The sequence below is a fragment of the Streptomyces sp. SID13726 genome (genome assembly GCF_010548375.1).
GTDB lineage: Bacteria > Actinomycetota > Actinomycetes > Streptomycetales > Streptomycetaceae > Streptomyces.
The window spans coordinates 563,812-616,979 of record NZ_JAAGLY010000005.1; the positions used below are offsets into that span (position 1 = coordinate 563,812).

Sequence of the window (53,168 nt, forward strand, 5' to 3'; positions counted from 1 at the left end):
TCGCGGAGGCGGGGGACGGCGTGGAGGCCCTCCAGGTGCTGCGCGCGACAGAGGTCGACGTGGTGCTGATGGACGTCCGCATGCCCAAGCTCGACGGCGTGGAGACCACCCGGCGGATCTGCGCCGACCCGAACCCGCCGAAGGTGCTGATCCTGACCACCTTCGACCTCGACGAGTACGCCTTCTCCGGGCTGAAGGCGGGCGCCTCCGGCTTCATGCTCAAGGACGTGCCGCCCGGCGAGCTGCTCGCCGCGATCCGCTCCGTGCACAGCGGTGACGCCGTCGTCGCCCCCTCCACGACCCGTCGGCTGCTCGACCGGTTCGCGCCGATGCTGCCCAGCACCGGCAAGGAGCCCCAGCACAAGGAGCTGGAGCGGCTCACCGACCGTGAGCGCGAGGTCATGGTGCTGGTCGCCCAGGGGCTGTCCAACGGAGAGATCGCGGCCCGGCTCGTGCTGTCCGAGGCGACCGTGAAGACCCATGTGGGCCGCATCCTGACCAAGCTGGGCCTCAGGGACCGGGTGCAGGTGGTGGTCCTCGCCTACGAGACCGGGCTGGTGCGCGCGGGAGGCGGGCAGGGCTGAGCCCGGGCACGGGCCGTGTGACGTGCGCGTAACCCCTTCCCACTAGGGTCTGCGCATGCTCCTGTGGATCAACGGCCCTTTCGGGGGCGGCAAGACACAGACCGCCTACGAACTCGGGCGCCGCCTGCCCGGCAGCGTGGTCTGCGACCCCGAGCACGCCGGATTCGGGCTGCGCCGCATGATGCCGCCCGCGCTGCGCGGGAACTTCCAGGACCTGACGGCCTGGCGGCAGGGTGTCGTCGAGGTCCTGGACCTCGCCCTCACCCGGCAGGACGGTGTGGTGATCGTGCCCATGACGGTCACGGACTCCGGCTACTTCGCGGAGACCGTGGGCCGGCTTCGGGAACTCGGCCATGACGTACGGCACTTCACCCTCCTCGCCGAGCGCGAGACCGTGCTGCGGCGGCTTCGGGAGCGCGGCTTCGGGCACCTCCTCCAGTACGTGACCGGGAAGAACTCCGGCCTGGGCAGGGAGACCTGGGCGGTGGCGCAGCTCGACCACTGCCTGGAGCGGCTGCGCGAGGACGAGTTCGCCGAGCATCTGTGGACCGACCACTCCACCGTGCCGAAGACCGCCGACCGGATCGCCGTCCTGGCCGGACTGACGCTCAGGCCGAACGACGAGGGCGCGATGCGGACCCGGCTGCGGCAGATACGGATCGGGGTGCGGCACATTCGGTTCGACTGAGCCGGTGTCGGGGCTGGGGCGGGGGTTGGGGCGGGCGTGGAGCTGGTGCCGGTGCTGGTGCTGGTGCTGGAGCCGTGGCCCTCGCCGAGCGCGCCGGCTCAGCGCAGGATGCCCTCCAGGAAGTCGCTGCCGAGCCGGGCCAGGACCGCCAGGTCCAGCTGGTGCTGGACGTACCGGCCGCGCCGGCGTGTGGTGATCAGGTCCGCCTTCTTCAGGACGCTCAGGTGCCGGGATATCTCCGGTGCCGTCATGCCGAGCGCCTGCGCAAGCTCGCTCGTGGTGTAGGAGCTGCGGGCCAGATAGCGGGCCAGCCGCATCCGCACCGGGTGGGACAGGGCGGTCATCCGCAGGGCGAGCTGCTCGACGGAGGGCGGTGCGGCGAGCTCGGGGGAGCCGACCGGGTAGTGCAGGGTCGGCTGCCAGCCCGGCCGGTACAGGACGGACAGGTGGGGCCAGCCGAAGCTGGTGGGGATCAGCAGGAGGGCGCCGTCCCTCGTGGCCGTACGGCCCACGCTCAGCTTGTCGACCGTGATCCGCGTGCCCGACTCGTCCAGCGTGACCGCCGGGGACACCGCGGCCAGCGCCTCGGCCAGGCCCTTGTGGCGCAGGAGGTCGGCCTTGTGGCGGGCGTCCGCGGTGAGCTGGTGGCGCAGCCGGGACCAGGCCTCCGCGAAGAACGCCTCGTCGCAGTCGCGCAGGAACTGCCGCAGCCAGGCGCGGATTCTCGGCGGGTCCGTCAGCACCAGCTCGCTGAAGCGCGCCTGCCGAGGTCCCCGCGCGGCGGCCAGCTCCAGCGCGCGGCGGCGCTGCGCGGGGTCGGCGAGGGTGCCGGGTCCCTCGCCGTAGGACGGCATCGGGCAGCTGAACTCCAGCGCCGCGTCCACGAACTGCTCGTCCGTCAGCTTGTCCAGCAGGTCCAGCTCCTCGGCGAGCGTGGCCCCGGGCAGGGCGCCGCCCGGGATGCCCGCGTACGGCAGGAACAGGTCCGAGAACGTCGTCCGCCACAGGAAGTCCGCGTCGCACATCCGGTCGGCCAGATGCGGGTCGAGCCGGGCCGTGACACCGGTCACCCAGCCCTGGAGCCCCGGATGATGTCCCGGTTCGGACAGCGCGTGCAGCGCCATGCCGAGCTCGGCCAGGGGAGAGGGCACGACGGCCACCCTCTCCGGCCGCAGCCCCGCGATGTCGATCAGCACGCTCATGTCCTCATGGTGCACCCCGGCACTGACAACGCGGCCCCCGATTGACGGCACCCGTCAATCGAGGGCCCCGGCCCAGGCTCTGATCAGCCGGACAGGCCCTGCCCGGTCGCGTCCTTCAGCCGTACGACGAAGTCGGCGACGGCCGCCTTCACGTCCTCGGCCGTCCACTCCAGGCCGGCGGCGCGCACGGGCACCTCGGTGACGGCCAGGCCGGGCCCGCCGCGGTCCCACGGGACGGCGAACAGGAACGTCCCCGTCTCCTCCGCCTGCCGCACCGCCGTCTCCATCAGCACCTCGGCGTCGTACGGCAGCCAGACCTGGAACTCGTGGGTGTGCGGCTCCTCGGGGTGCACGCGCGCCCACGCCAGGCCCGCCTCGGCGAACCCCTCGCGCAGCGCGGCGGCGACCACGCGCGCGTGGCGGACGTACTCCGGCAGCCGGGGCAGCTCCCGCTCCAGGCCGATCAGGGCCGACAGCGCGGTGGGGAACTGCTGGAAGACCATGCCGCCGTACCGGTGCCGCCAGGTCTTCGCCTCGTCCACCAGGGTCCTGGGGCCGGCGAGCGCGGCGCCGCCGAAGCCGTCGAGGGACTTGTAGAACGACACGTAGACGCTGTCCGCGAGGGCCGCGATCTCGTTCAGCGGGCGGCCGAAGTGGAGGGTCGTCTCCCACAGGCGCGCGCCGTCGAAGTGCACCACCGCGTCGCGCTCGCGCGCCGCCTCCACGACCTCGGTGAGTTCCTCCCAGGTGGGCAGCACGAAACCGGCGTCCCTGAGGGGCAGTTCCAGCATCAGCGCACCGAAGGGCTCGTCGAAGTCGCGGATCTCGGCGGCGGTGGGCAGCCGCGGCTCGCCCGTCACCCGGAGCGTGCGCAATCCGCTGACCTGGCTGAACGCGCCGCGCTCCCACAGCTCGGGGTGGGCCAGCGCGTGCAGGGCGACCGTGGGGCTGCCGGTGCGGCCCGCCCAGCAGCGCAGGGCCACCTGCTGGGCCATCGTGCCGGTCGGGAAGAACGCGGCGGCCTCGGTGCCCAGCAGCCCGGCGACGCGCTCCTCCAGGGCGGCCACCACGCCGTCGCCGTACATGTCCGTCGGCTCGTCCAGGTCGTACACCTCGGGCGCCGCCTCCGCGAGGGCCGCGAGGCGTTCCCGGATCGTGCCGCTGAATCCGCCGCGGGACAGGGTGCGCCGCGCCTCCCGCAGGGCGGTCCGCCGCCGCTCGCGCAACCGCTCCCGTGCCGACAGCTCTTCGCCCTGCTCCGCCGTATCGCTCATGCCCCGGATCATCCCCCGCGCCACTCGCCGCGGGCACCCGGATTTCGCCGCGCCGGCGGTCCCCGGCCGCCCACAGCCTGTGGACAACCGGACGCCTCCGGAACCGATCGCGTTAACATGACGAGAAATCGTCCGGTACCCAGATGCGGACTGGAACGGGAAGGCCGCCGTCGCGTGAGTACAGCCCCACAGCAAGACACCAAGGACCGCCCCGCGCGGCTCACCGTCGGCGTGGTCGGCGCCGGCCGGGTGGGCCCCGCGCTCGCCGCGTCCCTCCAGCTCGCCGGGCACCGTCCGGTGGCCGTCTCCGGGGTCTCCGAGGCCTCCCGGCGGCGGGCCGCGCTGCTGCTCCCCGACGTCCCGCTCGTCAGCCCCGCGGACGTCCTCCAGAGCGCCGACCTGGTGCTCCTGACCGTCCCCGACGACACCCTGCCCGGCCTGGTCGAGGGCCTCGCCGAGACCGGGGCCGTGCGGCCGGGGCAGCTGCTCGTGCACACCTCCGGGCGGTACGGCGCCCGGGTGCTGGACCCCGCCCTGCGCGCGGGCGCGCTGCCGCTGGCCCTGCACCCCGCGATGACCTTCACCGGCACCCCCGTGGACGTCCAGCGCCTCGCGGGCTGCTCCTTCGGCGTCACCGCCCCCGAAGAGCTGCGGCTGGCCGCCGAGGCCCTCGTCATCGAGATGGGCGGCGAGCCCGAGTGGATCGACGAGGAGAAGCGCCCGCTGTACCACGCGGCCCTCGCCCTCGGCGCGAACCACCTGGTCACCCTGGTCGCCCAGGCCATGGAGCTGCTGCGCTCGGCCGGCGTCGAGGCCCCCGACCGGATGCTCGGCCCGCTGCTGGGCGCCGCCCTCGACAACGCCCTGCGCTCCGGCGACGCGGCCCTCACCGGCCCGGTCGCGCGCGGGGACGCGGGCACGGTCGCCGCGCACGTCACGGAGTTGCGCAAGCACGCCCCGCAGACCGTCTCCGGCTATCTGGCGATGGCCCGCGCGACCGCCGACCGCGCGCTCGCCCACGGCCTGCTGAAGCCGGAGCTCGCGGAGGACCTCCTCGGGGTACTCGCCACCGGGACCAACGGCTCCGACGGCAACCACAGCTCCGAGGGAGATGCCCGATGAGTGCCACGCTCCTGCGCACCGCCGACGAACTGCGCGCACGCACGCGTGCGGGCCGCCGGGCCGTCGTGATGACCATGGGCGCCCTCCACGACGGCCACGCCACCCTCGTCCGCACCGCGCGCGAGATCGCCGGACCGGACGGCGAGGTCGTCGTCACCGTCTTCGTGAACCCCCTCCAGTTCGGCGCGGGCGAGGACCTCGACCGCTATCCGCGCACCCTGGAGGCCGACCTCAAGATCGCCGAGGACGCCGGCGCGGACGTCGTCTTCGCGCCCTCCGTCGACGAGGTCTACCCGGGCGGCGAACCCCAGGTGCGCGTCAGCGCGGGCCCGATGGGGGAGCGGCTGGAGGGTGCCGTGCGCCCCGGCCACTTCGACGGCATGCTCACCGTCGTCGCCAAGCTGCTCCACCTCACCCGCCCCGACATCGCCCTCTACGGCCAGAAGGACGCCCAGCAGCTCGCGCTGATCCGCCGCATGGTGCGCGACCTGAACTTCGGCGTCGAGATCGTCGGCGTGCCCACCGTCCGTGAGGACGACGGCCTGGCCATGTCCAGCCGCAACCGCTACCTCAAGCCGCAGGAGCGGCGCACCGCGCTCGCGCTGTCCCGCGCGCTCTTCGCGGGCCGGGACCGCCACGCGGCCCAGGAGGCGCTGCGCGCGCGGGCCCGTGAAGTGCCCGCCACGCACGCGCGTGCCGAGGCCCTCAGCGCCCTCGGCGAGTCCCGCGCCGCCGCCGACACCCACGCGGTCGCCAAAGCGTCCCCGGGCGGCCCCACCCCCGTCCGCGCGGCGGCCCGGCTGATGCTGGACGACGCCGCCCGCCAGGACCCGCCGCTCGCCCTGGACTACCTCGCGCTCGTCGACCCGTCCGACTTCACGGAGATCGACGACGACTTCACCGGCGAGGCCGTCCTCGCCGTCGCCGCCCGGGTGGGGACGACCCGGCTGATCGACAACATCCCCCTGACCTTCGGAGCCGCCTCGTGACCAGCACAGGCATACGTCTGCACGCGCCCGCGCCCGGCTGGGCCATCGCCGCGGACGTCGTCGTCGTCGGCTCCGGCGTCGCCGGCCTCACCGCGGCCCTGCGCTGCGAGGCCGAGGGCCTCAGGACCGTCGTCGTCACCAAGGCCCGCCTGGACGACGGCTCCACCCGCTGGGCCCAGGGCGGCATCGCGGCGGCCCTCACCGAGGGCGACACCCCCGAACAGCACCTGGACGACACCCTGGTCGCGGGCGTCGGCCTGTGCGACGAGGAGGCCGTCCGGATCCTCGTCACCGAGGGCCCCGACGCCGTACGACGGCTCATCGCGACCGGCGCGCACTTCGACGAGTCCGAGGCGGGCGACCTGGAGCTCACCCGCGAGGGCGGCCACCACCGCCGCCGGATCGCCCACGCGGGCGGCGACGCCACCGGCGCGGAGATCTCCCGGGCGCTCGTCGAGGCCGTACGCGCGCGTGGCCTGCGCACGATCGAGAACGCCCTCGTGCTCGACCTGCTGACCGACGCCGAGGGCCGCACGGCGGGCGTCACCCTGCACGTCATGGGCGAGGGCCAGCACGACGGCGTGGGCGCCGTGCACGCCCCCGCGGTGGTCCTCGCGACCGGCGGCATGGGCCAGGTGTTCTCCGCGACCACCAACCCGTCCGTGTCGACCGGCGACGGCGTGGCGCTCGCCCTGCGCGCCGGCGCCGAGGTCTCCGACCTGGAGTTCGTGCAGTTCCACCCCACCGTGCTGTTCCTCGGCCCGGACGCCGAGGGCCAGCAGCCACTGGTCTCCGAGGCCGTGCGCGGCGAGGGCGCCCACCTGGTCGACGCCGACGGCGTGCGCTTCATGGTCGGGCAGCACGAACTGGCCGAGCTGGCGCCCCGGGACATCGTCGCCAAGGGCATCACGCGGCGCATGCAGGAGCGGGACGCCGAGCACATGTTCCTCGACGCCCGGCACTTCGGCGCCGACATGTGGGAGCACCGCTTCCCGACGATCCTGGCCGCCTGCCGCGCCCACGGCATCGACCCGGTCACCGAGCCCGTCCCGATCGCGCCCGCCGCCCACTACGCCTCCGGCGGCGTGCGCACCGACTCCCAGGGCCGTACGACCGTCCCGGGCCTGTACGCGTGCGGCGAGGTCGCCTGCACCGGCGTGCACGGCGCGAACCGGCTCGCCTCCAACTCCCTCCTGGAGGGCCTGGTCTACGCCGAGCGGATCGTGGCCGACATCGCGGCGGTCCAGAAGGCGAACGGCCTCCACGCGCGCGTGCCGGTCCCCGTCGAGCACCCCGAGACGCCCGCCCACCCGCTGCTCGCCCCCGAGGCCCGGTTCGCGATCCAGCGCACCATGACCCGCGGCGCGGGCGTGCTGCGCTCGGCCGCCTCCCTGTCCGGCGCCGCCGACGCCCTGCACAAGCTGCACGCCGACGCCCGCGACGCCCTCGCCGAGAACGGCAAGACCGCCGAGCCCGGCGTCGACACCTGGGAGGCCACCAACCTCCTGTGCGTGGCCCGCGTCCTGGTCGCCGCCGCCCTCCAGCGCGAGGAGACCCGGGGCTGCCACTGGCGCGAGGACGAGCCCGACCGGGACGACTCGGCGTGGCGCCGCCACATCGTCGTACGGCTGAATCCCGACCGGACCCTCGCCGTACACACCACCGATACCGCAGACTTCCCCCCGACCCGGCAGCCCCTTCAGGAGCAGTGACAGCAGTGAGCACCGACGACCTTCCCCTCGCCTCGTCCGGCGGCTGCGGCGACGGCTGCGCCTGTGGCGCCGCCTCCGACGGTCTCGACGACGGCTATCTGGAGTGCGGGCTCGACCCCGCGCTCGCGCAGCTCCTGGCCGACGCCGGGCTCGACCCCGTCGAGGTCGAGGACATCGCCAACGTCGCCATCCAGGAGGACCTCGACCACGGCGTGGACGTGACGACCGTCGCGACCATCTCCGAGGAGGCCGTCGCCACCGCCGACTTCGTCGCGCGCGAGGCGGGCGTGGTGGCTGGGCTCAGGGTCGCCGAGGCGGTCGTCTCGGTGGTCTGCGAGGACGAGTTCGAGGTCGAGCGGCACGTCGAGGACGGCGACCGCGTCGAGGCCGGGCAGAAGCTCCTGTCGGTCACCACGCGCACGCGTGACCTCCTCACCGCCGAGCGCAGCGCCCTGAACCTGCTGTGCCGGCTCTCCGGCATCGCGACCACCACGCGCGCGTGGGCGGACGCCCTGGAGGGTACGAAGGCACGCGTGCGGGACACGCGGAAGACGACACCGGGGCTCAGGTCGCTGGAGAAGTTCGCGGTGCGCTGCGGGGGCGGCGTCAACCACCGGATGTCGCTCTCCGACGCGGCCCTGGTCAAGGACAACCACGTGGTCGCCGCCGGTGGCGTCGCCCAGGCCTTCAAGGCCGTACGGGAGGCCTTCCCGGACCTGCCGATTGAGGTCGAGGTCGACACCCTGCACCAGCTGCGGGAGGTCGTGGACGCGGGCGCCGACCTGATCCTGCTGGACAACTTCACCCCCGGCGAGTGCGAGGAGGCCGTCGCGCTCGTGGACGGGCGGGCCGCGCTGGAGGCCTCCGGGCGGCTGACGCTGGACAACGCGCGCGCGTACGCCGAGACCGGTGTCGACTACCTCGCCGTCGGGGCGCTCACCCACTCCTCGCCGATCCTCGACATCGGCCTCGATCTGCGCGAGGCGGAGTAGTCGCGATGCTCCTCACGATCGACGTAGGAAACACGCACACCGTCCTCGGCCTGTTCGACGGCGAGGACATCGTCGAGCACTGGCGGATCTCCACGGACGCGCGCCGCACGGCCGACGAGCTGGCCGTGCTCCTCCAGGGCCTCATGGGCATGCACCCGCTGCTCGGGGACGAACTGGGCGACGGCATCGACGGGATCGCGATCTGCGCGACCGTGCCGTCCGTGCTGCACGAGCTGCGCGAGGTGACGCGGCGCTACTACGGCGACGTGCCGGCCGTACTGGTCGAGCCCGGCGTGAAGACGGGGGTGCCGATCCTCACCGACCACCCCAAGGAGGTCGGCGCGGACCGGATCATCAACGCGGTCGCCGCGGTCGAGCTGTTCGGCGGTCCGGCGATCGTCGTGGACTTCGGTACGGCGACCACGTTCGACGCGGTGTCCGCGCGCGGGGAGTACGTCGGCGGCGTGATCGCGCCCGGCATCGAGATCTCCGTGGAGGCGCTCGGGGTGCGCGGCGCCCAGCTGCGGAAGATCGAGGTGGCCCGGCCGCGGAGCGTGATCGGGAAGAACACGGTCGAGGCCATGCAGTCCGGGATCGTCTACGGGTTCGCCGGGCAGGTCGACGGGGTCGTGGGCCGGATGGCCCGGGAACTCGCCGACGACCCCGACGAGGTGACGGTGATCGCGACCGGCGGACTGGCACCGATGGTGCTGGGCGAGTCGTCGGTGATCGACGAGCACGAGCCCTGGCTGACGCTGGTGGGACTGCGGTTGGTCTACGAGCGGAACGTGTCGCGGATGTGAGCGGGTGGAGCGGATGGAGCGGGAGGGCGGGGCGGTCCTGACGTACCGGGGGCGATCGATGCCCGCGCTGGCCCGTCCTGCCCCGCCCCTCCCGGGACACTGGACACCGGGACACCGGACACCTGGACCGGCATTGGGGTGGCCCGGTCGCGCCACACCCGTCCGGTATGACGAATTTGTCTGATTAGCGCGTACTGTCGACGCATGCCCACGCCATACGGATCCCGCGGCGGCATGGCGTTCGGCGCGGAGGAGCTGCGTGTGCTCCGCCGCGCTCTCGCCCTCGCCCTTCACCCCGCCCCCGCCTCGGCCGAGGACATCAAGGACTGCCATCGTCTCGCCGAGTCCCTGGACGAGGCGGTGCGTGAGGGGGCCCGGTTGCGAGCCTTCCTGGTGGCCGACCTCGCCCGGTACCGCGCCGCACTCCCCGGCACCGCAGCCGGCTATCTCACGCTCCTGGAGGAGGCGCTCGGCGCCGGGTACCGGCCCGAACCCGACGACCTCGCCGCACTCCGGGCGCTGCGCGGCAACCCGGTCGCGGCGGCCCTGCTGACCCGCTGCCAGGTGCTGGCCGAACGGGACGTACGGGCCCGCCTGGCGGGCGCCACCGGCTCCCGGCGCACCCCGGCCGCCCCGGCGGTCCCCGCCTCCCGCACCCGCCTGCTGGCCCTGCCCGGAGGCCTCTCCACGGGCGCCTGCGCAGGCTCCTCGGCGGTCGTGCAGGCCGGTCCGGCCCGGCTGGACGCCAAGGAGCCGCAGCGGGAGCCGCGACGGGACCCGGCCACGCCCCCGGCGAAGCCCGCCCCCGCCGCCCCCAAGCCCTCCCGGCCCATCCCCACCCCGGGCGAGGTCTTCCCCCGCCGCAAGCCGACCCCGCCGCCGACGAACCCGCCCCAGCAGCTCGCCGCGGGCTGACCGGGAGGGGTGGCAGGGAGCCGTAGCGGCACGTCCTCCCTGCTCGCCCGCCCCGGCCCTCCCTTCGCCCCACCCCGCCCGAGTTGTCCGTGCGGCCCTGGCTACCCTGGACGCATGGACTATGTCTCCGCGCTCGTGCCCCCGGTCGTCATGGCCGTGTTCTTCATCGGTGTGATCCGGGTGATCGTGAAGACCCAGGGCGGGGCCAACAAGGCCAAGGAGGACGCGGCCGTCGACGCCGCGCTCGCGCGCGCGGAGGCCACCAAGCAGGCCGACTGACCGGCCGCGCCGCCACCGGCGTACGACTCCCCGAGCCACCGCGCTCTTCGAGTCGTACGCCCTTTTTGTTCCTGTTTGGCGATGAAAGGGCACGTCCGTCACGCCGATAGCGGGATCTCCCACTATTGTGCTGAGCTGTGCCTCGCCCATTGGGAGAACTCGAAGACGCGGTCATGACGCGGGTGTGGAAGTGGAACCGCCCGGTCACCGTTCGAGAAGTCCTGGAAGACCTTCAGCAGGAACGGTCCATCGCGTACACCACCGTGATGACCGTTTTGGACAATCTCCATCAGAAGGGCTGGGTGCGCCGTGAGGCGGAAGGCCGGGCCTATCGATATGAGGCGGTCTCCACACGGGCCGCCTACGCCGCCGCACTCATGAACGACGCCTGGTCGCAGAGTGACAACCCCGCCGCCGCTCTCGTCGCCTTCTTCGGGATGATGAGCGACGAACAGCGACTGGCGCTCCAGGACGCCGTACGCATCGTCCAGGGGCCGTCCGTGGAGAACCCCGAGTCGGCAACGCGGGACGGCGGGCGATAGCGTCCGCTCATGTCCGCGAAGAGTCCCTCCGCCGGGAACCCCGAAGTCACCGCAAAAGCCATCACCGTCCGGCGGGCCCGTACCAGCGATGTCGCCGGCATCCGTCGGCTGCTCGACTCCTACGTCCGTGACCGCATCCTGCTCGACAAAGCGACGGTCACCCTTTACGAGGACATCCAGGAGTTCTGGGTCGCCGAGCGCGACGACAACGCCGAGCTGGTCGGCTTCGGTGCCCTGCACGTGATGTGGGAAGACCTCGCGGAAGTGCGCACTCTCGCGGTGAAGCCCGGTCTGAAGGGCGCCGGTGTCGGGCATCAGTTGCTGGAGAAGTTGTTGGAGACGGCCCGCTGGCTCGGCGTTCGCCGGGTTTTCTGTCTCACCTTCGAAGTCGACTTCTTCGGCAAGCACGGCTTCGTCGAGATCGGTGAGACACCCGTCGACACCGATGTCTACGCGGAGCTGCTGCGTTCCTATGACGAAGGTGTGGCGGAGTTCCTCGGTCTCGAACGAGTGAAACCCAACACCTTGGGCAACAGCCGGATGCTTCTGCATCTGTGATCGCCGGGGATTCGGCCGAACGGCCCTGCCCAGGTTCCCTATGTCCGAAACGCACATGTTTCCGGACGGAAGGTCCCCGCCGGTCTCTCCCAGGGGTTTGTGTTTTTCCGGGAAAAGCGGTTTGCTTTCCGACGTAGTGCAGTACTGCATATAACGATGAAAGGAAATCCGGTGGCACAGAAGGTTCAGGTCCTTCTTGTCGACGACCTCGACGGTGGCGAGGCGGACGAGACCGTCACGTTCGCGTTGGACGGCAAGACGTACGAGATCGATCTCACGACTGCCAATGCGGACAAGCTCCGTGGTCTTCTCGACCCCTACGTGAAGGGTGGCCGTCGTACCGGAGGCCGTGCTTCGGGCGGTCGTGGAAAGGCGCGAGCGGCTTCCGGCGGCAGCCAGGACACCGCGCAGATCCGCGCTTGGGCGAAGGAGAACGGTTACGAGGTCAATGACCGCGGCCGTGTGCCGGCAAGCATTCGCGAGGCTTACGAGAAGGCCAACGCCTGATCCAAAGGTCTGCGAAGGCCGGAGCCTGCGAAGGCTTATGGCCGCGCGCGCCGCAGCCGCAGCCGGTGGCAGCACCACGCCACCGTGTTCACGACGCGTACGAGATCGGGGGCGCCCCCACCGCCCCCCAGCGCCGACACCGTCGGCAGCGAGGCCTCGACCTCGCACCCAGGCTCGGGGGGCCGCAGCCATAAGGCGGCCCCCTGCAGGGCGTCCGGGCGGCCCAGGGCGAGAGGCCGCGCCCCGACGCCGCGGCCCGGGCCGGGAAGCGCCACCGCCGTGAGTCCGTCCGGCCCCGAAGCGATCAGCCGGCCCGCCCCTGCGCCCACCCCCGGCGTCGACGACTGGCCCGCGGGTCCGCCTCCGCCCCCGAGCGCCGCGCCCGCGTCCGATGCCTCGCCTCGCGCCGACCTCGCCGTTCCGTCCGGCATCCGCGACATCTCGATCTCGGCGAACCCGCTCCCCGCCGCCCCCGGCGGCAGCGGTGCCTCCATGGAGTCGCCCGGGCCCAGCGCTCTCAGGTCGAGGGGCAGCGCGCCCCACTCCAGCCACTCCAGGATTCCCGGCAGTTCCTCCGTGCTGCCCGCCGCCATCAGCAGCCGTACGCGGTCGCCCCGTACCGCCACCGGAGAGCCCTCGGCCAGGTGGCGCAGGGCCGCGCGGCCCGCCTCGGCCGGGACGTCCAGGACGTCGAAGCGGGGGCCCACCCTCAGACGTACGGGAGATCTCGGGGTGCTCGCGGGCACCGTGGGCCAGTCCAGTTCGTTCTCGTACCACCGGCGGACCGGGTCGTCGGGACCGCTCGGATCGAGCGGGCGACGGGGGAGCGGGACCTTGGTGAGATCCGTGGTGAGCGGGGAGCGGCTGCCGACCATGCCGAGTGCAACCGCCGGAAAGGCGCGAGAGTTACGCTGGGTGCAGCTACGTGTGCGAAGAGTTGCCGAAGAGGGGGCGTGCGGGGGTGCGGGGAGGCGCGAGGTTGTTCGCCCATAGCGGAGGGACGGGGGGCGTGCGGCATGGAGTGTCAGTGCGAGCGGGTAAGACATCCCTAGTGGGAGGGGGCGACACGCAGGAAAGGCCGTCTCACGTTCGCCATCGGCGTACTGGCGAGTGGGGTAACTGCCTGGCCTGCGGGAACATCGTCTCGCACCATCAGGTTGGAGCAGATGTCGGCGTTCGGGGTCAGGAGGCCATCGACGGTGTCGGCAGTTGGAATGAGCGGTCCCCGCTTGCGGGACTAAGCTGCGGAAGGACAGGGAGGGGAAGTTCCCCCCACTGCCTGACCGCTCTGAGGAGCGATTAACGATGTTCGAGAGGTTCACCGACCGCGCGCGGCGGGTTGTCGTCCTGGCTCAGGAAGAAGCCCGGATGCTCAACCACAACTACATCGGCACCGAGCACATCCTCCTGGGCCTGATCCACGAGGGTGAGGGTGTCGCCGCCAAGGCCCTTGAGAGCCTCGGGATTTCGCTCGAGGCGGTCCGCCAGCAGGTGGAGGAGATCATCGGGCAGGGGCAGCAGGCCCCGTCCGGGCACATCCCCTTCACCCCCCGTGCCAAGAAGGTCCTGGAGCTGTCGCTCCGCGAGGCCCTTCAGCTCGGCCACAACTACATCGGCACCGAGCACATCCTGCTCGGCCTGATCCGCGAGGGCGAGGGCGTCGCCGCCCAGGTCCTCGTGAAGCTGGGTGCCGATCTCAACCGGGTGCGGCAGCAGGTCATCCAGCTGCTCTCCGGCTACCAGGGCAAGGAGACCGCCACCGCCGGCGGGCCTGCCGAGGGCACCCCCTCGACGTCCCTGGTCCTCGACCAGTTCGGCCGGAACCTCACCCAGGCCGCTCGTGAGTCCAAGCTCGACCCGGTCATCGGGCGCGAGAAGGAGATCGAGCGGGTCATGCAGGTGCTGTCCCGCCGTACCAAGAACAACCCGGTCCTGATCGGTGAGCCCGGCGTCGGCAAGACCGCCGTCGTCGAGGGCCTCGCCCAGGCCATCGTCAAGGGCGAGGTGCCCGAGACCCTCAAGGACAAGCACCTCTACACCCTGGACCTCGGCGCGCTGGTCGCCGGCTCCCGCTACCGCGGTGACTTCGAGGAGCGCCTGAAGAAGGTCCTCAAGGAGATCCGCACCCGCGGCGACATCATCCTGTTCATCGACGAGCTGCACACGCTGGTCGGTGCGGGTGCGGCCGAGGGCGCCATCGACGCCGCTTCGATCCTGAAGCCGATGCTGGCCCGCGGTGAGCTCCAGACCATCGGCGCCACCACGCTGGACGAGTACCGCAAGCACCTGGAGAAGGACGCGGCCCTCGAGCGCCGCTTCCAGCCGATCCAGGTCGCGGAGCCGTCGCTGCCGCACACCATCGAGATCCTCAAGGGTCTGCGCGACCGCTACGAGGCCCACCACCGTGTCTCGATCACGGACGAGGCGCTCGTCCAGGCCGCGACCCTGGCCGACCGGTACATCTCGGACCGCTTCCTGCCGGACAAGGCGATCGACCTGATCGACGAGGCCGGTTCCCGGATGCGCATCCGCCGGATGACCGCGCCGCCGGACCTCCGCGAGTTCGACGAGAAGATCGCGGGCGTGCGCCGCGACAAGGAGTCGGCCATCGACTCCCAGGACTTCGAGAAGGCGGCTTCCCTCCGCGACAAGGAGAAGCAGCTGCTCGCCGCGAAGGCCAAGCGCGAGAAGGAGTGGAAGGCCGGCGACATGGACGTCGTCGCCGAGGTCGACGGCGAGCTGATCGCCGAGGTCCTCGCGACCGCCACCGGCATCCCGGTCTTCAAGCTGACCGAGGAGGAGTCCTCGCGTCTGCTGCGCATGGAGGACGAGCTCCACAAGCGGGTCATCGGCCAGGTCGACGCCGTCAAGGCGCTGTCGAAGGCGATCCGTCGTACGCGTGCTGGTCTGAAGGACCCGAAGCGTCCCGGTGGTTCGTTCATCTTCGCCGGCCCGTCCGGTGTCGGTAAGACGGAGCTCTCCAAGGCTCTGGCGGAGTTCCTCTTCGGTGACGAGGACGCGCTGATCTCCCTCGACATGTCGGAGTTCAGCGAGAAGCACACGGTCTCGCGGCTCTTCGGTTCGCCCCCCGGCTACGTGGGCTACGAAGAGGGCGGCCAGCTGACCGAGAAGGTCCGCCGCAAGCCGTTCTCCGTGGTCCTCTTCGACGAGGTCGAGAAGGCCCACCCGGACATCTTCAACTCGCTGCTCCAGATCCTGGAGGACGGTCGTCTGACCGACTCCCAGGGCCGGGTCGTGGACTTCAAGAACACGGTCATCATCATGACGACCAACCTCGGCACCCGGGACATCTCCAAGGGCTTCAACCTGGGCTTCGCGGCCTCGGGCGACAAGAAGACCAACTACGAGCGCATGAAGAACAAGGTCTCGGACGAGCTCAAGCAGCACTTCCGGCCCGAGTTCCTCAACCGCGTCGACGACGTGGTCGTCTTCCCGCAGCTGAGCCAGGAGGACATCCTCAAGATCGTCGACCTGATGGTCGGCAAGGTCGACGAGCGCCTCAAGGACCGGGACATGGGCATCGAGCTCTCCCAGGCCGCGAAGGAGCTGCTGTCCACCAAGGGTTACGACCCCGTCCTGGGCGCGCGGCCGCTGCGTCGCACGATCCAGCGCGAGATCGAGGACACGCTCTCGGAGAAGATCCTCTTCGGCGAGCTGCGCCCCGGTCACATCGTGGTCGTGGACACGGAGGGCGAGGGCGAGAGCCAGACCTTCACCTTCCGCGGTGAGGAGAAGTCGGCACTGCCCGACGTCCCGCCGATCGAGCAGGCGGCCGGCGGTGCCGGGCCGAATCTGAGCAAGGAGGCGTAGCCCTTCGGGGATGCGCTCAGGGAGGGGCCGGTGCCTTCGGGTACCGGTCCCTTTCGCTGTGCCGGCCCCATTCGTCGTGTCGGCCTCTTTCGTTGTGCCGGCCCCTTTCGTCGTGTCAGCGCCCTGCGCGGTGTCAGCGCCGGATCACCTCTACGGCGACGCCCGGGAAGTAGTCCGCGTAGTGGTCGGTGGGGACGTCCTCGCCGAAGTGGGACCGGGTGCGCAGGGTCACCTGGCGCAGCCCCGGCAGCCGGGAGGCCAGCCGGGACAGGTCCGTGCCGCCGCGCACCGCGGACAGGCGGAGCGTCTCGACGGTGGGCAGCTCGGGCATGGCCTCGATGACGTCCGGGAAGTGCGCGACCATGCCCGCGTTGAGCCGCAGACCGGTCAGCCGCGGGAGCCGGGCGACGGAGCGCCAGCCCTCGACCGTGGGCGGCACGACGAGGCTGAGTTCGGTGAGACCGCTCCAGTGCTCCAGACCGCGCAGCCCCGTCCGCTTCGCGGCCAGGTTGCTCAGGTGCAGGAACTCCAGCGGGGCGGCCACCGGCAGGCAGTCGGTGAGGCGGTCGCCGGACAGCTCGGCGTCGAGGGAGAGCCGCCGGAGCGAATCCAGCACCCCGAGCCCCTTGAGGCTGGCCACCCCGCCGCAGCCGAGGTCGACGAGGGGCAGCGGGGCGAGCCGGTCGATGCCGTAGGCCCAGGGGCAGTCGTCGAGCGAGAGGGTGGTCAGCGAGCGGAACGGCAGCAGGACACCCAGGTCGTCGATGTCGTCGTTGTCCCGCAGATCGAGGCGGGTCACGGTCTCGGGGGCCGGTACGGCGGCCAGGACGTCCGGCATCGGGTGGTCGCCCCGGAAGGACAGCCCCTGCCAGGGCCGCAGCCGCCCCAGGGCCGCCCGCTGCTCGGCCGACTCGCAGGTGAGGAACAGCTCCTCGCGGTCCAGGTGGTCCAGCACCTCCGCGCCGTACGCGTCGGCCTCGAAGCGGCTCCAGGTGCCGACGAGCTGGCGCCGTACGTCCAGGGCCGGATGGGAGCGGAACCGGCGCAGCACACCGAGGGCTCCCGTCGGCTCCTCCGGGCCGAGCAGCGAGGCGGTCACGGTGACGCCGACGGCCTCCTCGTCGGTCAGGCCCTCGGCGCCCGGCAGCAGCTCCAGGACCAGCGGTCCCGCCTCCGCCAGCGTCTTGGCGTCCGCCGGGGACCGGGGCGGGATCAGCGCCGCCGCCCGCTCCTCGACCTTCGCCCGCACCCCGGGGTCCAGCGCCGCCGCGTGCTCCAGACAGGCCAGCGCGAGCAGGGTCAGCCGGGGAGTGTCCCGGGCCAGCAACTGCCGTAGCAGCGAGGCGCGTTCGCGGGGCCGGGCGTGGGCCACGGCCATCCGGATCACGTCCTCCCACTGGGTGTCGTCGGCGTGGCCGGCCAGGACGTCCAGGTGGCCCTCCTCCACCGCGTAGCGGGCGCCCAGGTAGTCCTGGAAGGTGCGGTGGACGAAGTCCACGACCCCGTCGGCGGGCTGGCGAAGCAGGCCGCTGCGCAGGAGCAAGGCGCGCAGTACGGCCGTAGGGCTCTCCAGGAGCGCCACCGAGGGCAGCGCGCGCTCCACGATGCCCTCGGCCGTCTCGGTGTCCATCTCGGTGCGGCCGCTCAACACCAGGGCGTACGCGAGGCGTTGGAGCAGCTCCAGCTGGGCCTCCTCGCCGAGGTCCACCTCGTCGACCGAGCCCATGCCCCGCTCCCGGTCTCGGCGGGCGAGGAGCATGGTGAGGGCGGCGTCGTACAACTCCTTGCGGCCGGTGGGGAGATAGCCGCGGCGCTCGCGGTGCAGGGCACAGATCAGGCCGCACATCAGGGGGTTGGTGGCGAGGCGGGCGAGATCGCGTTTGGTGCGGAGGGAGTCCAGGAGGGGGGTCTCGTACTCGGGGGCCCGCGCCGCCGTGTGCCAGCGGTGGACGAAGGTGGCGACGTCCGCGCGGCGCATCGGGGCCAGGGTCAGCTCGCGGAAGCCCTCCGGGGCCAGCCAGTCGGCGCGTACGGCGGTGGGGCGGGAGGTCAGCAGCCAGCGGTTGCCGGGGTGGGCGCGGATGAGGGCGAGGAGCCAGTCGCGGGTGCGGTGGCGGTCGGCGGCGGGGATCTCGTCCAGGCCGTCGACGAGGATCAGGCCGCGGCCGGCCGTGAGGACGCGTTCCACCCAGCCCTCGGGCGGGGTCAGGGGGCAGCTCACCGCGGTCAGGAAGGCGGCGGGGGCGGGCAGCGGGCCGGTGCGGATCAGGGTGCGCAGGGGGAGGACGTACGGGACGTGCGTGCCCTCGCGTGCGGCCGTGACCGCCAGCCACTGCACCAGTGTGGTCTTGCCGGAGCCCGCGTCGCCGCGCAGCAGGGCGCGGTCGTGGGTCAGGAGGGCTTCCTCGGCCGGGAGTTGGAGGGTGACGGCGGTTCCGCCGGGGCGGTCCTCGGGGAGCGGCCGGTCGTCGGTGGCCGTCGCCTCCAGGCTGAGGTAGGCGACTTCGAGGGGCCAGCGGTCGGGGGAGTCGCGCAGGTCGATGCCGTAGATGGTGATGTGGTTGTGGCGGTCGGCGACGTAGGGGAGGTAGCGGCGCTCGAAGCTGCGGTCCGCCGCGCCGGGGCGTGGGCTGCGGGCGATCAACTCGTCGAGTTTCACGATGAGTTCGGCCTGGGCGCGGGTCTGCTCCACCAGGGTCCGGGCCACGAAGGTCGACCTGCGGGTGAAGAACTCCAGGATCTGGAGGCAGGACCATTCGATCGCGTTGTCGAGGAAGTAGCAGGCGTCGGCGGAGAGTCCGGCGGCCGGGGGTGCCTGTTGGCGCAGTTTCCTGGCGAGTTCGCGGTAGCCGAGCCGGACCGCCTGGACGTCGTCCATGTCGAGGTCGCCGAGGGCGAGCAGCCGGCGGGTGAGGGCGTCGGTGACGGCGGCCTCCTCCTCGGCGGGGAAGGGCGGCTCACCGGGGGAGTCCACGGCCGCGCGGACCAGGCCGCGGGCGAGGACGCGGACCTCCTTCTCGCCCAGGGTGCGCCGCTCGCCCCGGAAGGAGACGAGCGCGGCGAGCCGGACCGGTCTGTCGACCAGGCCCGCGCCGGGGCCGTCCGGCCGGAAGAGCCTGCGCACCAGCTGGCTCACCAGTCCTGACGCCAGCTTGCTGCCGAGTACCGCCGGCTCCATCCGCCACCCCCGTGTGCGTACGTCACGACGGATGGAGCCTAACCGGTGGCTACGACAACTGGCCGTCGTAGTCAGGCAGCTTGAACGTCTTCTCGGCGTGGCCGCCCGACAGGTCGGTGGCGCTGTTGCCGATGTTCGCGATGATCGTGTAGCCCTTGTTCTCGATGTCGACGCGCTGGGCCGTCTTGTAGGCGGCGACGTCCTTGAAGAGGTCGAGGAAGCCGCGCACGTACAGGCCGTTGACCTGGTAGCCGACGTGCTTGAGGTTGTAGTCGGTGACCGGGGCGATGATGCCGGGGCGGGCGGTCACGAAGAACAGCGCGACGCCGTGCTCCTGGGCGTACTTCGCGACGTTCAGGACGGGCTTGTTGGCCGGCTGCGGGTAGCTGAAGCCGAAGTCCGTCTCCAGGGTGGTGTTGTCGATGTCGAAGACGACCGCCTGCTTCTCACCGGCCTTGGCGGCGGCGATCCGGGTCTTCAGATAGGGGAGGGCCTGGTTCATCACGGCCTGGCAGTCGGTCTGCCAGGTGGCGTAGTCGACGTCCTCGGCAGCCGCGGCGGTCGTCGCGGCGGTGGTGCTCGTCGTGCTCGTCGCGGCCTCTGCGGGAACCGCCAGGGCCACGAGGGCGGAGGCGGAGACGGCGGTGACGGCTATGCGGCGCGCCCAGGGGCGTCGTCTTGTCATGTGGTGGGGGTCCTCTCACGTCCGTAAACGCTGCAGTTGTCTCGTGCATGTTTGTTGGTGAGGGTGGCGCGAGGGGAACCGTAGGGTTACTGGTTGGTAGGTGGCCAGAGACGTGCGTCACATTGGATAGGGGGAGTTCAGCCGGACGGTGGCGGGGAGTTCGTGCGTGTTGCGCAGAAAGCAGCTGTGCGAGGTGGACAGGTGCCGCAGCCGGGGAAGGGCCGCGAGGGGTGCCACGTCGAGTTCTCTCGCGAAGCCCACGGTGAGCCAGGTCAGTCCCGGGAAGATGGTCGCGATCGCCCCGAGGTCCACTGACTTTCCGTAGGCCTCCACGGTGAGGGACTCGACTCCCGCCAGCGAGACACCGCTGTCGCCGAGGACGTTGAGATCAACGTCCTCCAGATCGAGCGCGACCAGGTTCGGCAGCGTCGCGAGGACGCCCCACTGCGTGGAAAGAGCGAGTGCCGGGACGTCACTCAGGGCCAGCTCCTCCAGTGGCAGTCCCCTCAGCGACTCCAGGGACATGAGATCCAGGCAGTCCGAGAGGCTGAGCTGACGCAGTCTTCGGTACCGGCAGAGGAACGTCAGGTCGGTCAGGGCGGTGTGCCGCAGTTCGAGGCTGGTCAGGAGGCGTTCGTCGAGGGCCGCGGTGATCTGCTCCGCGGTGAACTCACCGGAGAGCTCCACGGTGTCGTAGCACCCCATGCCGCTCAGCGCCGAGAGCTCCTCCTGGCTGCGGACGACGACCGAGGTGCCGGGGCGGTCGAGCAGGGGGCGGATGATCTCGTTGCCGTAGGCCTCGGTGTCGAACTGCTCCCAGTGGTAGGCCAGTCGGTTGCGGACCATCAGGCTGTCGTGGTCGCGGTACCGGGTCAGGAAGGACAGGGCCGCGTCGCCGCCCACCACGATCGCGGTGTAGACGGTGTGGGTGGCGGCCACCTCGTCGCCCACGTCGTTCGGGCCAGGCAGCAGCTCCAGTACGAAAGGGCCGATGTTGGCGAGGTCCGCCGCCTCCCGTGTGTCGCGCGGTGGGATCAACTCGCCCGCTCGCGCCTCCACATCACCGCGCACTTCCGGATCCAGCTTCGCCGCGTGCTCCAGACAGGCCATGGCCAGCAGATGCAGCCGGGCCGCGTGCTCCTGCTCCCGGTCACCGCGCTCCACCAGCCCGGTCAGCAGTCGTGCCCGTTCGTCCGGCCTGGCATGGGCCACGGCCATGCGGACCACGTCCTCCCACTGGTCGAGGTGGGCGTGCGCGACGAGGACGTCGAAGTCCCGCTCCTCGACGATCGCCCGGGCCCCCAGGTAGTCCTGGAACGTGCGGTGCACGAAGTCCACGGCCCCGACCACGGGTTCGCGCAGCAGGCCGCTGCGGACGAGGAGATGTCGCAGGATCTCAGTCGCCGTTCCCTGCGCGGCGACGTACGGCATCGAGGGCAGAAGGCGCTCCACCTGGTGCACGGCGTCGGCGTGTTCCATCTCGGCGCGGCCGTTGCGGATCAGCCAGTACGCCAGGCGCTGGAGCAGTTCGATCTGGGATTCCTCGTCCAGTTCGACGGTCAGGTCCCGCTCGCGGTCCCGGCGCTCCAGGAGCATGGCCAGGGCGGCGTCGTACAGGGCCTTTCGGCCACGTGGCAGGAAGCCACGCCGCTCGCGGTGCAGTGCGCAGATGAGGGCGCACATCAGGGGGTTGGTCGCGAGGCGGGCCATGTCCTGCTGGGTGCGGACCGAGGACAGCAGTGCTTCGGCGGTCGCGCCCCCGGCACCCGTCGCCTCGTGCCAGCGGTGCACGAAGACCGCGATGTCCGCGCGGCTCATGGGGGACAGGCTCAGCTCGGTGAAGTCCTCGCCGCCCAGCCACTCCTCCCGTACCGCGGACGGCCGCGAGGTCACCAGCCACAGGTTGTCCGGGAAGGCGGCCAGCAGGTCGGTGAGCCAGCGACTGGTGCGGGCACGCTCCGGTTCCGGGACCTCGTCGACGCCGTCGATCAGCAGCAGCCCGCGTCCGGCGGCCAGCACACGGTCGGCCCAGCCCGGCGGCTGTGAGCCGGCCAGCGGACAGCTCACCGCGGTCAGGAAGTCACCGGGGACGGGTAACGCGGCGCCGCCGCGGGTCAGGGTCCGCAGGGGCAGAACGAAGGGGACCCGGCCCATGAGGTGGGCGAGCCGTCCCGTGAGCTGCTCCTGGCGGGCCGTGGTCACCGCGAGCCACTGGACGAGAGTCGTCTTTCCGGAGCCCGCGACTCCGCGCAGCAGCACCCGGTCGTGTCCGGCGAGCGCCTGCTCGACCGGCCGAGGCGCGGAGGGCGGTCGACGGTCGCCGAGGATGTCGTCGGGCCGGATGTCCGGCGCCGCTTCCAGGCTCAGGTACGCCGTGTCCAGTGGCCACTCGCGACACTCGGTGAGATCGATGCCGTAGATGGTCAGACGGCTGTGCCGGGCCGCGATGTACCGCGTGTACTGCCCTTCGAAGGCCGTGTCCTCCCCGGTGCGGGAGGTCAGCCGGGTCAGGAGGAGGTCGGCGAGCCCGATCAACTCGTCCAGCCGTCGGCTCTGCTCGACCAGGGTGCGGGCCACGAAGGTGGACCGCCGGGTGAAGAAGTGCAGGATGTGCAGGCAGGCGCTGTTCAACAGGTCCGTGTAGAGGTCGGTGGCCTCCTGGCTGAGATGCCGTACGAGACCGGGTCCACCCGCCTGCGTGTACAGCTGGTCGGCGAGAGCGCGATGTCCCAGGCGTACGGCCTGCATGTCGTCGAGGTCCAGGTCCCCCAGCGCGTGCAAGGTCCGTGCCAGGGCGTCGGCGACGGCCTCCGGCTCCGCCGTGCTCGCCGACCGCTCCACCAACTCCCGAGCGAGCTTGTGCAGCTCCTTTTCGCCGAGGGCCCGCTTCTCTCCCTTGAAAGAGACCAGCGCGGACAGCCGTACGGGCCTGCCGACCAGGCCGGCGCCCGGTCCCTCCTGGACGAAGAGCTTTCTCACCAGTGGGCCGAGTACGGAGGAAGCGACCTTGGTACCGACGACCGTGGGATCCACCCGGCCTCCCCCTGAGCCCGAACCGAAAGCAGCAGCGTAGCGGCCGTCACATTCCGGGTGAGGTCGATCTTGTGTGCCGGTGACTTGTCGCACAGGGGATTTGTCCGTTACTAGAGGGAATAGTGGAGAAGGTAAGAGTGAGGGTGGGAGTTCTTCGTCCTGGAATCGGCTGGGCATTACTACGAACCGTCGTAGATGAGGCGTTTTGGGGTCTTCGGGTCTCGGGGGTACCAAGGGATGCCCCATCCGGACGCCTCGGTGTGCCGGGTGGTTTCCTGTCCCCGGCTTCATGAGGTTCTGATGTTCCAGCGCGTCTCCCACCGCTCTTCCCGTACGTCCCTGCTCCGCACCCGGGTCGCCGTCGTGGCCGCTTCCGTCGGTGCCTCGGTCGTGCTGGGGGCCGGAGTCGCCTCGGCCGCGTCGTCCGCTTCCTGGGTCGACCCGGTGAAGACGTACACGCTCAGCGCGAGCTACGCGCAGTCGGGCGGCATGTGGCAGTCCACCCACAGCGGGCAGGACTTTGCCGTGCCGAGCGGTACGAAGGTCGTCGCCGCGCACGGCGGGACCGTCGTGAAGGCCGGTTCCAACGGTGCCGGTGACGGGGCCGCCTACGGCAACGCCATAGTCATCAAGCACGGCAACGGGACGTACTCGCAGTACGCCCACCTGTCCCGGATCAACGTCAAGGTCGGCCAGGTCGTCAAGACCGGCCAGCGGATCGCCCTGTCCGGCAGCACCGGCAACTCCAGCGGCCCGCACCTGCACTTCGAGATCCGTACGACCGCGAACTACGGCTCGGCCGTCGACCCGGTCAAGTTCCTGCGGGCCAAGGGCGTCAGCGTCTGATCCCTTCTGACTCCCTGACCTGCCAGGGCCTGTCGTTTGGATCAGGCCGGCTGTGAGGAGCGGTGCGGCCTGCCGGGCCCGAGCGGGGTCTGGTGCGTGTGGCTGCGAGGCGGAGGAGCCATGTCGATCAGCCGCTGCCGCGGGGGGCGACGCGATGGGCCCCTCCCGCGCGAGGTCGTTTGAGTGTGGGGGAGTTGGCGAGTGGCGACCGCGTGGCTGGGGGTTCCCCCACGCCCCTAAGGCTGTGGGGGGCGCGTGCCGGATCCTGCGACGCCGTACCGATCCCAACCCCAGGCCCTACGCGTTCGCGCCGCCCCGGTGGGCCTGGGTGACCAGGTCCGTCGCCACCTCCAGGACCGCCTTGCGCTTGGCCTCCGGGTCGGCCTTGAGGTCCTGGATGAAGAACATCCCGGCGTGCAGCGTGAAGATCGCGCTGACGCAGCGGACCTGGTCGGTCAGGTCCGCCTCCGGGTCGATGATGATCTCGCGCAGCCCCTGCATGCGCTCCTTGAAGGTCTCCCCGACCCGCAGCTCGCGGACCGTCGCCTGGTTCTCCTGCATGAAGCGGAACAGCGGGGCCGCCCCGGCGAGGATCTCGCTGTAACGCCGTACGATCTCCTGCTTGGTCGCCAGCGTGTGCGGCTGCTGCCGGCCCCATTCGATCAGGTCGAGGATCGGCTGCGTCAGATCGTCGAAGATGCTGACCAGGATCTCTTCCTTGGTCTTGAAGTGGTAGTAGAGCGCCGCCTTGGTGACGTCCAGGCGCTCGGCGATCTCCCGCAGTGACGTCTTCTCGTAACCCTGCTCGGCGAAGAGTCCGAGGGCCACGTCCTGGATGCGCTGGCGCGTGTTGCCGCGGCGCTGCTGCTTCGTGCCGTCCATGGTGCCGCCCATCCTGGTGCTCCTCGGCTTTCCATAAAACTTACTTGACGCCCGGCTAGTTACGCGTCTACCTTCCCCAGTGTAGACAACTAGCCGGGCGGCAAGTAAGTGCCCCGGCGGGGGAAGCACCGCAGCACATTCAGGGGAGTGGAAGCGATGGCGGACACACAGACGGTCGAGACGGAGCCGGAGAAACCGCAGCGGAGCGTGCGGGTCGTCCTGCTCGCGCTGATGATCACCATGATGCTCGCGATGCTCGACAACATGATCGTGGGCACCGCGATGCCGACGATCGTCGGCGAGCTCGGCGGCCTCGAACACCTGTCGTGGGTGGTGACGGCGTACACGCTGGCCACCGCGGCCTCGACGCCGATCTGGGGCAAGCTCGGCGACATGTACGGCCGCAAGGCCACCTTCATGACCTCGATCGTGATCTTCCTGATCGGGTCCGCGCTCAGCGGCATGGCCCAGGACATGGGCCAGCTCATCGGGTTCCGGGCCGTGCAGGGCCTCGGCGCCGGCGGTCTGATGGTCGGCGTCATGGCGATCATCGGCGACCTGATCCCGCCCCGGGAGCGCGGCAAGTACCAGGGCATGATGGCCGGCGTCATGGCGCTCGCGATGATCGGCGGCCCGCTGGTCGGCGGCACCATCACCGACAACTGGGGCTGGCGCTGGTCCTTCTACATCAACCTGCCGCTCGGCGTCGTCGCGCTCGGCCTGATCAGCGTCGTCCTGCACCTGCCGAAGAAGCGGGCCAAGGCCGGCATCGACTACCTCGGTGTCGTACTGCTGACCGTCGGCATCACCTCCATCGTGCTCGTCACCACCTGGGGCGGCTCGCAGTACGCCTGGACGTCCGCGCGGATCATGGAGCTGATCGGCATCGGCGTGGCCTCGCTCATCGGCTTTGTCTTCTGGCAGACCAAGGCCGCCGAGCCGATCGTGCCGCTGCACATCTTCCGCAGCCGCAACTTCACCCTGATGTCCCTCATCGGCTTCATCACCGGCTTCGTGATGTTCGGCGCGACCCTCTTCCTGCCGCTCTACCAGCAGTCCGTGCAGGGCGCGTCCGCGACCAACTCCGGCCTGCTGCTCCTGCCGATGCTCGGCGCGATGCTGGTGACCTCGATGGTCGCGGGCCGGGTCACCACCAACACCGGGCGCTACTACGTCTTCCCGGTCGTCGGCAGCGCCCTGATGGTCGTCGGCCTCTACCTGCTGTCGACCATGGACACCGGGACCACGCGGTTCACCTCCGGTGTCTTCATGGCCGTCGTCGGTCTCGGCATGGGCTGTCTGATGCAGATCACCATGCTGGTCGCGCAGAACAGCGTGGAGATGAAGGACATGGGCGTCGCGTCCTCGTCCACCACCCTGTTCCGTACGCTCGGCTCCTCCTTCGGCGTCGCCATCATGGGCGCCCTGTTCAACAACCGGGTCCAGGACGTCATGTCCGAGCGGGCCGGGGCGCTGGGCTCCAAGGTGACCGAGCAGTCCGCGCAGCTGGACGCGGCCAGCCTGGCGAAGCTGCCGGCGGCGGCGCGCGAGGCCTACCAGTACGCGGTCTCGGCCGGCACGCACTCGGCGTTCCTGCTCGGCGCGGTCGTCGCCGTGCTCGCGCTGGTCGCGGCGGTGTTCGTCAAGGAGGTGCCGCTGAAGGGCGCGGGCCCGCAGAAGTCCGCCGAGGACGCGGCACCGGCTCCGCTGGTCGAGGTCTGACCCGACCCTGAACCGAAGGCCCCCGGATGGTGTCCGCCCCGGGGGCCTTCACCCTGCTCAGAGCCACGTTCCGCCTGGTCGCCGGGCTCGCTCCGGGTTCCCTGTCCGTGCGGCCACGTGAGAGCACGGGGCTCCCGTCGCTCCCATCCCTCCCGTCTCACGGCAACAGCGGATAGCTCCCCGTAGCGGTAGGCGCGTGCTCCGGCAGCCACAGCACCGCCACCGCCCCCTCCGCGGGAACGCCCTCCGCGGCCCCGGCCGGGCGTACGTTGCGGAAGGTCAGCCGGGCCCCCAGGACCCGGGCCTGGCCCGCCGCGATGGTCAGGCCCAGTCCGTGTCCGTGGCCCGCCCGGTCCGCGCTGCCCGTGCGGAAGCGGCTCGGGCCTTCCGCGAGGAGGTCGGAGGGGAAGCCGGGGCCGTGGTCGCGGACCCGGATCACCCGGCCCTCGACGGTGACCTGGATGGGCGGCTTGCCGTGCCGGGCGGCGTTGGCGAGGAGGTTGAACAGCACGCGCTCCAGGCGGCGCGGGTCGGTGGTGACCTCCGACTCGTGCACCACCCGGACCTCGATCTCCGGGTCCTTCGCCGCCACCCGCCGGGCCACGAACTCCCCGAGCAGGATGTCCTGGAGCTCCGCCCGCTCGGAGGCGCCGTCGAGCCGGGCGACCTCCAGGACGTCCTCGACCAGCGTGCGCATCGCCTTCGCCCGGTCCAGGACCAGCTCGGTGGGCCGCCCCGGCGGCAGCAGCTCCGCGGCCGTCAGCAGTCCCGTCACCGGTGTCCGCAGCTCGTGCGCGATGTCCGCCGTGACCCGGCGCTCCGCCTCAAGGCGCTGCTGGAGCGCGTCCGCCATGGCGTCCACGGCGCTCGCGAGGTCGTCGGTCTCGTCCCGTACGACCCCGCCGATCGCGTCCCGCACCCGTACGTCCGTCTCGCCCTTGGCCATCTGGTTCGCGGCGGCCGCCGCCTTGCGCAGCCGCCGCGACAGCTGGCCCCCGATGAGCACGCCGAGCGCGCTGCCGCCGAGGACCACCGCGATCGAGCCGATCACCAGGGCCTGGTCGAGGTCGTTGATGATGTCGGTGCTGCGGTCGGTGAACCCGGTGTGCAGGGACAGCACATGGCCGCCCTTGACCGGCACCGCGGCCCAGATGTCAGGCTCCCCGTCGGTGCGGTCGGAGACGAAGGTGGCCCGGCGGCCCTCCTCGACCTTCTCGCGCAGCGCGGGCGGCAGCCGCCGGTCGTCGATCACGACGTTGGGGAAGTTGGGCCGGCCGGTCAGCTCGTAGTTGCGCTGGGCTATCTGCACCCGCTCGTCCGCGAGGTCGCGCGCGTTGTCCAGCATCGAGACCCGGGCGGCGTTGTGCACGACCAGGCTGAGCGCGATCGCCACCAGCGCGCCGACCAGCGCGATGGCGGCACTGAGCTTCCACCTCAGCCCTGTGCGCACGGCCAGGCGCTCCGTCATCGGGCCCCGAAGGATCCCCCGCATGCTCCAGGTCCCCCTGCTCAGGCCTTCAACTTGTAGCCGAAACCGCGGACCGTCTCGATCCGGTCCTGGCCGATCTTCGTCCGCAGCCGCTGCACATGGACGTCCACGACCCGGGTGTCACCACCCCAGCCGTAGTCCCACACCCGCTCCAGGAGCTTGTCGCGGGACAGCACCGTGCCCGGCGCGGACGAGAACTCCAGGAGCAGCCGCATCTCGGTCGGGGTGAGCGCCACCGGCAGACCGGCCTTGCGCACCTCCATGCCCTCGGTGTCGATCTCCAGCTCCCCGAAGGTCAGCACGCCCCCGGTGACCGCGCCGGCACCCTCCTCGCCCCGGTCGGCGCCGCCCGCGTGGCCGAAGCGGCGCAGCACGGCCCGGATCCGGGCGACCAGGACGGCACCGTCGAACGGCTTGGTCACGTAGTCGTCGGCCCCGGCCTCCAGTCCGAGCACCACGTCGATCGAGTCGGCGCGCGCCGACAGCATGATCACCGGCACCGTGGACTCGTCGCGGATACGGCGGCACAGACTGACCCCGTCCAGGCCCGGCACCATGACATCCAGCAGGGCGATGTCGGGGCGGTCGGACCGGAACGCCTCCAGGCCCGACAGTCCGTCGGGCATGGCCGTGACCGCGAAGCCGTCCCGCTCCAGGGCGAGTTGGGTGGCCTCGCGGATGACGTCGTCGTCCTCGACGAACAGCACATGGGTCTGGTCTGCCATCCGGGCTCTCACTCTTCGGTGTCGTTGCGGTCACTGGGGGATCGTTCCGGGCGGCCCGATCGGTTCACGCCGTACGCCACGGGTTCAGCTGTCGGGCGCCGGTGTCGATTCCGTGCCGCCGACCTCGCTGTAGTCGCTGTGGGTCCGGTACACCGCGGCGAACCGGCCCGCGGTCCAGCGGTACGTCACCACGTTCTCGCCGGACGGGGCCGACACCGGGTCGCCCTTCTCGTACACCTGCTTCGTCACCACCAGGTCGCCGCGGTCGATCTCGGCGTAGACCGGGGGCTCCTCGGTCTGGAAGACATTCTGGTACGAACCGCCCTCCTCGCGATACACGTACGATCCGACACCCACGAGATCCGCACAGGTCACGACGTTGACGACGACGTCCTCGGCCGAGCCGCCGGTCAGGTCGCCGTAGAAGAGGTCGACCGGGTACTGGTCGGCCACACAGGGCTTCAGATCGCGCTTGACCGCCTCGGAGACCTTCGGGTCCGACTTGAGGAGGTCGACCGCGGCCGTGCGGTCCATGCGCGGCGAGGCCATGACGGACGGCGCGGCCGAGGGCGTGGCGCCGACCCCCGCGACCGCGTGCGCCGGGCCCTCGTCACGGGTGCCGGTGCCGCCGGTGGCGCAGGCGGAGACGAACAGGGCGAGGGCGGCGAGCACGACCGCAGCCGTGCTCGCCGCCTGGAAGATCCCCCGGACCGGGGTGGGGGCCGGTCGGGTGGGCCCGGGTTCGGTCAGGCCGCCGCGCAACGCTCCCGCTCCTCACGCTCCAGCGCGCGTGCGTCCAGGTCGCGGGCCTCCAGCTCCTCGCGGAGCCGGGCGAGCGCCCGGTGCAGCGTGCTCTTGACCGTTCCGGCCGACATGCCGAGGGCGGCGGCCGTCTCCTCCGTGGACATCTGCTCCCAGTGTCGCAGCACCACGACGCTGCGCTGCTTGGGGGCGAGCACCTTCATGACGTCCATCAGCAGGGCGCGGTCCGCGTGCTGCTCGGTGGCGTCGTCGACCGAGGCGTCCGGGAGCTGCTCGGTCGGCACCTCCTCCAGCTTGCGGGCCCGCCACCACTCCGTGCGGGTGTTGATCATCACCCGGCGCAGATAGGCGTCCGCGAGCCGCTTGTCCTCGATGGTCTCCCAGCGGCCGTACGTCCGTACCAGCGCCGTCTGGAGCAGGTCCTGCGCGTCGACCGGGTCCGGGACCAGCCGGCGTGCGCTGCGCAGCAACGCGTCCTGCCGGGTGCGGACGTACTCCTCGAACTCGAGCACCTCGCCCTGCGCCATGTCGACCCCTCCTGCTTCCCCGTTTGTCCCTCGTGGTCTGCGGCCCGGATCCGCCGGGCATGCAGATGAAGCTACGGAGGTGTTGTCACGGGGCTGTGCGGAGCAGCGCGCGGCTGGCAATCGGCTGTCCGTCGGTTGTGTAACGGAAGCCGAAAAGGGGTAAACCGGCGCGGTTGATTGCGCCGGTTCGGGGTGATTCGCCGGTTGTCCTCGGGGCGTTCTGTGTCAACGACAGGGCCGTTTGTGACAACGACCGGGTGGTCTATGTCAACGGAAGCCGATACAGACCACCCGGCAGTGGCTCCACCAGACCGTCCGAGACCAGCCCGTCCAGCGCCCGCGCCCGCTGCACCGACTCGTGCCACACCCGGTCGAGCGCGGCCTGCGGTACCGGCGCGTGGGCGTCCCGCAGGACCGCGAGCAGCTTGCCGCGCACCTGACGGTCGGTCCCGGCGTACGTCTGTCCCCGCCGCGGCGGCCCGTCGTGCTCGGGCTTGCCCGCGAGCCGCCAGGCGCACTGCGCGGCGATCGGGCAGCGCACACAGGTCTCGTTCTTGGCCGTGCACACCAGCGCGCCCAGCTCCATCGAGGCGGCGGCCCAGCGAGCGGCGGTCGTCTCGTCGTCGGGCAGCAGCGCCCGGGCGAGCTTGCGCTCGGCGGCGGTGGTGGCGTTCGGCGGGTACTGGACCCCGGTGACCGCGCGCGCGAACACCCGGCGGACGTTGGTGTCCAGCACCGCGTGCCGCTGCCCGTACGCGAAGGAGGCGACGGCCGCCGCCGTGTACTCGCCGATGCCGGGCAGGGCGAGCAACTGCGCGTGGTCCGTCGGTACGTCGCCGCCGTGCCGCTCCGTTATGGCGACCGCGGCGCCGTGCAGCCGCAGGGCCCGGCGGGGATAGCCGAGCCGGCCCCAGGCGCGCACCGCCTCGCCGGGCGCCTCCTTCGCCAGGTCGGCGGGGCGCGGCCACTTCGCGAGCCACTGCTCGTAGACCGGCAGGACACGGCTCACCGGCGTCTGCTGGAGCATGAACTCACTCACCATCACCCCCCACGGCCCGGCCTCCGGCCGCCGCCACGGCAGATCCCGGGCGTGCTCGTCGAACCAGTCGATGACGGGGGAGTGCAGGTCCTCTCCGAGGGGTGCGCCGGAGAGGGCGTCGGCGGTGTTGTCGGCGGGGCCGCTGTGCGAGGGCTTCGTGGGAGCAGTCATGGCCTTCCGATCCTGCCATGACCGAGGGGCGGGGCGGGGGAACCAGCACCCCGCGGGGCGGCACCGGGAACACCCGCCGTGCGGCGCGTGAGGCCGAAGTCGGCGCCGGTACAGCCGTTTCCGGAATGATGATCCTGAAAAGTTGTGACGCCGGGCGGCGGGTGGGGGCAGCGAACTCGCCGATCTCTCGTACAGTTTGCGCCGTGGGATCACTGCGCAATCCGGTCGGGCCGCTTCCCTCCTCCATCTACTGGCGACGGAGGGCCATCATGGTGTCCGTCCTCGCCGTGCTGGCGCTGCTGATCGCGTGGATCGTCAGCTCCGGCGGCGGAGGCGGAAAGAACGGCGCCGACGGGAACAACGACAAGAATCCCTCGCCCTCCACGATCACTCCCGGACCGTCCGGTTCGGGTCCCGCGATCAGTCAAGCGCCGGGCGGGCGCGACGAGTCGACGACCGGCGGGGACACCTCCGGCGGTACGGGGGCGGGGTCCGGGTCCGACGCGGGGGACGGTTCGGAGGCCGGCGGCGAGACCGGCACCGGCGGCTCCGCGGGTGCGGGGGCCGGGGGCGGCGGTGCGGGCGGTACCGGCGGCGGTACGGGCACCGGGGTCGGGCGGAACGACACGCTTCCCGCCGGTTCCGCACTGCCCAACTGCACCGCGGGCGCCGTGAAGTTGAGCGTGCGGAGTCTGCACAACGCCTACGACCCCGGTCAGACGCCGACGTTGCTGCTGACCGCGACGAACTCCTCCGGCAGTGACTGCAAGGTCGATCTCGGGCCGAAGAACGCGGTGTTGACGATCACTCAGGCCGACTCGGACGACACGTACTGGTCTTCCGCGGACTGCCCGAAGACCGCGGGGAACCTCGTGTACCGGGCGCCCGCCGACAGCAGCATCACGTACACCGTGAAGTGGGACCGCAAGCCGAGCGCTCCGCAGTGTGCGACGCCCGCTGCGGGGGCGGCGGGTTCGGGGACCTACCTGGTGGAGGTCAAGGCGCCCGGGTATGCCACGGCTCAGGCTTCGTTCGTGTTGGAGAACGACTGACCGAACGACAGACCGAACGACGGACCAAGGGGGGCCGCGGTCGGTCGGTTGCCGGCCGCGGCGTGCCCCTGAAGGCCGAAAGCCCTACACGTACCGTTCCAGGATCGAGCTCTCCGCCAGCCTGGACAGGCCCTCCCTGACGCTCCTCGCCCGCGCCTCGCCCACGCCGTCCACCGTCTGGAGGTCGTCCACGCTGGCGGCGAGCAGCTTCTGGAGGCCGCCGAAGTGCTCCACCAGGCGGTCGATGATCGCGCCGGGGAGACGGGGGACCTTGGCCAGCAGGCGGAAGCCCCGGGGGGAGACCGCGGAGTCGAGGGACTCGGGGGAGCCGGTGTAGCCCAGGGCGCGGGCCACGGTGGTGAGTTCGAGGAGTTCCGCGTGGCTCAGGACGTTCAGTTCGTACAGCGCCTCGTCGACCGTGCGGGAGCGCTTCGCGGTGGGCTCGGGGACGTAGTCCCGGACGACCAGTTCGCGCTCCGGCTCCACGCCCGCGATCAACTCGTCGAGCTGGAGGGCCAGGAGGCGGCCGTCGGTGCCGAGTTCGACGACGTACTCGGCGATCTCGGTGGCGATCCGGCGGACCATCTCCAGGCGCTGGGCCACGGCCGAGACGTCCCGGACCGTCACGAGGTCCTCGATCTCCAGCGCGGAGAGCGTGCCGGCGACCTCGTCGAGGCGGAGCTTGTAGCGCTCCAGGGTCGCGAGGGCCTGGTTGGCGCGGGACAGGATCGCCGCCGAGTCCTCCAGGACGCGGCGCTGGCCGTCGACGTACAGGGCGATCAGGCGCATCGACTGGGAGACGGAGACCACCGGGTAGCCGACCTGCTTGCTCACCCGGTCCGCGGTGCGGTGCCGGGTGCCGGTCTCCTCCGTCGGGATGGTGGCGTCGGGCACGAACTGCACGCCCGCGCGCAGGATCTTCGACAGGTCGGACGAGAGCACGATGCCGCCGTCCAGCTTGCACAGCTCACGCAGACGCGTGGCGGCGAACTCGACGTCCAGGACGAAACCGCCCGTGCACATCGTCTCGACGGTCTTGTCGAAGCCGAGCACGATGAGTCCGCCGGTGTTGCCGCGCAGCACCCGCTCAAGGCCGTCGCGCAGGGCGGTGCCGGGGGCCACGGCGCTCAGGGAGGCGCGCATCAGGCCATCGGAACCGGCACTCCCACCGGACTTTCCGGGAGCTGCTGCCCGGTCGTTGGCTGCCACTGCTCTCCTCCGGTCGGGGGGTCTGAGGCGCTCCCGTGTCGCACATTCGGTTCGTACGGACGGGCGAGACCAGGGCAAAGTCTACCGGCGGTCCTCCTCGTCCCGTGGGGCCTCTCGCCGACGGGAGCGCGGAAGGACCCTCAGGGCGTCCCCTATGTCCGCCACTTCCAGGACCTTCATACCGGGCGGGACCTTGCCGGGATCGCCCGGAACGAGCGCGTGGGTGAAGCCCAGACGGTGTGCCTCGGAGAGCCTGCGCTGGACGCCCGTGACCCTTCTGACCTCGCCCGCGAGGCCCACTTCGCCGATCGCGACGAGGTTCTTGGGCAGCGGGGTGTCGCTGGCCGCCGACGCCAGCGCGAGGGCGATCGCGAGGTCGGCCGCGGGTTCCGAAAGCTTTACGCCCCCGACCGTCGCGGAGTAGATGTCCCGCTTGCCGAGCGCGCTGATCCGGCCGCGCTGCTCCAGGACGGCGAGCATCATCGAGACCCGGGACGTCTCCAGGCCCGAGGTGGTGCGCCGGGGTGAGGGGATCTGCGAGTCGACGGTGAGCGCCTGCACTTCGGCGACCAGGGGGCGGCGGCCCTCCAGGGTGACGGTGAGACAGGTCCCGGGGACCGGTTCGTCACGACGTGTCAGGAAAAGTCCGCTCGGGTCGGCGAGGCCCGTGATGCCCTCGTCGTGCAGCTCGAAGCAGCCGACCTCGTCGGTGGCGCCGTAGCGGTTCTTGACGCCGCGTACGAGCCTCAGGCGCGCGTGCCGGTCGCCCTCGAAGCTCAGGACCACGTCCACGAGGTGTTCGAGGAGACGGGGTCCCGCGATGGCCCCGTCCTTGGTGACATGGCCCACCAGGAGGGTCGACATCCCGCGCTCCTTGGAGGCCCGGATCAGCGCCCCGGCCACCTCGCGCACCTGGGCCATGCCGCCGGGGGCGCCGTCGATCTCCGGGGAGGCCACGGTCTGCACCGAGTCGAGGATCAGCAGGGACGGCTTCACCGCGTCCAGGTGGCCGAGGACCGCCGACAGGTCGGTCTCGGCGGCGAGATACAGGTCGTCGTCGATCGCGCCGATGCGGTCGGCGCGCAGCCGGACCTGGCTCGCGGACTCCTCGCCGGTGACATAGAGCGTGCGGTGCTCGTCGCTCGCCGACTTGGCCGCCACGTCCAGCAGCAGCGTGGACTTGCCGACGCCGGGCTCACCCGCGAGGAGCACCACCGCGCCGGGCACGAGACCGCCGCCGAGCACCCGGTCCAGCTCGGGCACGCCGGTGGAGCGGGCGGTGGCCTGGCGGCCGTCGACCTGGCCGATGGGCACCGCGGAGGTGGTGACACGGCCGGGTGCCGTCGTACGGACCGCGGGCGCGCCGTACTCCTCGATCGTCCCCCAGGCCTGGCACTCGGGGCAACGGCCGAGCCACTTGGCCGTCTGCCAGCCGCACTCGGTGCAGCGGTAGGACGGGCGCTCCTTGGCGGTCTTCGTACGGGTGGCCATGCACGAACCGTAACCGCCGTCACTGACAACACCTCCGGCGCCCGACCGCCGACCCGCGCCTCGGTACGGGAACCGGCCATGTCACGCCTGGAACGAGCCACGGAATCGAGGGTTCCTGTCCCCTATTGAGGGATCGTTTCACCCGTACGGAGTAAAAGTGCTCAAGGTGCAGGAAGGGGCCATCTTCCGGCGCCTACGGTCCACGGATGATGAGCAGCAGTCCGGAGACCTCGACCCGCACCACCGGCGCGCACCGGGCGCAACGGGAGGAGCGCGACCGCGGTGCCGCGCGCACGCTGGCGCAGCGGCCGCCCGCGCGCTACGAACCGTTCCTGGACGGCCTGTTCACCTACTGCCTGTCCGTCCTGTGCGACCACGACACGGCGACCGCGGCCCTCGGTGACGTCCTCGCGCTCGCCGAGCGGCGCGGCGGCCCGGACGCGGCCGGTGACCGCAGGCCCTGGCTGTACGCGCTGGCCCGCTGGGCCTGTCTGCGCAAGCTGGCCGAGGCCAAGCAGAAACGTCAGGCCACGCACGCGTCGAGCCGGCACGGAACCGACCGGAAGGCCACCGAACCCCCGGTCGCCGAGGACGTCCTGGAGGCCCGGCGCCGCGAACTCGCCCTGCTGGCCTGGCCAGAGGCGGCCGGGACCACCCCCGAGCAGCGCGAGGCGCTCGAACTCGCCGTGCGCCACCACCTCGCCGCCCACGAGGTCGCCGCCGTCCTCGGCATGGACCTCGCCGGCGCCCGTGAACTGCTCGCCTCCGCCGCCTGCGAGGTCGAGCGCACCCGCGCGGCCCTCGCCGTCGTCGAGACCGGCGACTGCCCGAGTGTGGCCCGGCTCACCGGCGACAACCAGTTCGTGCTCAGCTCCGCCCTGCGCCGCGAACTCGTACGCCATGTCGACGACTGCCCCCGCTGCCGGCGCAGCGCCGAGCGGGCGGTCCCCGGCCGCTGGCCCGGCGCCATGACCACGCCCGCCGAACTGCCCGTCCTCGAAGCCCCGCGCGCGGCCCTGCACATGGCGCTCGCGCACCACCCACGCGCGCGTGGCGCCGGTGTGCCGCGCTTCGACCGGCGCGGCTTCCCGATGGACCCCAAGGACCGCGCCGCCCGCCGCGACCGCCTGCGCGCGCGTGCCGTCACCACGACCGTCGTCGCCACCGTGGTCGCCGCGCCCGTGCTCGCGCTGTGGGCCGCCTACCGGGGCGGCCCGGCCGTCGAGGGCGCGGGCGACCACTCGGCCAGCGCCAGCGAGGCGCACGGCCCGGACAGCATGGACGGCGAGGCGGCGAGCGGCGGCTACCAGAACGCGGGCAACGCGAGCGTCACCCCCGGCCCCCGCTTCACCAAGGACGGCCGACCCGACGTCTCCGTGGAGGTCGTCAGCGTCGCGGGCACCGGTGGGAAGGGCGCCGGGCACCTGGTGGTCGGCGCCGACAACAACGGCGACACCACGCTGATCACCCTTGAGGCGACCGGTGACGCGCCGGTCCGCTGGTCGGCCAGGACGGGAGCCTCCTGGCTCTACCTCAGCCACTCCTCGGGAACCCTGAAGCCCGGCGAGACGTTCACGATCAAGGTGTACGTCGACCATCTGCGCGAGCCCTCCGGCCCCTGGAGCGCGCGCGTGGCGATCTCACCGGCCGGCGCCGTCGTCACCATCAGCGGCTACGGCACCGCGCCGACCCCGCCAACCCAGGGCACCCCCAGGCCGACCCCACCCCCGACCGACCCGGACCCGAGCCCCACGACCCCGGCCCCCACGCCCACCGACCCGCCGTCTTCGTCCCCGACGCCCGGCCCGAGCGAGACGGACCCCGCGCCCTCCGACCCGCCCAGCCAGACGCCCTCACCGACGGCCAGCGACGACCCGAGCCCGTCTTCGTCGTAGAGCGTCGCGGAGATGCGGTGGCTGTCGTGGAGATGCAGAGGCGAAGGGATGCGGTGGCCAAGGGATGCAGTAGCCAAGGGGTGCGGTGGCCAAGGGATGCGACAGGCCCTGCGTCCCCGTCAGCTCGCCGGACCCCCGGGATCCGCCGGATGCGGTGCCAGCAGCGGCAGCTGGGACGCCAGCCGCTCCTCGCACAGCTCGACGAGGCGGTCGTAGCCCGCCTTGCCCATCAGCTCGATCAGCTCGGGCCGGTAGGACACATAGACCGGGTCGCCGGCGCCGTGCGCCGAGGTCGCCGAGGTGCACCACCAGTGCAGGTCGTGGCCGCCGGGACCCCAGCCGCGCCGGTCGTACTCGCCGATGGACACCTGGAGCACGCGGGTGTCGTCGGGGCGGTCGATCCAGTCGTACGTCCGCCTGACCGGGAGCTGCCAGCAGACGTCCGGCTTGGTCTCCAGCGGTTCGCGGCCCTCCTTCACGGCCAGGATGTGCAGCGAGCAGCCCGCGCCGCCCGCGAACCCGGGCCGGTTCTGGAAGATGCACGAGCCCTGGAAGGGCCGGGTCTGCCGGTCGCCGTCCTCGTCCTCCGAGGTCCAGCCGTTCGCCGTGCCCTCGTCGTGGTTCTGCCAGATGTCCGGAGTGAGCCGCGCCACGTGCCCGGCGACCCGCTTCTCGTCGTCCTCGTCGGAGAAGTGGGCACCCAGCGTGCAGCACCCGTCGTCCGCGCGGCCGGCCTGGATGCCCTGGCAGCCGCTGCCGAAGATGCAGTTCCACCGAGAGGTCAGCCATGTCAGATCGCAGCGGAAGACCTGCTCGTCGTCCGCCGGATCCGGGAACTCCACCCACGCGCGCGCGAAGTCGAGCCCCTTCTCGTCGGCCTTCAGGGCCTTCATGGCCTTCCGCGACTGCTTCGGTGGCTTCACCTGCGAAGAACCGGCGGCAGATTTGGCCGCTTTGTCGTCCTTCACCTTTTTCGTCTTTGGCACGAGTCCAGGGTAAGTCGCCGGAAGCCCCTCCGGAGACAGACGAACGCGCAGCTGGCAGTAGCGTTCCCTATATGAGACTCGGTGTCCTCGACGTGGGATCGAACACGGTGCACCTCCTGGTGGTGGATGCGCACCCCGGCGCGCGCCCCCTTCCCGCGCACTCGCACAAGGCGGAACTGCGCCTTGCCCAACTCCTCGACGAGGCCGGAGCGATCGGCTCCGAGGGGGTCGAGAAACTGGTCTCGGTCGTCAAGGAGGCGCTTCAGGCCGCAGAGGACAAGGGCGTCGTGGACCTGCTCCCGTTCGCCACCTCCGCCGTCCGCGAGGCCAGCAACGCCGACGACGTCCTCGCGCGCGTGCAGGCCGAGACCGGCGTAGAGCTCCAGGTCCTCACCGGAGCCGAGGAGGCCCGCCTCACCTTCCTCGCCGCCCGCCGCTGGTTCGGCTGGTCGGCGGGCAAGCTCCTGGTCCTCGACATCGGCGGCGGCTCCCTGGAGATCGCCTACGGCATCGACGAGGAACCGGACGCGGCCGTCTCCCTCCCCCTCGGCGCGGGCCGCCTCACCGCGGGCTGGCTCCCCGGCGACCCCCCGGACCCGAACGCCATCCGCTCCCTGCGCCGCCACGTCCGCGCCCAGATCGCCCGTACGGTCGGCGAGTTCAGCCGCTTCGGCGCCCCCGACCACGTGGTCGCCACCTCGAAGACCTTCAAGCAGCTGGCCCGCCTCGCAGGCGCCGCCCGCTCCACCGAGGGCCTCTACGTCCAGCGCGAACTCAAGCGCGAGTCCCTGGAGGCCTGGGTCCCGAGACTGGCCGGCATGACGACCCAGCAGCGCTCGGAACTGCCGGGCGTCTCGGAGGGCAGGGCGAACCAGCTGCTGGCGGGAGCACTGGTGGCCGAGGGCGCGATGGACTTGTTCGGGGTGGAAACGGTGGATATCTGCCCCTGGGCGCTCAGGGAAGGCGTAATCCTGCGCCGACTTGACCACATGGGTTCAGCCGAGAGTCTTTAGGGGCGCGGGGCTGTATCGGTCTGCGGCTCCGCCGCGGGGCGCGAGCAACCACGACGCACCCCACCCGCCCTCGTGGCAAACCCCACAACGGCGAATAGGCGTCCCGTCCCACCCCGGCGGACGCCGTAGGCTGACCGACGTGGCAGAACCAGTCGTACGGATCCCGGACGCGAAGGTCGCCCTCTCGACGGCTTCCGTCTACCCGGAGTCGACGGCGACGGCCTTCGAGATCGCCGCACGCCTCGGATACGACGGCGTCGAGGTCATGGTGTGGACCGACCCGGTCAGCCAGGACATCGAGGCCCTGCGCCGCCTCTCCGACTACCACCGGATCCCCATCCTCGCCGTGCACGCCCCCTGCCTGCTCATCACGCAGCGGGTGTGGTCGACCGACCCCTGGGTCAAGCTCCAGCGCGCCCAGGCGGCCGCCGAGAAGCTCGGCGCGAGCACGGTCGTGGTGCACCCGCCGTTCCGCTGGCAGCGCCAGTACGCCCGCGACTTCGTCAGCGGCATCTGGCGCATGGCCGACGAGACGGACGTGCGGTTCGCCGTCGAGAACATGTACCCGTGGCGCTACCGCGACCGCGAGATGCTCGCCTACGCCCCCGACTGGGACGTCACCCAGGACGACTACCGGCACTTCACGATCGACCTCAGCCACGCGGCGACGTCCAGGACCGACGCGATGGACCTGGTCGAACGGATGGGGGACCGGCTCGGCCACGTCCACCTCGCCGACGGCAAGGGCTCCGCGAAGGACGAGCACCTCGTGCCGGGCCGTGGCGGCCAGCCCTGCGCCGAGCTGCTCGAACGCCTGGCGCTGACCGGCTTCGACGGCCATGTCGTCATCGAGGTCAACACCCGCCGCGCGATGTCCGGCGCCGAACGTGAGGCCGACCTCGCCGAGGCCCTGGCCTTCACCCGACTCCATCTGGCGTCGCCGGTGCAGGTGCCCCGGCGATGAGCGACAGCACGACCAGGCGGCGCGGCCGTCCTCGTCGTACGGAATCGGACACGACCGGCACCCGCGACGCGATCCTCGCCGCGGCCCGCGCGGAGTTCTCCGAGCGCGGTTACGACAAGACGTCCGTACGCGGTATCGCCAAGGCGGCCGGGGTCGACCCGGCCCTGGTCCACCACTACTTCGGCACCAAGGAGCAGGTCTTCGGGGCGGCCGTCGAGGTCGCCTTCGCGCCCGCTCTGAACGCTCCGGAAGCGCTCGCCGACGGACCGCTGGACGGCGTCGGCGAGCGTCTGACCCGCTTCATCTTCGGCGTCTGGGAGAACCCCACCACCCGTGCGCCCCTGCTGGCGATCGTCCGCTCCGCCGTCAACAACGAGGCCGCGGCCGCCGTCTTCCGCCGCCTGGTCGCCTCCCAGCTGCTGCGCCGCGTCGCCGCCCAGGTCGACCTCCCGGACGCGGAGCTGCGCGCCGAGCTGGCGGCCGCGCAGCTCGTGGGGACGGCGATGCTGCGGTACGTGATCAAGGTGGAGCCGCTGGCGTCGGCGGACCCGGAGCAGATCATCGCGCGGGTGGCGCCGGTGGTGCAGGGGCATCTCACCAACCCCTGATTCCTGAGACCGGTGTCTTGGATTCCGGACACCGTGTCGGGTACCCGCAACGACCGGCGTACGCTCGACAGCAGCCAGAACTGTCTGAAGGAGCGAGCGACGATGCCCGAGCTGAGGTCCCGCACAGTCACCCACGGCCGCAACATGGCGGGCGCACGCGCCCTTATGCGCGCCTCCGGTGTACCCGGTGCGGACATCGGCCGCAAGCCGATCATCGCGGTCGCCAACAGCTTCACCGAGTTCGTGCCGGGGCACACGCACCTCGCCCCGGTCGGCCGGATCGTCTCCGAGGCGATCGTCGAGGCCGGCGGCATCCCGCGCGAGTTCAACACCATCGCGGTCGACGACGGCATCGCGATGGGCCACGGCGGCATGCTGTACTCCCTGCCCTCCCGCGACCTGATCGCGGACTCGGTCGAGTACATGGTCGAGGCCCACTGCGCCGACGCCCTGATCTGCATCTCCAACTGCGACAAGATCACCCCGGGCATGCTGAACGCCGCGCTGCGGCTGAACATCCCCACGGTCTTCGTCTCCGGCGGCCCGATGGAGTCCGGCCGCGCGACCCTCGTGGACGGCACGGTCCGCACCCTCGACCTGGTCGACGCGATCTCCGACGCGGTGAACGACAAGATCTCCGACGAGGACATCCTCCGCATCGAGGAGAACGCCTGCCCGACCTGCGGCAGCTGTTCCGGCATGTTCACCGCCAACTCGATGAACTGCCTGACCGAGGCCATCGGCCTCTCCCTCCCCGGCAACGGCTCGGTCCTCGCCACGCACACGGCCCGTAAACAGCTGTACGTCGACGCGGCGAACACCGTGATGGACATCACCCGGCGCTACTACGAGCAGGACGACGAGACGGTCCTGCCGCGCAACGTCGCCACCTTCGCGGCGTTCGAGAACGCGATGGCGCTCGACATCGCCATGGGCGGCTCCACCAACACGATCCTGCACCTGCTGGCCGCGGCCCAGGAGGCGGAGGTCCCCTTCGGCCTCGACGAGATCAACGCGGTCTCGCGCCGCGTGCCCTGCCTCGCGAAGGTCGCCCCGAACGTGGCTAAGAACCGCACGTACTACATGGAGGACGTGCACCGCGCCGGCGGCATCCCCGCCCTCCTCGGCGAACTGCACCGCGCGGGCCTGCTCAACGAGGACGTCCACTCGGTCCACAGCCCCTCGCTCGCCGACTGGCTGAAGACCTGGGACGTCCGTGGCGGCTCCCCGTCTCCGAAGGCGGTCGAGCTGTGGCACGCGGCCCCGGGCTGCGTCCGCTCCGCCGAGGCCTTCTCCCAGTCCGAGCGCTGGGACACCCTGGACGACGACGCCGCCGAGGGCTGCATCCGCAGCGCCGAGCACGCCTACTCCAAGGACGGCGGCCTGGCGGTCCTCAAGGGCAACCTCGCGGTCGACGGCTGTGTCGTGAAGACGGCCGGCGTGGACGAGTCGATCTGGCGCTTCGAGGGCCCGGCCGTGGTCTGCGAGTCCCAGGAAGAGGCCGTCCAGAAGATCCTCACCCAGCAGGTCAAGGAGGGCGACGTCGTCGTCATCCGCTACGAGGGCCCCAAGGGCGGCCCCGGCATGCAGGAGATGCTCTACCCGACCTCGTACCTGAAGGGCCGCGGCCTCGGCAAGGCCTGCGCCCTGGTCACCGACGGCCGCTTCTCCGGCGGCACCTCCGGCCTCTCCATCGGCCACGCCTCCCCGGAGGCGGCGGCCGGCGGCACCATCGCCCTCGTCGAGGACGGCGACCGCATCCGCATCGACATCCCGGGGCGCACGATCGAGCTCCTGGTCGACGACGCCGAGCTCGCCCGCCGCGAGGCCGCGCTGGGCGGGGTCTACGCCCCGAAGAACCGCGAGCGCAAGGTCTCGGCGGCGCTGCGGGCCTACGCGGCGATGGCCACCAGCGCGGACAAGGGCGCGGTGCGGGACGTTTCGAAGCTGGGCTGAGGACCCGGGGCCCGAGATCTGGGCTCTTGCGGCTTGATGCCTTCGGTCCGATGGGGGCCGCTCCTCAAGGAGCGGCCCCCATCGCCGTTCCGCGCGCTACCAGTCCGACGGCTCGCGCGCGTCCACCGCGAACACCGTGCCGTCGGGAGCGGTCGCGTACACGCGCTGGTCGGCGAGGGCGGGCTGCGGCAGCGCGGCCGCCACCTGGTTCGCGTCGGCGGCGAGCCGTACCGGTGTCTGACCGATCAGGGTCCCCTTGCGGGCGTCCACGGCGAGCAGCCGTCCGTCGGCGGCGGCGAGGAAGACCCGGCTGCCGTCCCCGACCGGTGCCGAGGCCCGGCTCACGGACGTCTCCAGATGCCACAACTGCCTGCCCGCGTCGACGTCGAGGGCCTCCAGCGCACCACCGGCGGCGAGCACGTAGACGACCTGCCCGTACACCGCGGCCTGGGTGTCCTGCCGGGGCACGGGCAGCGCGACCGAGCGCGTCGCGCCCGACTCCGGGGTGTACCGGACGACGGCCTTCGTATAGCCGTAGACCTGGTCGACCGAGAGGAAGAACAGGGATCCGCCCGACGAACCCACCGGTGTCAGCGCGCCCTTGAGGCTCTTGTCCCAGCGCACCTCGCCGGTGGCCGGGTCCACCGCGGTGACCCTGGTGCTCGACTGGCTGGCCGACGTGGTCGTCAGATACGCCAGCGGATCGCCGGGGAAGGTGGCGAAGGACGGTGCGCTGTGGCCGGGGATGCTCCGGCTCCACTCGGTGGCGCCGGACGCGCTGTCGACGGCGGTCACCGTGCCGTTCGTGCCGGTCAGCAGGAGCGTGCCGCCGACCTGCCGGATGCCGCTGTACGCCGGCACGTCCCGCTGCCAGCTGGTACGGCCCGTGGCGGGGTCGAGCGCCTCCAGGTGGCTGCCGTTGTCGGCGAGCGGCTGCACCAGACCGCCGGACAGGACCGGCGGGACGCTCCACCGGGTCGTGTCGGCGGTGTGCCGCCACAGCAGGCGGCCGTCCGACGGGTCGAGGGCGAACACCAGCCCCGCCCGGACGCACAGCAGCTTCTCCGCCCCGTACGAGCACTGCGGTGTGCCCTTGCCGCCGGACACCGGCTTCGCCGCCCAGGCGCGGAACCCGGTCGCCCTGGCCTGCGGGGTGCTGGTGTCGGTGGGCGCGGGGTCGTCGCCGCCGAGCGCCTGCACCGAGGCGAACACCCCGCCCGCCACGAGGAGGAGAGCCCCGGCGCCGATCAGCAGGCTGCGGCGCAGCCGGCGCACGGGCCGCCGTACCGGCTCCGCGGTCTCCGGTTCGGCGGGCCCCGGCGCGGGCGTCGGCTCGTCGCCCGCGCGCTGCGACGGTATGAACGCCTGTGTGTCGTACGAGGCCGCCACCGACCGCAGTTCCCGCATCAACTCGTCGGGCGTGGGCCGGTCCTCGGGCTCCTTGGCGAGACAGCGCACGATGAGCGGCGCGAGATTCTCCGGTACGCCGGTCAGGTCCGGCTCGTCGTGCACGACCTGGTAGGCGACGACGTACGGGCTGTCGGAGTCGAACGGCCCCCGCCCGGTCGCCGCGTGCACCATGACCGACCCGAGCGCGAAGATGTCGGCGGCGGGCCCGACCTCCCGCGGCCGCCGGAACTGCTCGGGCGCCATGAACGGCGGAGTGCCGATCAACTTCCCGGTCTCGGTGCGCAGTTCGCTGTCCTTTGGCCGAGAAATGCCGAAGTCGATGACCTTCGGACCGTCCTCGGCGAGCAGTACGTTGCTCGGCTTGAGGTCCCGGTGGACCACGCCCACCCGGTGGATGTCCCGCAGCGCCTCCGCCAGCCCGGCCATCAGCCGGCGCAACTGCGCGGCGGCCATCGGCCCGTTCCGCTTCACCTCGTCGGAGAGCGTCGGACCGGGGATGAACAGGGTCGCCATCCACGGCCGCCCGGCATCCGGATCGGCGTCCACGACGGACGCCGTGAACGCCCCGCTCACCCTCCGAGCCGCGGCCACCTCCTGCCGGAAACGCCCCCTGAACTCGGGATCTCTGGCGAATTCCGCGTGTACGACCTTCACCGCGAGCTTCATCCCCGAGGTGCTGCGCGCGATGTGCACCACGCCCATCCCACCCGACCCCAGACATGACTCCAGGCGGTAGTGACCGGCGTACTCGGGAAGTTCCGCTTCCGCGCCCGCTCCGGTGTTGCCCTGTGGCGCCATGGAACCACCCCCGTGCTGATCGTCCGCGCGCGCGACGCACGGAGCCTAGTCGATGACTCGTTCGGGACAGAGGCGGCTTGCTAGTGTCCGCGTGCGAGTGACGTACATGTGTTTCATGGCGTGATTTAGGGGAATCAACGGGACCCCATGGCAGTCATGGGGATCAACGGGGGGAGTATCCATGTCTGTTGACCGTGTGGAAGAGGTCGAGGGCGCCGAGAGCGAGACCGCCGTGGCGGCCGCCGCCGCGACCGCGTCCGTGCACTACTACTCGGTGGCCCCGGGCTACCGGCTCAACGTCCGCCGGGGCCCGGGCACGCAGTACAGCGTCTCCCGCGTCCTGCCCGAGGGCGCGCAGGTGCCGATCTACTGCCAGACCCCGGGCACCTCGGTGGCCGGGCCCTACGGCACCTCGAACATCTGGGACAACATCGCCAACGGCGAGTTCGTCTCGGACGCCTATGTCCTCACCGGCAGCGACGGCTACGTGGCCTCGCGCTGCGGCTGATCCCGCGGGGAGCCCGTGGTCCCGTCCTGCCGGCCCGGAGACATAATCGTCACGTGAGCGACGAAACCGGCAGCCAGGACAGCACCGCGGGTTCCCCCGACGGGGGTCCGCGCCCCGAACCGATCCGCTTCTTCGGCACGACTTGGGTGAACCACGACGAGGGGTACGGCCTTCGCCGGGCCGCCGCCTGCATCGGCTCCCTCGTCGCCGCGACCGTCTCGTGCCTGGTCCTGCGCTTCGCCTACGAGGGCCTCCAGATCGCGGACACCGGCAGCTTCGTCACGCTGCTCGTCATCGTGATGTTCGCGATCTGCAGCGCGCTGGCCTTCCGGACCACCTGGGCCGCGTTCGGCGCGCGTCCCGACCCGGACCGCCAGGCCTCGCTGCGCGGGTTGCTGGCCATCGGGTTCGTGGGTTCGCTGCTCGCCTATTTCTTCCGGACGTTCATGGAGGCGCCGGGGGAGGGGTTGCAGCGGGCCGAGTACGAGGCGGCCCTGAAGCGGTACGAGAAGAAGACCTCGCGGCGGACCGGGAACCCGTCGAAGAAGAAGCGGCGCGGCTGAGGGTGCCGGGTGGGGTCGTGCGGGGGTTCCGGGTGGGATCGTCCGGCGGCTTCGGCGCCCGTTGCGGCTGGTCGTTGTCGTTGGTCGCGCGGTTGCCCGCACTTCCCCGCGCCTCTTCGGGGCGCTCCGGGCGCGGTCTCTCACCAAAAACTCACGGCCTTCTCCGCCCCTCGCGGTCACCATGGAGCCATGACGGCTTCCTCCCTCCACGCCACTCGTGCCCACGCCTTCAACGCCGCGGCCGCCCAGTACGCCGCCAACCGCCCCGCCTACCCGGACGCCCTCTTCGACGTGATCGAGGAACTCGCCGGGCAGGAACTCGCGGGGGCCCGGGTCGCCGATGTCGGGGCCGGTACCGGGATCGGGACCGCCCTGCTGCGTGACCGGGGCGCCGAGGTCGTCGCGGTCGAACCGGGGGACGGGATGGCGGGCGAGTTCCGGCGGGTGCATCCGGCCATCCCGATCGTCCGGGGCAACGGCAACGACCTCCCCCTGCTCACCGACTCCCTCGACTTCCTCACCTACGCCCAGGCCTGGCACTGGACCGACACCAGCCGCTCGGTGCCGGAGGCCCTGCGGGTCCTGCGCCCGGGCGGGGCGCTGGCGCTGTGGTGGAACACCCACCCCCTCGACGTGACATGGATCGCCGACCAGGCGGGCCGCATCGCCGAGCACTTCAGCGACATCGGCGCCCTGCCGAAGGTGGAGCTCAACGGCGGCAACGCCCGGGCCGCCCTCGCCGACCCCAGCGGCCGTCTCGACTTCACCTACCGCACGGTCCGCTGGAGCCGCCGGGTCCCCGTCGAGACCCACCTCGCCAACCTCGGCAGCCACTCGATCTTCCTGGTCGCCGGTGAGGAACGCGCCACGGCCTTCTTCACCGACGAGCGCCGGATCCTCCAGGACCTCTTCCCCGACGGGACCGTCGAGGAGACCTACGACGTCGAACTGCTCGTCGCCACCAACCCCTGACCCCGTGCGGCGGCCCACCCTTCAAGGGCCGCCGCACACGCGTGGTCCACATGCCGCAGCCCGCCCATGTCCAGCCGCACCTCCCGGTCCCGGGGCAGCGCCTCCAACTCGTCCAGCAGCTTCGGCAGCCGCAGGAACGTCGCATGCCCCAGCACCCTGACGACGATCCCCGCCTCACCCCGGTCCTCGGTCTCCACGTGCACATGGCTGATGTCCCACGCGGTCTTGGCCACGGCCAGCGCGAGCCCCACCAGCACGCCCTCGAAGAGGTTCCCGACGACGATCGCCACCGCCGTCACCCCGAGCACGACCACCTCGCCCCGGTGCCTCCGCCACAGCACCCGCACCTCCCGCACCGGCACGAGCCTGCACCCGGCGTGCACCAGCAGCGCGGCCAGCGCCGCCACCGGGATCACCCCGAGCAGCCCGGGCAGCACGACGGTGAAGACCAGCAGCCACACCCCGTGCAGCACCCGCGACGCCTTGGTCCGCGCCCCCGCCTGCACATTGGCCGCACTCCGCACGATCACCGCCGTCATCGGCAGCGCCCCGAGCAGTCCGCATACGGCATTCCCCGCGCCCTGCGCCATCAACTCCCGGTCGTAGTCCGTCCGCCGCCCCGTGTGCAGCCGGTCCACCGCCGCCGCGCTGAACAACGACTCCGCCGACGCGATCAATGCGAACGCCACGACAGTCCCGATCACCCCCACTTCCGTCAGCCGCCCGAAGTCCACCGCCTCCGGCAGCCGCACCGCATCCACCAGCCCCCGCACCTCGACCCGCCGCACCGCCAGGTCGAGCACCCCGGTCACCACCGACGCCAGCGCCACCGCCACCAACGGCGCCGGCACCAGCCGGGCCCCCCGCCGCCATTGAGGCCACAGCAGCAGTACGACCAGGGTGCCGGCCCCCACTGACAACGCCACCGGGTCCACCCGTCCCGGCAGCGACACCAGCCCGCCGAGCTTCCCGAGCCCGCTCGCCGGCGCCGCCGCGTCACCGAGGGCGTAGACCTGCGCGGCGACCAGCACGAGCCCGATCCCGGCGAGCATCCCCTGCACCACGGCCATGGACACGGCCCGGAACCACCGCCCGAGCCTGAACACCCCGAGCCCGACCTGCACCAGCCCGGCCCCGAGCACCAGCACCCCGAGCACCTCGACGCCGTACCGGTGCACGGCCTCGTAGACCAGCACGGTCAGCCCCGCCGCCGGCCCGCTCACCTGGAGGCTGCTGCCGGGCAGCGTCCCGGCGACCAGCCCGCCCACGATCCCGGTCACCAGCCCCAGTTCGGCGGGCACACCGGAGGCGATGGCGATGCCCACACACAGCGGCAGCGCCACGAGGAACACGACGAGAGAAGCGAACAGATCGGCCTTGCCTACGCGACAACGCATCGCAACAGCACCTCCGGTTACGGGCCTTGAGAGCGGGAGATGCGTGGGAGTGCCGAGCCGGGGGAGTGCTCGGCACTGAAATCCATTGTCAGGAAGGGAAGTTGATCGCGCAGCCCCTTCGCGTGGGCATCGGGGGGATTCAGGGGTGCGCGAACCGGATCACCCGCCCCGATCACACCACCGCGCGCCTGTGCCGCCGCGCACGACCGGCTTGACGGTCCGGGGGTGCGAGAGCATTATTCATCGCATGATGAATAAAGAGTCCGAACCACCCGACGACAGCACGGACCAAGGCCCAGGCACCCCGGCCGTCCACGCCGACGGCCTCACCGTCGTCCGAGGCCCCCGCACCGTCCTGCGCGGCCTCGCCTTCGACGTCCCGCGCGGCCAGATCACCGGCCTCCTCGGCCCCTCGGGCTGCGGCAAATCCACCCTGATGCGCTCCATCGTCGGCACCCAGGCCAAGGTCACCGGCACCCTCGACGTCCTCGGCCGCCCCGCCGGCCACCCCGACCTGCGCACCCGCATCGGCTACGTCACCCAAGCCCCCTCCGTCTACGACGACCTGACCGTCCGCCAGAACCTCGACTACTTCGCTGCGATCCTGTCCCCCGGCCGCGCGGCCGCCGACCGCCGCCACTCCGACGTCACCCGCGCCATCGACGACGTCGACCTCACCACCCACGCCGACTCGCTCGCCGGCAACCTCTCCGGCGGCCAGCGCAGCCGCGTCTCCCTCGCCGTCGCCCTCCTCGGCACCCCCGAACTCCTCGTCCTCGACGAACCCACCGTCGGCCTCGACCCCGTCCTGCGCCGCGACCTCTGGCAGCTCTTCCACGACATCGCCGCCGACGGCGGCGCCACCCTCCTCATCTCCTCCCACGTCATGGACGAGGCCGAGCGCTGCCACCGCCTCCTGCTCATGCGCGAGGGCGAGATCCTCGCCGACGACACCCCCGAAGCCCTCCGCACCCGCACCCACTCCGACACGGTCGAGGCAGCCTTCCTGCACCTGGTCGACCAGGCCGTCGAGGCAAGCCGCACCAAGGAGCCCACGCGATGACCACGACCACCGCCCCCACGACCGGCCTCGCACCCGCGCCCACCAGCGCCCTCAGCCTCAGCCGCACCACGGCCACCGCCGCCCGGGTCCTGCGCCAGCTCCGCCACGACCCGCGCACCATCGCGATGCTGATCCTCATCCCCTGCGTGATGCTGCTCCTGCTGCGCTACGTCTTCGACGGCAGCCCGCGCACCTTCGACAGCATCGGCGCCTCCCTCCTCGGGATCTTCCCGCTGATCACGATGTTCCTGGTCACCTCCATCGCCACCCTCCGCGAACGCACCTCCGGCACCCTCGAACGCCTCCTCGCCATGCCCCTCGGCAAAGGCGACCTCATCGCCGGCTACGCCCTCGCCTTCGGCACCCTCGCGATCATCCAGTCCGCCCTCGCGACCGGCCTCGCCGTCTGGTTCCTCGGCCTCGACGTCACCGGCAGCCCCTGGCTCCTCCTCCTGGTCGCCCTCCTCGACGCCCTGCTCGGCACCGCCCTCGGCCTGTTCGTCTCGGCCTTCGCGGCCTCCGAGTTCCAGGCCGTCCAGTTCATGCCGGCCGTGATCTTCCCCCAGCTCCTCCTCTGCGGCCTCTTCACCCCCCGCGACAACATGCACCCCGTCCTGGAGGCCATCTCCGACGTCCTCCCGATGTCCTACGCCGTCGACGGCATGAACGAAGTCCTCCGCCACACCGACATGACCACGACCTTCGTACGGGACGCCCTGATCGTGGCCGGCTGCGCCCTACTGGTCCTCTGCCTGGGCGCGGCGACGCTGAGGCGCAGGACGGCGTAGGCGGCGTAGGGCGGGGTGAGGGGTGGTGCGGGACGTCGGGTGGGGCCTGTTGCCCAGCCGGATGGCGCCCTGCCGGGTGCCGGGTGCTGGACCGCTGGATGCCGGACCGCCGGATGCCGGACCGCTGGACCTGGGGTGTCGGGTGTAGGACGCCGGGTGTTGGCCACGGAGACGGCCTTAGGCACTCAGCCCGCGACCTCCGGCCTCCGGCCCGCGGCCCCGGGTCTCTGGCCTTCGGCCCGCGACCTCCGGCTCCCTGTCCTCCGACCCCGGGCCCCTGGCCTCCGACCCCGGGCCGTCGACCCCGGGCCCTCGACCCCCGACCTGCGCTCCGCGCTCCGCGATCCGCGGCCCCCGGCCCGCGCCCCCCGACCTGCGGCCCTCGACCTCTGGCCCGCGGCCCCCGATCCGAGACCCCCGCCGCCCCGCGGCCTGCGGCCCCCGATCCGCGCCCCCTGACCCGCGCCCCCCGGCCCACGTCCCGCCAACCGGACAGCCCCGGTGTCCCCCTCGCCCCGGTGCCAGACTGAACCGTATGAGTCAGAAAGTCGCAGTCCTCGGCACCGGCAAGATCGGCGAAGCCCTGCTCAGCGGAATGATCCGCGCCGGCTGGGCCCCGGCCGACCTCCTGGTCACCGCCCGCCGCCCCGAGCGAGCCGAAGAACTCCGCACCCGCTACGGAGTCACCCCGGTCAGCAATCCGGAAGCCGCCAAGACCGCCGACACCCTGATCCTCACGGTCAAACCGCAGGACATGGGCACCCTCCTCGACGAACTCGCCCCGCACGTCCCGGCCGACCGCCTGATCATCAGCGGCGCCGCCGGTATCCCCACCTCCTTCTTCGAGGAGCGCCTCGCCGGAGGCACCCCGGTCGTCCGTGTCATGACGAACACACCCGCCCTGGTGGACGAGGCCATGTCCGTCATCTCCGCCGGCACCCACGCCACCGCCGACCACCTCGCCCACACCGAGGAGATCTTCGGCGCCGTCGGCAAGACACTCCGCGTCCCCGAGTCCCAGCAGGACGCCTGTACCGCCCTCTCCGGCTCCGGACCGGCGTACTTCTTCTATCTGGTCGAAGCCATGACGGACGCCGGCATCCTGCTCGGCCTGCCCCGCGACAAGGCCCACGACCTGATCGTCCAGTCCGCGATCGGCGCCGCCACGATGCTCCGCGACAGCGGCGAGCACCCGGTGAAGCTCCGCGAGAACGTCACCTCCCCCGCGGGCACCACCATCAACGCCATCCGCGAACTCGAGAACCACGGCGTACGGGCCGCCCTCATCGCCGCCCTCGAAGCCGCCCGCGACCGCAGCCGCCAGCTGGCCTCCGGCAACAACAGCTGACCGAAGCCCGCGCCACCGCCCCTGTACAGCCGCCCCCATATAAGGGGGCGGCACACAGGGACCACGGGCCGTCCGCCGGCTACCCGGCCGCGCTCACCGCGATATCGCTCGCCGCCGGCAGCAGCCCGATCGCCCGATACGCGGCATCGACGGTCGGCCGGGCCAACGCCCGAGCTCTCCTCGCCCCATCCCGCAGCACCCCCTCCACATAGCCAGGATCCGCGCACAACTCCTTGTGCGTCTCCTGCACGGGCCTCAAGACCTCGACCACGGCCTCGGCGGTGTCCTTCTTCAAGGCGCCGTACGACTCATATACACCGCTCAGCGCCGATGGGTTCCCACCCGTGCAGGACGCGAGGATCTCCAGCAGATTCGCAAGGCCCGGCCGGGCCTCCCGGTCGTACACGACATCCCGCCCACTGTCGGTCACCGCCCGCATGACCTTCCTCCGCACAACGTCAGGCTCGTCGAGCAGATAGACGATCCCCGGCCCGGAGTCGTCCGACTTCCCCATCTTCGACGTCGGCTCCTGAAGATTCATGACCCGCGCACCCACCTTCGGCAGGGTGGCCCGGGGCACCACGAACGTATGGCCGTACCGCTGGTTGAACCGCACCGCCAGATCCCGGGTCAGCTCCACATGCTGGGCCTGGTCGTCCCCGACCGGCACCTCGTCGGCCCCGTACGCCAGGATGTCCGCCGCCATCAGCACGGGATACGTCAGCAGCGACAGCCGCACACTCCCGCCCCGCGCCCGCTCCCGAGCGGCCTTCTCCTTGTACTGGATCATCCGCCGCATCTCGCCGTCCGTGGCCACGCACTCCAGTACGTACGACAGCCGCGCGTGCTCGTCGACATGGCTCTGCACGAACACGGTGCACAGCTCGGGATCCAGCCCGGCCGCGAGCAGCAGCGTCGCCGCCTGCCGACTCAGCCGGCGCACCCGCGCCGGATCGTGGTCGACGGTCAGCGCGTGCAGGTCGACGATGCAGAACAGCGACTCCGCCTGATGCTGGTCCACCGCGGCCCACTGCCGCATGGCTCCCAGGTAGTTCCCCAGCGTCAGATGCCCGGTCGGCTTGACCCCGCTGAAGACTCGCGTCATCTCTCCACCTCCTGGTCGAGACCGCCGACCCCGGTCGGCCGGCCCCCGGTGTCCTGGAGGGAGATACGAGAACGGCCGCCGAGGCGGCGGCCGTTGAGTTGCGTACGTGACTCAGGCCGCCGTCAGGCGGCCCACCACTGCTGGGTACACGTACGCGTAGTCATGGCAGCCAGCGTACGCCTCCAGGAGCCTGTCCACCGCTGAGTTGACACTCCCCAGCCCGGTACGTAGTGTTCTCCGAGTTGTCCGACGTGAGCGCCGACCCCGGTCGGTCCCCGGACAGCCATTCCGCAAGTACCAGCCAATACAACGACGACAGTCGCTCTGTCTGCCGTCGCTCCATTGGCATGTGTATTCGCGAAATGAGGAATCTACGTTCGAAAGGACGGCGGCCCCCCGATTAGCTCGGGAGCCGGGAATCCGCTAAAGTCTCACTCGTCGGAACGGCCCAACGGCCGGGAAGGCAAGCCCCGCTGACTGGGAGTCAGGCCCGAAAGGATCTGATAGAGTCGGAACCGCCGGAAAGGGAAACGCGAGAGCGAGAACCTGGAAAGCACCGAGGAAATCGGAACCGGAAACGATCTGATAGAGTCGGAAACGCAAGACCGAAGGGAAAAGCCCGGAGGAAAGCCCGAGAGGGTGAGTACAAAGGAAGCGTCCGTTCCTTGAGAACTCAACAGCGTGCCAAAAATCAACGCCAGATATGTTGATACCCCGTTCCCGGCCATCATGGCTCGGGGCGAGGTTCCTTTGAAGAAACACAACAGCGAGGACGCTGTGAACGACCGCCTTATTCCGGTGGTTGTTCCGCTCTCGTGATGTGTGCACCCGCGCTTTTAATTAAGCACAGTCGGGTAGACATTCACGGAGAGTTTGATCCTGGCTCAGGACGAACGCTGGCGGCGTGCTTAACACATGCAAGTCGAACGATGAACCACTTCGGTGGGGATTAGTGGCGAACGGGTGAGTAACACGTGGGCAATCT

At 71.4% G+C, this 53,168-nt stretch carries 45 protein-coding genes and 1 rRNA gene (1 of these 46 running past the window's edge); 28 read left to right on the forward strand and 18 right to left on the reverse strand.

What is annotated here, in order from left to right; all coding sequences use genetic code 11:
* On the forward strand, nucleotides 1-584 hold the 3' portion of the coding sequence (locus G3I78_RS16930; RefSeq protein ID WP_164425159.1) for a response regulator transcription factor. It extends 91 nt beyond the left edge of the window; 584 of the gene's 675 nt are visible here — the last part of the coding sequence; its start codon lies off the left edge, out of view; the stop codon is at nucleotides 582-584.
* Between the two features lie 55 nt (nucleotides 585-639).
* Nucleotides 640-1,272 carry an AAA family ATPase gene (locus G3I78_RS16935; RefSeq protein ID WP_164425161.1) on the forward strand — a complete coding sequence of 211 codons (633 nt, stop codon included), beginning with the start codon at nucleotides 640-642 and terminating at the stop codon, nucleotides 1,270-1,272.
* 98 nt (nucleotides 1,273-1,370) lie between these two features.
* On the opposite strand, the gene G3I78_RS16940 is transcribed toward G3I78_RS16935, so the two are convergent.
* Nucleotides 1,371-2,474 carry a DUF5937 family protein gene (locus G3I78_RS16940; RefSeq protein WP_164425163.1) on the reverse strand — a complete coding sequence of 368 codons (1,104 nt, stop codon included), beginning with the start codon at nucleotides 2,472-2,474 and terminating at the stop codon, nucleotides 1,371-1,373.
* Nucleotides 2,475-2,557: 83 nt separating this feature from the next.
* Nucleotides 2,558-3,748: a beta-eliminating lyase-related protein gene (locus tag G3I78_RS16945; protein ID WP_164425165.1), complete on the reverse strand. Its 1,191-nt coding sequence runs from the start codon at nucleotides 3,746-3,748 to the stop codon at nucleotides 2,558-2,560.
* Nucleotides 3,749-3,922: 174 nt separating this feature from the next.
* Here G3I78_RS16945 and G3I78_RS16950 point away from each other — a divergent pair, with 174 nt between their 5' ends.
* The 10 genes from G3I78_RS16950 to G3I78_RS16990 all read left to right on the forward strand — a co-directional run bounded on the left by G3I78_RS16950 (nucleotide 3,923) and on the right by G3I78_RS16990 (nucleotide 12,167).
* Nucleotides 3,923-4,870 carry a DUF2520 domain-containing protein gene (locus tag G3I78_RS16950; protein WP_164425167.1) on the forward strand — a complete coding sequence of 316 codons (948 nt, stop codon included), beginning with the start codon at nucleotides 3,923-3,925 and terminating at the stop codon, nucleotides 4,868-4,870.
* Nucleotides 4,867-5,859: a pantoate--beta-alanine ligase gene (panC, locus tag G3I78_RS16955; RefSeq protein WP_164425169.1), complete on the forward strand. Its 993-nt coding sequence runs from the start codon at nucleotides 4,867-4,869 to the stop codon at nucleotides 5,857-5,859. Before G3I78_RS16950 ends, panC begins: the two co-directional genes overlap by 4 nt.
* Nucleotides 5,856-7,571, forward strand: a complete 1,716-nt coding sequence (locus G3I78_RS16960) for an L-aspartate oxidase (protein WP_164425171.1) — start codon at nucleotides 5,856-5,858, stop codon at nucleotides 7,569-7,571. The genes panC and G3I78_RS16960 overlap by 4 nt, the downstream gene beginning before the upstream one ends.
* A gap of 5 nt (nucleotides 7,572-7,576) precedes the next feature.
* Complete coding sequence (gene nadC, locus G3I78_RS16965; protein WP_164425173.1) at nucleotides 7,577-8,563, forward strand: carboxylating nicotinate-nucleotide diphosphorylase; 987 nt, start codon at nucleotides 7,577-7,579, stop codon at nucleotides 8,561-8,563.
* Nucleotides 8,564-8,568: 5 nt separating this feature from the next.
* A complete protein-coding gene (locus tag G3I78_RS16970; RefSeq protein ID WP_164425176.1) occupies nucleotides 8,569-9,366 on the forward strand; it encodes a type III pantothenate kinase in 798 nt (265 codons plus the stop codon).
* A gap of 234 nt (nucleotides 9,367-9,600) precedes the next feature.
* Nucleotides 9,601-10,281: a hypothetical protein gene (locus G3I78_RS16975; RefSeq protein ID WP_164425347.1), complete on the forward strand. Its 681-nt coding sequence runs from the start codon at nucleotides 9,601-9,603 to the stop codon at nucleotides 10,279-10,281.
* A gap of 114 nt (nucleotides 10,282-10,395) precedes the next feature.
* Nucleotides 10,396-10,560: a hypothetical protein gene (locus tag G3I78_RS51205; RefSeq protein ID WP_037717523.1), complete on the forward strand. Its 165-nt coding sequence runs from the start codon at nucleotides 10,396-10,398 to the stop codon at nucleotides 10,558-10,560.
* Nucleotides 10,561-10,709: 149 nt separating this feature from the next.
* Nucleotides 10,710-11,102 carry a BlaI/MecI/CopY family transcriptional regulator gene (locus tag G3I78_RS16980; protein ID WP_164425178.1) on the forward strand — a complete coding sequence of 131 codons (393 nt, stop codon included), beginning with the start codon at nucleotides 10,710-10,712 and terminating at the stop codon, nucleotides 11,100-11,102.
* Nucleotides 11,103-11,111: 9 nt separating this feature from the next.
* Nucleotides 11,112-11,660, forward strand: a complete 549-nt coding sequence (locus tag G3I78_RS16985; RefSeq protein ID WP_164425179.1) for an amino-acid N-acetyltransferase — start codon at nucleotides 11,112-11,114, stop codon at nucleotides 11,658-11,660.
* Nucleotides 11,661-11,831: 171 nt separating this feature from the next.
* Nucleotides 11,832-12,167, forward strand: a complete 336-nt coding sequence (locus G3I78_RS16990; protein ID WP_030959275.1) for an Lsr2 family protein — start codon at nucleotides 11,832-11,834, stop codon at nucleotides 12,165-12,167.
* A 35-nt stretch (nucleotides 12,168-12,202) separates the two neighbouring features.
* Here the strand turns inward: G3I78_RS16990 and G3I78_RS16995 are convergent, their stop codons facing one another.
* The gene (locus G3I78_RS16995; protein WP_164425181.1) at nucleotides 12,203-13,042 is read right to left on the reverse strand and encodes an SCO3374 family protein; all 840 of its coding nucleotides are present in this window, start codon (nucleotides 13,040-13,042) and stop codon (nucleotides 12,203-12,205) included.
* A 430-nt stretch (nucleotides 13,043-13,472) separates the two neighbouring features.
* Here G3I78_RS16995 and G3I78_RS17005 point away from each other — a divergent pair, with 430 nt between their 5' ends.
* Nucleotides 13,473-15,998 carry an ATP-dependent Clp protease ATP-binding subunit gene (locus G3I78_RS17005; protein WP_164425183.1) on the forward strand — a complete coding sequence of 842 codons (2,526 nt, stop codon included), beginning with the start codon at nucleotides 13,473-13,475 and terminating at the stop codon, nucleotides 15,996-15,998.
* Between the two features lie 133 nt (nucleotides 15,999-16,131).
* Here the strand turns inward: G3I78_RS17005 and G3I78_RS17010 are convergent, their stop codons facing one another.
* The 3 genes from G3I78_RS17010 to G3I78_RS17020 form a co-directional block, all read right to left on the reverse strand.
* On the reverse strand, nucleotides 16,132-19,176 hold the full coding sequence (locus tag G3I78_RS17010; RefSeq protein ID WP_164425185.1) for an NACHT domain-containing protein: 3,045 nt from the start codon (nucleotides 19,174-19,176) through the stop codon (nucleotides 16,132-16,134).
* Nucleotides 19,177-19,225: 49 nt separating this feature from the next.
* A complete protein-coding gene (locus tag G3I78_RS17015) occupies nucleotides 19,226-19,861 on the reverse strand; it encodes an HAD family acid phosphatase (protein ID WP_164425187.1) in 636 nt (211 codons plus the stop codon).
* A gap of 117 nt (nucleotides 19,862-19,978) precedes the next feature.
* Entirely contained in the window at nucleotides 19,979-22,894 is a 2,916-nt protein-coding gene (locus tag G3I78_RS17020) for an NACHT domain-containing protein (protein ID WP_164425189.1), read from the reverse strand.
* A gap of 300 nt (nucleotides 22,895-23,194) precedes the next feature.
* On the opposite strand from G3I78_RS17020, the gene G3I78_RS17025 reads away from it, so the two are divergent.
* Nucleotides 23,195-23,740 (forward strand): M23 family metallopeptidase, encoded by a 546-nt coding sequence (locus tag G3I78_RS17025; protein ID WP_164425191.1) that lies wholly within the window; start codon nucleotides 23,195-23,197, stop codon nucleotides 23,738-23,740.
* A gap of 297 nt (nucleotides 23,741-24,037) precedes the next feature.
* Here the strand turns inward: G3I78_RS17025 and G3I78_RS17030 are convergent, their stop codons facing one another.
* Nucleotides 24,038-24,634 (reverse strand): TetR/AcrR family transcriptional regulator, encoded by a 597-nt coding sequence (locus G3I78_RS17030; protein WP_164425193.1) that lies wholly within the window; start codon nucleotides 24,632-24,634, stop codon nucleotides 24,038-24,040.
* A 144-nt stretch (nucleotides 24,635-24,778) separates the two neighbouring features.
* Here G3I78_RS17030 and G3I78_RS17035 point away from each other — a divergent pair, with 144 nt between their 5' ends.
* On the forward strand, nucleotides 24,779-26,344 hold the full coding sequence (locus G3I78_RS17035) for an MDR family MFS transporter (RefSeq protein ID WP_164425195.1): 1,566 nt from the start codon (nucleotides 24,779-24,781) through the stop codon (nucleotides 26,342-26,344).
* Between the two features lie 157 nt (nucleotides 26,345-26,501).
* Here G3I78_RS17035 and cseC read toward each other — a convergent pair whose 3' ends face one another.
* The 5 genes from cseC to G3I78_RS17060 form a co-directional block, all read right to left on the reverse strand.
* Nucleotides 26,502-27,836 (reverse strand): two-component system sensor histidine kinase CseC, encoded by a 1,335-nt coding sequence (gene cseC / locus G3I78_RS17040; protein WP_164425197.1) that lies wholly within the window; start codon nucleotides 27,834-27,836, stop codon nucleotides 26,502-26,504.
* Nucleotides 27,837-27,853: 17 nt separating this feature from the next.
* The gene (cseB, locus tag G3I78_RS17045; protein WP_164425199.1) at nucleotides 27,854-28,558 is read right to left on the reverse strand and encodes a two-component system response regulator CseB; all 705 of its coding nucleotides are present in this window, start codon (nucleotides 28,556-28,558) and stop codon (nucleotides 27,854-27,856) included.
* A gap of 84 nt (nucleotides 28,559-28,642) precedes the next feature.
* Nucleotides 28,643-29,320, reverse strand: coding sequence for a hypothetical protein (locus G3I78_RS17050; RefSeq protein WP_164425201.1), 678 nt, complete (start codon nucleotides 29,318-29,320; stop codon nucleotides 28,643-28,645).
* Nucleotides 29,305-29,847: a SigE family RNA polymerase sigma factor gene (locus G3I78_RS17055; RefSeq protein ID WP_164425203.1), complete on the reverse strand. Its 543-nt coding sequence runs from the start codon at nucleotides 29,845-29,847 to the stop codon at nucleotides 29,305-29,307. The genes G3I78_RS17050 and G3I78_RS17055 overlap by 16 nt, the downstream gene beginning before the upstream one ends.
* A gap of 262 nt (nucleotides 29,848-30,109) precedes the next feature.
* On the reverse strand, nucleotides 30,110-31,057 hold the full coding sequence (locus G3I78_RS17060; protein WP_164425205.1) for an A/G-specific adenine glycosylase: 948 nt from the start codon (nucleotides 31,055-31,057) through the stop codon (nucleotides 30,110-30,112).
* A gap of 203 nt (nucleotides 31,058-31,260) precedes the next feature.
* Between G3I78_RS17060 and G3I78_RS17065 the strand changes: the two genes are divergently transcribed.
* Nucleotides 31,261-32,109: a hypothetical protein gene (locus tag G3I78_RS17065; protein ID WP_164425208.1), complete on the forward strand. Its 849-nt coding sequence runs from the start codon at nucleotides 31,261-31,263 to the stop codon at nucleotides 32,107-32,109.
* Between the two features lie 84 nt (nucleotides 32,110-32,193).
* Here the strand turns inward: G3I78_RS17065 and disA are convergent, their stop codons facing one another.
* Together disA and radA are read right to left on the reverse strand one after the other, a co-directional pair.
* Complete coding sequence (disA, locus tag G3I78_RS17070; protein WP_164425210.1) at nucleotides 32,194-33,318, reverse strand: DNA integrity scanning diadenylate cyclase DisA; 1,125 nt, start codon at nucleotides 33,316-33,318, stop codon at nucleotides 32,194-32,196.
* A gap of 81 nt (nucleotides 33,319-33,399) precedes the next feature.
* Nucleotides 33,400-34,809 carry a DNA repair protein RadA gene (radA, locus tag G3I78_RS17075; RefSeq protein WP_164425213.1) on the reverse strand — a complete coding sequence of 470 codons (1,410 nt, stop codon included), beginning with the start codon at nucleotides 34,807-34,809 and terminating at the stop codon, nucleotides 33,400-33,402.
* A gap of 206 nt (nucleotides 34,810-35,015) precedes the next feature.
* Between radA and G3I78_RS17080 the strand changes: the two genes are divergently transcribed.
* Nucleotides 35,016-36,704: a sigma-70 family RNA polymerase sigma factor gene (locus G3I78_RS17080; RefSeq protein WP_164425215.1), complete on the forward strand. Its 1,689-nt coding sequence runs from the start codon at nucleotides 35,016-35,018 to the stop codon at nucleotides 36,702-36,704.
* A gap of 119 nt (nucleotides 36,705-36,823) precedes the next feature.
* Here the strand turns inward: G3I78_RS17080 and G3I78_RS17085 are convergent, their stop codons facing one another.
* Complete coding sequence (locus G3I78_RS17085; RefSeq protein ID WP_164425217.1) at nucleotides 36,824-37,690, reverse strand: hypothetical protein; 867 nt, start codon at nucleotides 37,688-37,690, stop codon at nucleotides 36,824-36,826.
* A gap of 71 nt (nucleotides 37,691-37,761) precedes the next feature.
* On the opposite strand from G3I78_RS17085, the gene G3I78_RS17090 reads away from it, so the two are divergent.
* From G3I78_RS17090 to ilvD, 4 genes are all read left to right on the forward strand, one after another.
* Nucleotides 37,762-38,703, forward strand: coding sequence for a Ppx/GppA phosphatase family protein (locus G3I78_RS17090; protein WP_164425219.1), 942 nt, complete (start codon nucleotides 37,762-37,764; stop codon nucleotides 38,701-38,703).
* 139 nt (nucleotides 38,704-38,842) lie between these two features.
* A complete protein-coding gene (locus G3I78_RS17095; protein WP_164425221.1) occupies nucleotides 38,843-39,667 on the forward strand; it encodes a sugar phosphate isomerase/epimerase in 825 nt (274 codons plus the stop codon).
* A complete protein-coding gene (locus tag G3I78_RS17100) occupies nucleotides 39,664-40,275 on the forward strand; it encodes a TetR family transcriptional regulator (RefSeq protein ID WP_164425223.1) in 612 nt (203 codons plus the stop codon). The genes G3I78_RS17095 and G3I78_RS17100 overlap by 4 nt, the downstream gene beginning before the upstream one ends.
* Nucleotides 40,276-40,377: 102 nt before the next feature.
* The gene (gene ilvD / locus G3I78_RS17105; protein WP_164425225.1) at nucleotides 40,378-42,231 is read left to right on the forward strand and encodes a dihydroxy-acid dehydratase; all 1,854 of its coding nucleotides are present in this window, start codon (nucleotides 40,378-40,380) and stop codon (nucleotides 42,229-42,231) included.
* A 96-nt stretch (nucleotides 42,232-42,327) separates the two neighbouring features.
* Here ilvD and G3I78_RS17110 read toward each other — a convergent pair whose 3' ends face one another.
* On the reverse strand, nucleotides 42,328-44,439 hold the full coding sequence (locus tag G3I78_RS17110; RefSeq protein WP_164425227.1) for a PQQ-binding-like beta-propeller repeat protein: 2,112 nt from the start codon (nucleotides 44,437-44,439) through the stop codon (nucleotides 42,328-42,330).
* A 181-nt stretch (nucleotides 44,440-44,620) separates the two neighbouring features.
* Between G3I78_RS17110 and G3I78_RS17115 the strand changes: the two genes are divergently transcribed.
* The 3 genes from G3I78_RS17115 to G3I78_RS17125 all read left to right on the forward strand — a co-directional run bounded on the left by G3I78_RS17115 (nucleotide 44,621) and on the right by G3I78_RS17125 (nucleotide 46,482).
* Nucleotides 44,621-44,947 carry an SH3 domain-containing protein gene (locus G3I78_RS17115; protein ID WP_164425229.1) on the forward strand — a complete coding sequence of 109 codons (327 nt, stop codon included), beginning with the start codon at nucleotides 44,621-44,623 and terminating at the stop codon, nucleotides 44,945-44,947.
* Nucleotides 44,948-45,000: 53 nt separating this feature from the next.
* Nucleotides 45,001-45,510, forward strand: coding sequence for an EamA/RhaT family transporter (locus G3I78_RS17120; protein ID WP_164425231.1), 510 nt, complete (start codon nucleotides 45,001-45,003; stop codon nucleotides 45,508-45,510).
* Nucleotides 45,511-45,699: 189 nt separating this feature from the next.
* Nucleotides 45,700-46,482 (forward strand): class I SAM-dependent methyltransferase, encoded by a 783-nt coding sequence (locus G3I78_RS17125; protein ID WP_164425233.1) that lies wholly within the window; start codon nucleotides 45,700-45,702, stop codon nucleotides 46,480-46,482.
* On the opposite strand, the gene G3I78_RS17130 is transcribed toward G3I78_RS17125, so the two are convergent.
* Nucleotides 46,446-47,879 carry a SulP family inorganic anion transporter gene (locus G3I78_RS17130; protein ID WP_164425235.1) on the reverse strand — a complete coding sequence of 478 codons (1,434 nt, stop codon included), beginning with the start codon at nucleotides 47,877-47,879 and terminating at the stop codon, nucleotides 46,446-46,448. The two genes, G3I78_RS17125 and G3I78_RS17130, sit on opposite strands and share 37 nt — an antisense overlap.
* Nucleotides 47,880-48,126: 247 nt before the next feature.
* Here G3I78_RS17130 and G3I78_RS17135 point away from each other — a divergent pair, with 247 nt between their 5' ends.
* From G3I78_RS17135 to proC, 3 genes are all read left to right on the forward strand, one after another.
* Nucleotides 48,127-48,942, forward strand: coding sequence for an ABC transporter ATP-binding protein (locus G3I78_RS17135; protein WP_164425237.1), 816 nt, complete (start codon nucleotides 48,127-48,129; stop codon nucleotides 48,940-48,942).
* Nucleotides 48,939-49,730, forward strand: coding sequence for an ABC transporter permease (locus G3I78_RS17140; RefSeq protein ID WP_164425239.1), 792 nt, complete (start codon nucleotides 48,939-48,941; stop codon nucleotides 49,728-49,730). Before G3I78_RS17135 ends, G3I78_RS17140 begins: the two co-directional genes overlap by 4 nt.
* A gap of 535 nt (nucleotides 49,731-50,265) precedes the next feature.
* A complete protein-coding gene (gene proC / locus G3I78_RS17145; RefSeq protein ID WP_164425241.1) occupies nucleotides 50,266-51,078 on the forward strand; it encodes a pyrroline-5-carboxylate reductase in 813 nt (270 codons plus the stop codon).
* A 79-nt stretch (nucleotides 51,079-51,157) separates the two neighbouring features.
* Here the strand turns inward: proC and trpS are convergent, their stop codons facing one another.
* Nucleotides 51,158-52,183, reverse strand: coding sequence for a tryptophan--tRNA ligase (gene trpS / locus G3I78_RS17150; RefSeq protein WP_164425243.1), 1,026 nt, complete (start codon nucleotides 52,181-52,183; stop codon nucleotides 51,158-51,160).
* Nucleotides 52,184-53,044: 861 nt separating this feature from the next.
* Between trpS and G3I78_RS17155 the strand changes: the two genes are divergently transcribed.
* Nucleotides 53,045-53,168 (forward strand): 16S ribosomal RNA (locus tag G3I78_RS17155); the annotation flags it as partial.

Excerpts from the sequence above, each read along its gene's own strand:
- G3I78_RS16935 (WP_164425161.1), top strand. The coding sequence starts at position 640 with ATGCTCCTGTGGATCAACGGCCCTTTCGGGGGCGGCAAGACACAGACC.
- G3I78_RS16940 (WP_164425163.1), bottom strand. The coding sequence starts at position 2,474 with ATGAGCGTGCTGATCGACATCGCGGGGCTGCGGCCGGAGAGGGTGGCC.
- G3I78_RS16945 (WP_164425165.1), bottom strand. The coding sequence starts at position 3,748 with ATGAGCGATACGGCGGAGCAGGGCGAAGAGCTGTCGGCACGGGAGCGG.
- panC (WP_164425169.1), top strand. The coding sequence starts at position 4,867 with ATGAGTGCCACGCTCCTGCGCACCGCCGACGAACTGCGCGCACGCACG.
- G3I78_RS16970 (WP_164425176.1), top strand. The coding sequence starts at position 8,569 with ATGCTCCTCACGATCGACGTAGGAAACACGCACACCGTCCTCGGCCTG.
- G3I78_RS16975 (WP_164425347.1), top strand. The coding sequence starts at position 9,601 with ATGGCGTTCGGCGCGGAGGAGCTGCGTGTGCTCCGCCGCGCTCTCGCC.
- G3I78_RS51205 (WP_037717523.1), top strand. The coding sequence starts at position 10,396 with ATGGACTATGTCTCCGCGCTCGTGCCCCCGGTCGTCATGGCCGTGTTC.
- G3I78_RS16985 (WP_164425179.1), top strand. The coding sequence starts at position 11,112 with ATGTCCGCGAAGAGTCCCTCCGCCGGGAACCCCGAAGTCACCGCAAAA.
- G3I78_RS16995 (WP_164425181.1), bottom strand. The coding sequence starts at position 13,042 with ATGGTCGGCAGCCGCTCCCCGCTCACCACGGATCTCACCAAGGTCCCG.
- G3I78_RS17005 (WP_164425183.1), top strand. The coding sequence starts at position 13,473 with ATGTTCGAGAGGTTCACCGACCGCGCGCGGCGGGTTGTCGTCCTGGCT.
- G3I78_RS17010 (WP_164425185.1), bottom strand. The coding sequence starts at position 19,176 with ATGGAGCCGGCGGTACTCGGCAGCAAGCTGGCGTCAGGACTGGTGAGC.
- G3I78_RS17015 (WP_164425187.1), bottom strand. The coding sequence starts at position 19,861 with ATGACAAGACGACGCCCCTGGGCGCGCCGCATAGCCGTCACCGCCGTC.
- G3I78_RS17025 (WP_164425191.1), top strand. The coding sequence starts at position 23,195 with ATGTTCCAGCGCGTCTCCCACCGCTCTTCCCGTACGTCCCTGCTCCGC.
- G3I78_RS17030 (WP_164425193.1), bottom strand. The coding sequence starts at position 24,634 with ATGGGCGGCACCATGGACGGCACGAAGCAGCAGCGCCGCGGCAACACG.
- G3I78_RS17035 (WP_164425195.1), top strand. The coding sequence starts at position 24,779 with ATGGCGGACACACAGACGGTCGAGACGGAGCCGGAGAAACCGCAGCGG.
- cseC (WP_164425197.1), bottom strand. The coding sequence starts at position 27,836 with ATGCGGGGGATCCTTCGGGGCCCGATGACGGAGCGCCTGGCCGTGCGC.
- cseB (WP_164425199.1), bottom strand. The coding sequence starts at position 28,558 with ATGGCAGACCAGACCCATGTGCTGTTCGTCGAGGACGACGACGTCATC.
- G3I78_RS17055 (WP_164425203.1), bottom strand. The coding sequence starts at position 29,847 with ATGGCGCAGGGCGAGGTGCTCGAGTTCGAGGAGTACGTCCGCACCCGG.
- G3I78_RS17060 (WP_164425205.1), bottom strand. The coding sequence starts at position 31,057 with ATGACTGCTCCCACGAAGCCCTCGCACAGCGGCCCCGCCGACAACACC.
- radA (WP_164425213.1), bottom strand. The coding sequence starts at position 34,809 with ATGGCCACCCGTACGAAGACCGCCAAGGAGCGCCCGTCCTACCGCTGC.
- G3I78_RS17080 (WP_164425215.1), top strand. The coding sequence starts at position 35,016 with ATGATGAGCAGCAGTCCGGAGACCTCGACCCGCACCACCGGCGCGCAC.
- G3I78_RS17090 (WP_164425219.1), top strand. The coding sequence starts at position 37,762 with ATGAGACTCGGTGTCCTCGACGTGGGATCGAACACGGTGCACCTCCTG.
- G3I78_RS17100 (WP_164425223.1), top strand. The coding sequence starts at position 39,664 with ATGAGCGACAGCACGACCAGGCGGCGCGGCCGTCCTCGTCGTACGGAA.
- ilvD (WP_164425225.1), top strand. The coding sequence starts at position 40,378 with ATGCCCGAGCTGAGGTCCCGCACAGTCACCCACGGCCGCAACATGGCG.
- G3I78_RS17110 (WP_164425227.1), bottom strand. The coding sequence starts at position 44,439 with ATGGCGCCACAGGGCAACACCGGAGCGGGCGCGGAAGCGGAACTTCCC.
- G3I78_RS17115 (WP_164425229.1), top strand. The coding sequence starts at position 44,621 with ATGTCTGTTGACCGTGTGGAAGAGGTCGAGGGCGCCGAGAGCGAGACC.
- G3I78_RS17125 (WP_164425233.1), top strand. The coding sequence starts at position 45,700 with ATGACGGCTTCCTCCCTCCACGCCACTCGTGCCCACGCCTTCAACGCC.
- G3I78_RS17130 (WP_164425235.1), bottom strand. The coding sequence starts at position 47,879 with ATGCGTTGTCGCGTAGGCAAGGCCGATCTGTTCGCTTCTCTCGTCGTG.
- G3I78_RS17135 (WP_164425237.1), top strand. The coding sequence starts at position 48,127 with ATGATGAATAAAGAGTCCGAACCACCCGACGACAGCACGGACCAAGGC.
- G3I78_RS17140 (WP_164425239.1), top strand. The coding sequence starts at position 48,939 with ATGACCACGACCACCGCCCCCACGACCGGCCTCGCACCCGCGCCCACC.
- proC (WP_164425241.1), top strand. The coding sequence starts at position 50,266 with ATGAGTCAGAAAGTCGCAGTCCTCGGCACCGGCAAGATCGGCGAAGCC.
- trpS (WP_164425243.1), bottom strand. The coding sequence starts at position 52,183 with ATGACGCGAGTCTTCAGCGGGGTCAAGCCGACCGGGCATCTGACGCTG.